This is a genomic window from Phytobacter sp. SCO41 (assembly GCF_003073275.1).
Classification (GTDB): domain Bacteria; phylum Pseudomonadota; class Gammaproteobacteria; order Enterobacterales; family Enterobacteriaceae; genus Phytobacter; species Phytobacter diazotrophicus.
The window spans coordinates 2,126,851-2,184,521 of record NZ_CP027225.1 but is presented as its reverse complement, the minus strand read 5'-3'; the positions used below and the strand labels follow the sequence as shown (position 1 = coordinate 2,184,521).

53 protein-coding genes and 1 pseudogene (1 of these 54 running past the window's edge) are annotated in these 57,671 nt (G+C 53.6%); 21 read left to right on the top strand and 33 right to left on the bottom strand.

The features are described from left to right. The first annotated feature begins 136 nt into the window (after positions 1-136). The 7 genes from C5523_RS10625 to C5523_RS10595 all read left to right on the top strand — a co-directional run bounded on the left by C5523_RS10625 (position 137) and on the right by C5523_RS10595 (position 8,959). Positions 137-2,089, top strand: coding sequence for a methyl-accepting chemotaxis protein (locus tag C5523_RS10625; RefSeq protein WP_079496548.1), 1,953 nt, complete (start codon positions 137-139; stop codon positions 2,087-2,089). Between the two features lie 224 nt (positions 2,090-2,313). Beyond that, positions 2,314-3,420, top strand: a complete 1,107-nt coding sequence (gene mnmA, locus C5523_RS10620; RefSeq protein WP_041851689.1) for a tRNA 2-thiouridine(34) synthase MnmA — start codon at positions 2,314-2,316, stop codon at positions 3,418-3,420. A gap of 35 nt (positions 3,421-3,455) precedes the next feature. Next, positions 3,456-4,085, top strand: coding sequence for a high frequency lysogenization protein HflD (gene hflD, locus C5523_RS10615; protein WP_041851690.1), 630 nt, complete (start codon positions 3,456-3,458; stop codon positions 4,083-4,085). Positions 4,086-4,104: 19 nt separating this feature from the next. After that, complete coding sequence (purB, locus tag C5523_RS10610; protein WP_041851691.1) at positions 4,105-5,475, top strand: adenylosuccinate lyase; 1,371 nt, start codon at positions 4,105-4,107, stop codon at positions 5,473-5,475. 137 nt (positions 5,476-5,612) lie between these two features. Continuing rightward, positions 5,613-6,287, top strand: coding sequence for a two-component system response regulator PhoP (phoP, locus tag C5523_RS10605; RefSeq protein WP_071195424.1), 675 nt, complete (start codon positions 5,613-5,615; stop codon positions 6,285-6,287). Further along, on the top strand, positions 6,284-7,747 hold the full coding sequence (gene phoQ, locus C5523_RS10600; RefSeq protein WP_041851693.1) for a two-component system sensor histidine kinase PhoQ: 1,464 nt from the start codon (positions 6,284-6,286) through the stop codon (positions 7,745-7,747). The genes phoP and phoQ overlap by 4 nt, the downstream gene beginning before the upstream one ends. 90 nt (positions 7,748-7,837) lie before the next feature. Then, positions 7,838-8,959 carry a cupin domain-containing protein gene (locus tag C5523_RS10595; protein ID WP_041851694.1) on the top strand — a complete coding sequence of 374 codons (1,122 nt, stop codon included), beginning with the start codon at positions 7,838-7,840 and terminating at the stop codon, positions 8,957-8,959. Positions 8,960-9,026: 67 nt separating this feature from the next. Here C5523_RS10595 and pepT read toward each other — a convergent pair whose 3' ends face one another. Then, the gene (pepT, locus tag C5523_RS10590; protein ID WP_108701085.1) at positions 9,027-10,253 is read right to left on the bottom strand and encodes a peptidase T; all 1,227 of its coding nucleotides are present in this window, start codon (positions 10,251-10,253) and stop codon (positions 9,027-9,029) included. Positions 10,254-10,575: 322 nt separating this feature from the next. Here pepT and potA point away from each other — a divergent pair. The 6 genes and pseudogenes from potA to C5523_RS10560 form a co-directional block, all read left to right on the top strand. Further along, positions 10,576-10,770: pseudogene (gene potA, locus C5523_RS10585) on the top strand (putrescine/spermidine ABC transporter ATP-binding protein); the annotation flags it as partial. Then, positions 10,754-11,611 (top strand): spermidine/putrescine ABC transporter permease PotB, encoded by an 858-nt coding sequence (potB, locus tag C5523_RS10580; protein ID WP_108701084.1) that lies wholly within the window; start codon positions 10,754-10,756, stop codon positions 11,609-11,611. The pseudogene potA and the gene potB, both read left to right, overlap by 17 nt. Further along, positions 11,608-12,399: a spermidine/putrescine ABC transporter permease PotC gene (gene potC / locus C5523_RS10575; RefSeq protein WP_071195427.1), complete on the top strand. Its 792-nt coding sequence runs from the start codon at positions 11,608-11,610 to the stop codon at positions 12,397-12,399. The genes potB and potC overlap by 4 nt, the downstream gene beginning before the upstream one ends. Before the next feature lie 16 nt (positions 12,400-12,415). Next, on the top strand, positions 12,416-13,462 hold the full coding sequence (gene potD / locus C5523_RS10570) for a spermidine/putrescine ABC transporter substrate-binding protein PotD (protein WP_108701083.1): 1,047 nt from the start codon (positions 12,416-12,418) through the stop codon (positions 13,460-13,462). 63 nt (positions 13,463-13,525) lie between these two features. After that, entirely contained in the window at positions 13,526-13,987 is a 462-nt protein-coding gene (locus C5523_RS10565) for a DUF3592 domain-containing protein (protein WP_108701082.1), read from the top strand. After that, positions 13,984-14,778: a YgcG family protein gene (locus tag C5523_RS10560; protein WP_108701081.1), complete on the top strand. Its 795-nt coding sequence runs from the start codon at positions 13,984-13,986 to the stop codon at positions 14,776-14,778. The genes C5523_RS10565 and C5523_RS10560 overlap by 4 nt, the downstream gene beginning before the upstream one ends. 109 nt (positions 14,779-14,887) lie before the next feature. Here C5523_RS10560 and cobB read toward each other — a convergent pair whose 3' ends face one another. From cobB to lolC, 5 genes are read right to left on the bottom strand one after another with little or no spacing between them, the layout of a single operon-like run. Then, the gene (gene cobB, locus C5523_RS10555) at positions 14,888-15,709 is read right to left on the bottom strand and encodes a Sir2 family NAD+-dependent deacetylase (RefSeq protein ID WP_041851702.1); all 822 of its coding nucleotides are present in this window, start codon (positions 15,707-15,709) and stop codon (positions 14,888-14,890) included. A 15-nt stretch (positions 15,710-15,724) separates the two neighbouring features. Further along, positions 15,725-16,636 carry an N-acetylglucosamine kinase gene (gene nagK, locus C5523_RS10550; protein ID WP_108701080.1) on the bottom strand — a complete coding sequence of 304 codons (912 nt, stop codon included), beginning with the start codon at positions 16,634-16,636 and terminating at the stop codon, positions 15,725-15,727. A gap of 22 nt (positions 16,637-16,658) precedes the next feature. Then, positions 16,659-17,903 (bottom strand): lipoprotein-releasing ABC transporter permease subunit LolE, encoded by a 1,245-nt coding sequence (gene lolE / locus C5523_RS10545; protein WP_108701079.1) that lies wholly within the window; start codon positions 17,901-17,903, stop codon positions 16,659-16,661. Further along, positions 17,903-18,604, bottom strand: a complete 702-nt coding sequence (gene lolD, locus C5523_RS10540; RefSeq protein WP_041851705.1) for a lipoprotein-releasing ABC transporter ATP-binding protein LolD — start codon at positions 18,602-18,604, stop codon at positions 17,903-17,905. The genes lolE and lolD overlap by 1 nt, the downstream gene beginning before the upstream one ends. After that, positions 18,597-19,796, bottom strand: a complete 1,200-nt coding sequence (lolC, locus tag C5523_RS10535; RefSeq protein ID WP_169039184.1) for a lipoprotein-releasing ABC transporter permease subunit LolC — start codon at positions 19,794-19,796, stop codon at positions 18,597-18,599. Before lolC ends, lolD begins: the two co-directional genes overlap by 8 nt. A 289-nt stretch (positions 19,797-20,085) precedes the next feature. On the opposite strand from lolC, the gene C5523_RS10530 reads away from it, so the two are divergent. The 3 genes from C5523_RS10530 to C5523_RS10520 all read left to right on the top strand — a co-directional run bounded on the left by C5523_RS10530 (position 20,086) and on the right by C5523_RS10520 (position 25,824). Continuing rightward, positions 20,086-21,159: an acyltransferase family protein gene (locus C5523_RS10530; protein ID WP_108701078.1), complete on the top strand. Its 1,074-nt coding sequence runs from the start codon at positions 20,086-20,088 to the stop codon at positions 21,157-21,159. Between the two features lie 114 nt (positions 21,160-21,273). Further along, positions 21,274-24,720, top strand: a complete 3,447-nt coding sequence (gene mfd, locus C5523_RS10525; protein ID WP_079496447.1) for a transcription-repair coupling factor — start codon at positions 21,274-21,276, stop codon at positions 24,718-24,720. A gap of 150 nt (positions 24,721-24,870) precedes the next feature. Continuing rightward, complete coding sequence (locus C5523_RS10520; RefSeq protein ID WP_108701077.1) at positions 24,871-25,824, top strand: L,D-transpeptidase family protein; 954 nt, start codon at positions 24,871-24,873, stop codon at positions 25,822-25,824. A 70-nt stretch (positions 25,825-25,894) separates the two neighbouring features. On the opposite strand, the gene bhsA is transcribed toward C5523_RS10520, so the two are convergent. After that, positions 25,895-26,152 (bottom strand): multiple stress resistance protein BhsA, encoded by a 258-nt coding sequence (bhsA, locus tag C5523_RS10515; RefSeq protein WP_041851709.1) that lies wholly within the window; start codon positions 26,150-26,152, stop codon positions 25,895-25,897. Positions 26,153-26,396: 244 nt separating this feature from the next. On the opposite strand from bhsA, the gene C5523_RS10510 reads away from it, so the two are divergent. Then, positions 26,397-27,029 (top strand): TetR/AcrR family transcriptional regulator, encoded by a 633-nt coding sequence (locus C5523_RS10510; protein WP_041851710.1) that lies wholly within the window; start codon positions 26,397-26,399, stop codon positions 27,027-27,029. 466 nt (positions 27,030-27,495) lie between these two features. Here C5523_RS10510 and C5523_RS10505 read toward each other — a convergent pair whose 3' ends face one another. From C5523_RS10505 to hinT, 8 genes are all read right to left on the bottom strand, one after another. Beyond that, positions 27,496-28,035 (bottom strand): glycine zipper 2TM domain-containing protein, encoded by a 540-nt coding sequence (locus C5523_RS10505; protein ID WP_108701076.1) that lies wholly within the window; start codon positions 28,033-28,035, stop codon positions 27,496-27,498. A gap of 195 nt (positions 28,036-28,230) precedes the next feature. Continuing rightward, positions 28,231-29,535, bottom strand: coding sequence for an NAD(P)/FAD-dependent oxidoreductase (locus tag C5523_RS10500; protein ID WP_041851712.1), 1,305 nt, complete (start codon positions 29,533-29,535; stop codon positions 28,231-28,233). Positions 29,536-29,806: 271 nt separating this feature from the next. Next, the gene (gene ycfP, locus C5523_RS10495; protein WP_041851713.1) at positions 29,807-30,349 is read right to left on the bottom strand and encodes an alpha/beta hydrolase YcfP; all 543 of its coding nucleotides are present in this window, start codon (positions 30,347-30,349) and stop codon (positions 29,807-29,809) included. Between the two features lie 39 nt (positions 30,350-30,388). After that, complete coding sequence (nagZ, locus tag C5523_RS10490; protein ID WP_071195478.1) at positions 30,389-31,414, bottom strand: beta-N-acetylhexosaminidase; 1,026 nt, start codon at positions 31,412-31,414, stop codon at positions 30,389-30,391. 2 nt (positions 31,415-31,416) lie between these two features. After that, positions 31,417-32,241: a thiamine kinase gene (thiK, locus tag C5523_RS10485; RefSeq protein WP_108701075.1), complete on the bottom strand. Its 825-nt coding sequence runs from the start codon at positions 32,239-32,241 to the stop codon at positions 31,417-31,419. Next, positions 32,222-32,884, bottom strand: a complete 663-nt coding sequence (gene lpoB, locus C5523_RS10480; protein ID WP_041851715.1) for a penicillin-binding protein activator LpoB — start codon at positions 32,882-32,884, stop codon at positions 32,222-32,224. The genes thiK and lpoB overlap by 20 nt, the downstream gene beginning before the upstream one ends. A 10-nt stretch (positions 32,885-32,894) precedes the next feature. Continuing rightward, entirely contained in the window at positions 32,895-33,269 is a 375-nt protein-coding gene (locus C5523_RS10475; RefSeq protein ID WP_041851716.1) for a YcfL family protein, read from the bottom strand. A gap of 1 nt (position 33,270) precedes the next feature. Continuing rightward, complete coding sequence (gene hinT, locus C5523_RS10470; RefSeq protein ID WP_090087896.1) at positions 33,271-33,630, bottom strand: purine nucleoside phosphoramidase; 360 nt, start codon at positions 33,628-33,630, stop codon at positions 33,271-33,273. Between the two features lie 335 nt (positions 33,631-33,965). Between hinT and fhuE the strand changes: the two genes are divergently transcribed. Further along, positions 33,966-36,146, top strand: a complete 2,181-nt coding sequence (fhuE, locus tag C5523_RS10465; protein WP_079496443.1) for a ferric-rhodotorulic acid/ferric-coprogen receptor FhuE — start codon at positions 33,966-33,968, stop codon at positions 36,144-36,146. Positions 36,147-36,328: 182 nt separating this feature from the next. Here fhuE and ptsG read toward each other — a convergent pair whose 3' ends face one another. The 14 genes from ptsG to yceD all read right to left on the bottom strand — a co-directional run bounded on the left by ptsG (position 36,329) and on the right by yceD (position 48,680). Beyond that, entirely contained in the window at positions 36,329-37,762 is a 1,434-nt protein-coding gene (ptsG, locus tag C5523_RS10460; RefSeq protein WP_041851719.1) for a PTS glucose transporter subunit IIBC, read from the bottom strand. 298 nt (positions 37,763-38,060) lie between these two features. Beyond that, a complete protein-coding gene (locus tag C5523_RS10455; protein WP_108701074.1) occupies positions 38,061-38,855 on the bottom strand; it encodes a metal-dependent hydrolase in 795 nt (264 codons plus the stop codon). 10 nt (positions 38,856-38,865) lie between these two features. After that, on the bottom strand, positions 38,866-39,870 hold the full coding sequence (gene holB, locus C5523_RS10450) for a DNA polymerase III subunit delta' (protein WP_108701073.1): 1,005 nt from the start codon (positions 39,868-39,870) through the stop codon (positions 38,866-38,868). Continuing rightward, positions 39,867-40,508, bottom strand: coding sequence for a dTMP kinase (gene tmk / locus C5523_RS10445; RefSeq protein ID WP_108701072.1), 642 nt, complete (start codon positions 40,506-40,508; stop codon positions 39,867-39,869). The genes holB and tmk overlap by 4 nt, the downstream gene beginning before the upstream one ends. Next, positions 40,498-41,520 (bottom strand): cell division protein YceG, encoded by a 1,023-nt coding sequence (gene yceG, locus C5523_RS10440; RefSeq protein ID WP_108701071.1) that lies wholly within the window; start codon positions 41,518-41,520, stop codon positions 40,498-40,500. The genes tmk and yceG overlap by 11 nt, the downstream gene beginning before the upstream one ends. Then, positions 41,517-42,332: an aminodeoxychorismate lyase gene (pabC, locus tag C5523_RS10435; protein WP_071195442.1), complete on the bottom strand. Its 816-nt coding sequence runs from the start codon at positions 42,330-42,332 to the stop codon at positions 41,517-41,519. Before pabC ends, yceG begins: the two co-directional genes overlap by 4 nt. A gap of 127 nt (positions 42,333-42,459) precedes the next feature. Then, on the bottom strand, positions 42,460-43,701 hold the full coding sequence (fabF, locus tag C5523_RS10430) for a beta-ketoacyl-ACP synthase II (protein ID WP_108701070.1): 1,242 nt from the start codon (positions 43,699-43,701) through the stop codon (positions 42,460-42,462). Positions 43,702-43,790: 89 nt separating this feature from the next. Then, the gene (gene acpP / locus C5523_RS10425; protein WP_000103754.1) at positions 43,791-44,027 is read right to left on the bottom strand and encodes an acyl carrier protein; all 237 of its coding nucleotides are present in this window, start codon (positions 44,025-44,027) and stop codon (positions 43,791-43,793) included. A 154-nt stretch (positions 44,028-44,181) separates the two neighbouring features. Then, the gene (gene fabG / locus C5523_RS10420) at positions 44,182-44,916 is read right to left on the bottom strand and encodes a 3-oxoacyl-ACP reductase FabG (RefSeq protein ID WP_041851726.1); all 735 of its coding nucleotides are present in this window, start codon (positions 44,914-44,916) and stop codon (positions 44,182-44,184) included. A 12-nt stretch (positions 44,917-44,928) separates the two neighbouring features. Further along, positions 44,929-45,858, bottom strand: coding sequence for an ACP S-malonyltransferase (gene fabD, locus C5523_RS10415; protein ID WP_108701069.1), 930 nt, complete (start codon positions 45,856-45,858; stop codon positions 44,929-44,931). Between the two features lie 16 nt (positions 45,859-45,874). Continuing rightward, complete coding sequence (locus C5523_RS10410; RefSeq protein ID WP_041851728.1) at positions 45,875-46,828, bottom strand: beta-ketoacyl-ACP synthase III; 954 nt, start codon at positions 46,826-46,828, stop codon at positions 45,875-45,877. Positions 46,829-46,834: 6 nt separating this feature from the next. Then, positions 46,835-47,869: a phosphate acyltransferase PlsX gene (plsX, locus tag C5523_RS10405; protein WP_072039780.1), complete on the bottom strand. Its 1,035-nt coding sequence runs from the start codon at positions 47,867-47,869 to the stop codon at positions 46,835-46,837. 64 nt (positions 47,870-47,933) lie between these two features. Next, entirely contained in the window at positions 47,934-48,107 is a 174-nt protein-coding gene (gene rpmF, locus C5523_RS10400; RefSeq protein ID WP_020457446.1) for a 50S ribosomal protein L32, read from the bottom strand. Positions 48,108-48,158: 51 nt separating this feature from the next. Next, on the bottom strand, positions 48,159-48,680 hold the full coding sequence (gene yceD / locus C5523_RS10395; protein ID WP_041851730.1) for a 23S rRNA accumulation protein YceD: 522 nt from the start codon (positions 48,678-48,680) through the stop codon (positions 48,159-48,161). 141 nt (positions 48,681-48,821) lie between these two features. Between yceD and C5523_RS10390 the strand changes: the two genes are divergently transcribed. Then, the gene (locus tag C5523_RS10390) at positions 48,822-49,406 is read left to right on the top strand and encodes a nucleoside triphosphate pyrophosphatase (RefSeq protein ID WP_041851731.1); all 585 of its coding nucleotides are present in this window, start codon (positions 48,822-48,824) and stop codon (positions 49,404-49,406) included. A gap of 90 nt (positions 49,407-49,496) precedes the next feature. Here C5523_RS10390 and rluC read toward each other — a convergent pair whose 3' ends face one another. Further along, entirely contained in the window at positions 49,497-50,453 is a 957-nt protein-coding gene (rluC, locus tag C5523_RS10385) for a 23S rRNA pseudouridine(955/2504/2580) synthase RluC (RefSeq protein ID WP_172960886.1), read from the bottom strand. Between the two features lie 572 nt (positions 50,454-51,025). On the opposite strand from rluC, the gene rne reads away from it, so the two are divergent. Further along, positions 51,026-54,256, top strand: coding sequence for a ribonuclease E (gene rne, locus C5523_RS10375; RefSeq protein ID WP_108701067.1), 3,231 nt, complete (start codon positions 51,026-51,028; stop codon positions 54,254-54,256). 41 nt (positions 54,257-54,297) lie between these two features. On the opposite strand, the gene C5523_RS10370 is transcribed toward rne, so the two are convergent. Beyond that, positions 54,298-55,236: a LysR family transcriptional regulator gene (locus C5523_RS10370; protein WP_071195446.1), complete on the bottom strand. Its 939-nt coding sequence runs from the start codon at positions 55,234-55,236 to the stop codon at positions 54,298-54,300. Between the two features lie 118 nt (positions 55,237-55,354). On the opposite strand from C5523_RS10370, the gene C5523_RS10365 reads away from it, so the two are divergent. Further along, the gene (locus C5523_RS10365; RefSeq protein WP_108701066.1) at positions 55,355-56,569 is read left to right on the top strand and encodes an MFS transporter; all 1,215 of its coding nucleotides are present in this window, start codon (positions 55,355-55,357) and stop codon (positions 56,567-56,569) included. Between the two features lie 75 nt (positions 56,570-56,644). Here C5523_RS10365 and flgL read toward each other — a convergent pair whose 3' ends face one another. Both flgL and flgK read right to left on the bottom strand, forming a co-directional pair. Next, complete coding sequence (gene flgL, locus C5523_RS10360; protein WP_108701065.1) at positions 56,645-57,595, bottom strand: flagellar hook-associated protein FlgL; 951 nt, start codon at positions 57,593-57,595, stop codon at positions 56,645-56,647. 14 nt (positions 57,596-57,609) lie between these two features. Further along, positions 57,610-57,671, bottom strand: partial view of a flagellar hook-associated protein FlgK gene (gene flgK, locus C5523_RS10355; RefSeq protein WP_108701064.1) — the 3' end only. It continues 1,579 nt past the right edge of the window; 62 of the gene's 1,641 nt are visible here — the last part of the coding sequence; its start codon lies beyond the right edge, outside the window — the gene reads right to left on this strand; it ends in the stop codon at positions 57,610-57,612.

Below are 57,671 nucleotides of genomic sequence, written 5' to 3'. Positions count from 1 at the left end.
TTGTGCATTTTTACGCCAAAGCGGCTGCATTTGTAACAATTAAAGATCAAAAAACATACGCCGATAGATTTCAAGGAAGGCAGCCCCGATTTGCGGGATGGTAATGGCGCTACACGTTGAGATCAGAGGTACGGTGATGGCAAGACAATATGTTCAAAAAAAGATGAGTACCCGCGCGCAAATGTTGCTCACAGGTGCGTTAACCATCACTCTCGGCTTTGTTGCAACCATTGGCGTGCTGAGCTGGCAGTCCAGCAACGAGCAAAAATCATTAGCAGAAAAATACTTACATCAGATTGCGCAGAGTGAGGCCCTGAAAATTCAGCAAGACCTTAACTATGCGCGCGATGTTGCGCATAACCTCGGTCACAGTCTGATTGCCTTACCGGCAGCCGGGATAACGGATCGTCAAGTCGCCGATAAAATGATGGAATCCGCTCTGCGTGATAATCCTGATTACCTTTCCATCTCGGTGATTTTTGAAGAAAACGCCTTTGACGGAAAAGATGCGGATTTTGCAGATAAGCCCGATCAGGCGCCGAAGGGGCGTTATGCCTTCTTCGTTGATCGCGACCAGTCTGGCAATTTCAAGATGCACCCTCTGCTCTCTTACCTGACGCCAGGCCAGGGCGATTATTACCTGGTGCCGCAAAAATCTCAGAAAGACACGCTGATTGAACCCTATAGCTACGCTTACAACGGCGTACCGACGCTGTTGACATCCGTCGCCGCCCCGGTGGTCAGTCAGGGCAAACTGCATGCTGTGATCACTTCGGATATCTCACTTGCCTCATTGCAGGAAAAAGTAAATCAAATTAAACCCTGGGAAGGTGGCGGCTACGCCGTGCTGTTGTCTACCGCAGGCAAAGTTATCTCTTATCCTGATAAGAAAATGACCAGTAAACCCTTTCCGGGCAACACCAATAACTTCTCTTCACAGGTTGTGGAACAGCCTGATGCTATCCTCGGTGAGGATGCTTTAGTGACCTGGCAGCCGGTGTCTATCGGCAACAGTACCGACAAATGGTATCTGGGTGTCGTCGCACCGGTCAGCCAGGTGATGGCAGCGGCCAACCGTCAGTTGATGAACGCTATCATTCTGATGGTACTTAGCATTCTGCTGGTTAGCGCCTTACTGGGTATCGTCTTTAGCCGCAAAGTATTGAAACCGATTGGCGGCGAACCGCTGGAAGCGGCAACCATCGCGCTGGCCGTCGCAGATGGCAAACTGGATAACGAGATTAACGTCAAATCTGGCGATCGCCATAGCCTGTTCTTCGCGCTGCAGACCATGCAGGCACAACTGCGTCAAATCGTCGGGCAGATCAAAGATGCCAGTGATTCTGTACGTCAGGGTGCGGGGGAGATTGTCAGCGGCAACATTAACCTCTCTTCGCGTACAGAGCAGCAAGCCGCAGCGCTGGAGCAAACTGCCGCCAGCATGGAGCAGTTCAGCGCAACGGTGAAACATAACGCCACCAACGCACATCAGGCCACGGCACTGACAGCAAATGCAACGCAGATTGCCAGCCGGGGTGAAGCACTGGTCGGCCAGGTGGTTAAAACCATGTCGCAGATTGATGACAGCTCGAAAAAAATCAGCGACATCACCACCATGATCAACAGTATCGCCTTCCAGACCAATATTCTGGCGCTTAACGCCGCCGTCGAAGCGGCGCGCGCTGGTGAACAGGGGCGCGGTTTTGCCGTGGTGGCTTCCGAAGTGCGTAATCTTGCGCAGCGCAGCGCCAACGCGGTGAAAGAGATTGCCGCATTGATTGAAGAGTCGAGTCAGCGCGTTGAGAACGGCGTTCAACTGGTTAATGATGCCGGGAAGACAATGCAGGAAATGACCCAGGCGGTGAATTCAGTCCAAACCATCATTAATGAAATTGTTGTCGCCTCTGATGAGCAGGCCAAAGGCATTAGCCAGGTGACGATTGCGGTTAATGAGATGGATGGCGTCACCCAGCAGAACGCCTCACTGGTGCAAGAGATGGCGGCGGCGGCAAGCTCCCTCGAAGAACAGGCACAGCAGCTTGCCCAGAGTGTCGAGCAGTTCAGCATCGACGATCAGCGAGCCGCCTGATACAACGCGTCAAAACGCATGAGTTAACATAAACCCCGGCCTCGCTGGGGTTTATCGTTCTGTGCCCCGTTCCAGACGAACAATCACGCCATAAGCGCTCACGGCAGGCCAGGTTAGCGGTAATTTCCGCCCGACTTGTTGCGGATTGGTAATATGCAGGGGTGCCTGCGCGGCGAGTGCGTGATAGAATACGCCGCCTTGAAGTTCAATGTCGTGAGTATTCTATGTCTGATAGCCCAAAAAAAGTGATCGTCGGCATGTCCGGCGGTGTCGATTCTTCCGTATCTGCCTGGCTGTTACTGCAACAGGGTTATAAGGTGGAAGGCCTGTTCATGAAGAACTGGGAAGAGGACGACGGCGAGGAATACTGTACCGCGGCGGCCGATCTGGCCGATGCGCAGGCCGTATGCGACAAACTCGGTATTGAACTCCACACCGTAAACTTTGCCGCAGAATACTGGGACAACGTGTTTGAACACTTCCTGGCGGAATATAAAGCCGGGCGCACGCCTAACCCGGATATTCTGTGCAACAAAGAGATCAAATTTAAAGCCTTCCTCGAATTTGCCGCCGAAGATCTGGGCGCCGATTATATCGCGACCGGTCACTATGTCCGCCGGGCTGATGTCGACGGTAAAAGCCGTTTGCTTCGCGGTCTGGATGGCAACAAAGATCAGAGCTATTTCCTCTATACGCTTGGCCATGAGCAGATTGCGCAAAGCCTGTTCCCGGTCGGTGAACTGGAAAAACCCGAAGTGCGCAAAATCGCCGAAGAGTTGGGGCTGGTCACCGCGAAGAAAAAAGACTCTACCGGTATCTGCTTTATCGGCGAGCGCAAATTCCGCGAATTTTTAGGCCGCTACCTGCCTGCCCAGCCGGGCAAAATCCTCACCGTTGACGGTGAAGAGATTGGCGAGCATCAGGGGCTGATGTACCACACGTTGGGCCAACGCAAAGGGTTGGGGATTGGCGGAACCAAAGAAGGTACCGAAGATCCGTGGTACGTGGTCGATAAAGATGTGGAAAACAATATCCTGGTGGTCGCGCAGGGGCACGATCACCCACGTCTGATGTCCGTTGGGCTGATTGCCCAGCAATTGCACTGGGTTAATCGCGAACCGCTGGTCGGTACGCTGCGCTGCACCGTGAAAACCCGTTACCGCCAGACCGATATTCCGTGCACCATTACTGCCCTGGATGATGACCGCATTGAGGTTCGTTTTGACGAGCCGGTTGCTGCGGTAACGCCAGGCCAGTCTGCCGTTTTCTATAGCGGCGAAGTGTGCCTTGGCGGCGGTATTATCGAACAGCGTATCGCGCTGCCGATTTAATCGACGAGACTGAGATAGCGAATCAAGGAGCGAGTGTGGCTAAGAATTACTACGACATCACCCTGGCGCTGGCGGGCATTTGCCAGTCCGCCCGTCTGGTGCAGCAACTGGCGCATCAGGGACATTGCGACGCCGACGCGCTCCATGTCTCTCTCAATAGCGTCATCGATCTTAACCCGGACTCAACCCTGAGCGTTTTTGGTGGCAGCGAAGCAAACCTGCGCACCGGTCTGGAAACGCTACTCGGCGTACTTAATGCCAGCAGCCGTCAGGGGCTGAATGCCGAATTGACCCGCTATACTCTTAGCCTGATGGTGCTGGAGCGCAAGCTGGCGGGCCACAAAGATGCCATGAATACGCTCGGTGACCGTATCGCTGGTTTGCAGCGCCAGCTTGAGCATTTTGATCTCCAGTCGGAGACGCTGCTTAGCGCCATGGCTGGTATTTATGTGGATGTGATTAGCCCGCTCGGGCCGCGCATTCAGGTGACCGGTTCGCCTGCGGTGCTGCAAAGCCCGCAGGTCCAGGCGAAAGTTCGCGCCACGCTGCTTGCAGGTATTCGTGCTGCGGTGCTGTGGCATCAGGTTGGCGGTGGCCGCCTGCAATTAATGTTTTCCCGTAATCGCCTGACCACTCAGGCCAAACAAATTCTCGCTCATTGTTAACCTCCCGGAGTTCTGAACTATGGAATTATCCTCACTGACCGCCGTTTCCCCTGTCGATGGACGCTACGGCGATAAAGTCAGCGCGCTGCGCGGGATTTTCAGCGAATTCGGTTTGCTGAAATTTCGTGTACAAGTCGAAGTACGCTGGTTACAAAAGCTGGCGTCACATGCAGCGATCAAGGAAGTTCCTGCTTTTGCTGACGACGCAAACGGTTTCCTCGATAAAATCGTCGCCGACTTCAATGAAGAAGACGCGGCGCGTATCAAAACTATCGAGCGCACCACTAACCATGACGTGAAAGCGGTCGAATATTTTCTGAAAGAAAAAGTGGCGGATATCGCGCAATTACACGCGGTCTCTGAATTTATCCACTTCGCCTGCACCTCAGAAGATATCAATAACCTCTCCCACGCCTTGATGCTGAAAACCGCGCGTGATGAGGTCATCCTGCCTTACTGGCGTCAGGTGATTGATGCAGTGAAAGACCTCGCCGTGCAGTATCGCGATATTCCTCTGCTTTCCCGTACTCACGGACAGCCGGCCACGCCGTCTACCATGGGGAAAGAGATGGCTAACGTGGCATACCGTATGGAACGCCAGTATCGCCAGCTAAATCAGGTGGAAATCCTCGGCAAAATCAACGGTGCGGTGGGGAACTACAACGCCCACATCGCCGCTTATCCGGAAGTGGACTGGCACCAGTTCAGCGAAGAGTTTGTGACCTCTCTGGGTATCCAGTGGAACCCGTACACCACGCAGATCGAGCCGCATGACTACATTGCGGAGCTGTTTGACTGCATGGCGCGCTTTAACACCATCCTGATCGACTTCGATCGCGATGTGTGGGGTTATATCGCCCTGAACCACTTCAAACAGAAAACCATCGCCGGCGAAATTGGTTCTTCCACCATGCCGCACAAGGTGAACCCGATTGACTTCGAAAACTCCGAAGGCAACCTCGGCCTGTCGAATGCGGTGTTGCAGCACCTGGCCAGCAAACTGCCGGTATCCCGCTGGCAGCGCGACCTGACCGACTCCACCGTACTGCGTAACCTGGGCGTTGGCGTGGGCTATGCGCTGATTGCCTATCAGGCAACCCTGAAAGGCGTGAGCAAATTGGAAGTGAACCGCGACCGTCTGCTGGACGAGCTGGATCATAACTGGGAAGTACTGGCAGAGCCGATTCAGACCGTTATGCGCCGCTACGGTATCGAAAAACCGTATGAGAAGCTCAAAGAGCTGACCCGTGGTAAACGTGTGGATGCCGAAGGCATGAAACAGTTTATCGATAGCCTTGCGCTGCCGGAAGACGAGAAAGTTCGCCTGAAAGCGATGACCCCGGCAAATTACATTGGCCGAGCCATCACCATGGTCGATGAACTGAAATAACCCCTTCCTGCTGCCTTTCGCCCTCTTTTCATCAGGAAAGAGGGCTTCCTTCCTCTCGGTTTAACAAATGTTTATCCCTGCCGCCCGAGAATCAGCGTTAAACTATTCGTATTGAAAATATAAGGAGAGTTAAGACGATGCGCGTACTCGTTGTGGAGGACAATGCCCTGTTGCGTCACCACTTAAAAGTTCAGCTTCAGGAACTGGGACATCAGGTCGATGCCGCGGAAGATGCAAAGGAAGCGGACTATTTTCTTAATGAACACGTGCCTGATATCGCCATTGTCGATCTCGGCCTGCCCGATGAAGACGGCTTATCGCTGATTCGCCGCTGGCGCAGCCATGAGGTCTCTCTACCTGTTTTGGTCCTGACCGCGCGTGAAGGCTGGCAGGATAAAGTCGAAGTACTGAGCGCAGGTGCCGATGATTACGTCACCAAACCTTTCCATATAGAAGAAGTTGTGGCGCGCATTCAGGCCCTGATGCGCCGTAACAGCGGTCTGGCCTCACAGGTTATCTCTATGCCGCCGTTTCAGGTGGACCTCTCGCGCCGCGAAATGTCGATCAACGGTGAAGTGGTTAAACTGACCGCGTTTGAATACACCATTATGGAAACCCTGATTCGCAACAGCGGCAAAGTGGTCAGCAAAGATTCGCTGATGCTCCAGCTCTATCCCGATGCCGAACTGCGCGAAAGCCACACCATTGATGTCCTTATGGGACGCTTGCGTAAGAAAATCCAGGCACTCTATCCCGCAGAGGTGATCACCACGGTACGTGGCCAGGGTTATCTCTTCGAACTGCCCAAATGAGACGTTTAATGCGGCATTTTCTGCCGCTCTCGCTACGGGTTCGTTTCCTTCTGGCGACCGCCGCCGTCGTGCTGGTGCTTTCTCTCGCCTATGGCATGGTTGCCCTGATAGGCTATAGCGTCAGTTTCGATAAGACCACGTTTCGCCTGCTGCGCGGTGAAAGTAACCTGTTCTATACCCTTGCCCGCTGGGAAAACAACACCCTGACTGTCGACCTGCCCAACAGCCTCAATTTACAAAGCCCGACTATCACGCTGATTTATGACAAAGACGGCAAACTTATCTGGGCGCAACGTGATATCCCGTGGCTGGCAAAACGTGTTGACCCCGCCTGGCTCCAGGCCGATGGATTCCATGAAATCGAAGCGGATGTGGACGACTCCAGCACACTGGTCGATAACGATGAGTCGGTGGTGGAGCAGTTCAACGCGATTCGGGAAGATGACAACACCTCGGAGATGACCCACTCGGTGGCGGTCAATCTCTATCCTGCCACGGCGCGGATGCCGCAGCTCACCATTGTCGTTATCGATACCGTGCCTATCGAACTCAAACGCTCCTGGATGGTATGGAGTTGGTTCATCTATGTCCTGGCGGCAAACCTGTTGCTGGTGATCCCACTGCTATGGATGGCAGCCTGGTGGAGCTTGCGCCCCATCGAAGAACTGGCGAAAGAGGTGCGCGAACTGGAAGAGCATCACCGCGAGAATCTGAACCCGGCCACCACTCGCGAGCTTACAAGCCTGGTGCGTAACCTCAACCGCCTGCTCAAAAGCGAGCGCGAGCGCTACGACAAATACCGGACCACCCTCACCGACCTGACACACAGCCTGAAAACCCCGCTGGCAGTGCTGCAAAGTACGCTGCGTTCGTTACGCAGTGAAAAGCTGAGCGTCAGCGACGCCGAACCGGTAATGCTGGAACAGATAAGCCGCATTTCTCAGCAGATTGGTTACTATCTGCATCGCGCCAGCATGCGTGGTGGCAGCGGGCTGCTCAGCCGTGAACTTCACCCGGTCGCCCCGCTTCTTGATAGCCTGACCTCGGCGCTAAACAAAGTGTATCAACGAAAAGGGGTGAATATCAGCCTCGATATCTCCCCGGAGATAAGCTTTGTCGGTGAGAAAAACGACTTTATGGAAGTGATTGGCAACCTCCTGGACAACGCCTGCAAATATTGCCTCGAATTTGTCGAAGTATCCGCAAGGCAGACCGACGAGAGCGTGCACATCATTATCGAAGATGATGGTCCTGGGATCCCGTTATCCAAACGTGAGGTGGTCTTTGATCGTGGTCAGCGCGCCGATACGCTACGTCCGGGCCAGGGGGTGGGGTTATCCGTCGCACGCGAAATCGTAGAACAATACGACGGGCAAATCCTGACCAGCGAAAGTTTACTCGGCGGGGCCAAAATGGAGGCCATCTTTGGCCGCCAGCAGCCGATAAGCGGCGATAATTAACGCATTCAGTCAAAATAACACGGCCTGTCCCACGCAGGCCGTCCACCATCCGTTATACTCCGACTCAAACTAACGTTTGGGGAAACAAACATGGACTATAACATCAACCTTAACTGGCCGGATTTTATCGAGCGCTACTGGCAAAAACGCCCGGTGGTACTGAAACGCGGCTTTGCACAATTTATCGATCCCATTTCCCCTGACGAACTGGCCGGTCTGGCCATGGAAGATGAAGTCGACAGCCGCCTGGTAAGCCATCTTGATGGCAAATGGCAGGTCAGCCACGGGCCTTTCGAAAGTTATGACCATCTGGGTGAAAGCAACTGGTCGCTGCTGGTGCAGGCGGTGAACAACTGGCATGAACCGACCGCGGCGCTGATGCGTCCTTTCCGCGCCCTGCCCGACTGGCGCACCGACGATGTGATGATTTCGTTTTCCGTGCCCGGCGGTGGCGTTGGCCCGCATCTCGATCAGTATGATGTCTTTATCATTCAGGGTACCGGCCGCCGCCGCTGGCGTGTTGGTGAAAAGACGCCAATGAAGCAGCACTGCCCGCACCCGGACCTGTTACAGGTAGATCCCTTCGAAGCCATTATTGATGAAGAGATGGAGCCGGGCGATATTCTCTATATTCCGCCAGGATTCCCGCACGAAGGCTATTCGCTGGAAAACTCGATGAACTACTCCGTTGGCTACCGAGCCCCCAGCGGACGAGAATTAATCAGCGGTTTTGCCGATTATGTGTTGCAGCGCGAACTGGGCAGCCAGCGTTATACCGACCCGGATGTGCCGTCACGTGAACACCCGGCGGATGTGCTACCGCAAGAGCTGGACGGCCTGCGCCAGATGATGCTCGATCTGATCAATCAGCCAGAGCATTTCAATGAGTGGATCGGTGAGTTTATTACCCAGTCGCGTCATGAACTGGATGTCACGCCACCGGAGCCGCCCTACCAGCCTGATGAGATTTACGATGCCCTGAAACAGGGGGACAAGCTGGTGCGTTTAGGTGGTCTGCGTGTATTGCGTATCGCGGGCGAAGTGTTCGTTAACGGCGAGCGGATTAACTCCCCGCACCGCCCGGCACTCGACGCCCTGGCAAATCACATTGTTCTGAATGATAGCGCCTTTGGCGATGCGCTCGAAGACCCGTCCTTCCTCGCGATGCTTGCCGCGCTGGTCAACAGCGGATACTGGTTCTTTGAAGACTAAGCCATAAAAAAGCCGGGCAACATCACGTTTGCCCGGCCTGTCTGTCTCGTTCTTTAGAGAATTGCTTTTATTCCTGTTTCGCTGTCAGCTCGGCGATACGCACGATTACCTGTACCGCTTTTTCCATCCCTTCAAGCGTCACGAACTCATGTTTGCCGTGGTAGTTATAACCGCCGGTGAACAGGTTAGGACAGGGCAGCCCCATAAATGATAGCTGCGCGCCATCGGTACCGCCGCGAATCGCTTTCATCTGCGGTTCGATATCACAATCGCGCATGGCCTGACAGGCAATATCGATAATATGCGGATGATCGACTATCTTCTCGCGCATATTGTAATAACTGTCTTCAATCACCAGCTCGATGTAGCAGTCCGGATGCAGACCTTTCCCGACTTTTTTGGCGATTTCCATTATTTTGCGCTTACGCGCTTCAAATGCTTTGCGGTCAAAATCGCGAACGATGTAATGCATCTCCGCACGTTCAACGGTGCCTTTGATGCTGGTAAGATGGTAAAAACCTTCATAACCTTCGGTATTTTCCGGGCTCTCGTCGGCTGGCACCAGCGCATGAATGCGACTTGCCAGTGACAGCGCGTTCACCATCACCCCTTTCGCGGTTCCCGGATGGACGTTATTCCCTACGATTTTGATGGTGACCGAGGCGGCATTGAAGTTTTCGAACTCCAGTTCCCCCACCCCGCCACCGTCGACGGTGTATGCCCATTTCGCGCCAAACGCCTCGACGTCAAAATGTTTCGCCCCTTTACCAACCTCTTCGTCCGGGGTGAAAGCCACATGAATATCACCATGCGGGATTTTTTTCTGTTTCAGCGCCGCCATCGCAGTCATGATTTCCGCCACGCCGGCTTTGTCATCGGCACCCAGCAGGGTTTTACCGTCAGTGGTGATGAGCGTCTGCCCCAACAACTGGTGCAACACCGGGAACATAACGGGTGAGAGGATTTCATCACCGATACCCAGCGCGATATCACCGCCACGGTAGTTTTCGAGGATTTGCGGATTCACATTTTTACCGCTGCAATCCGGGGAAGTATCAACATGCGAGATAAAACCGATAGCAGGTACCGGCTTGTCAACAGTAGAGGGCAGCGTAGCCATCACTGTACCTTTCTCGCTCAGTGTGACGTTTTCCAGCCCCATCTCTTCAAGCTGCTGCTGGAGTAAGCGCAAGAGCTTCCATTGCCCGTCGGTACTCGGTACCTGACGGACACCCGGCTTCGACTGAGTATCCAGCGCAACATACTGCAAAAAACGCTCTAATAATTTATCCATACAGCCACCCTCGCTAAACGTGACAACATTATCAATAAGCCGGAAAAGACAAATATTGCGTCAGGTCACTTTTATCCCGCAAACGAGAATATTTTCATTTTTGTTTTGTTCACTTAAACGTAGCTGACAAAATTCACTTTTGGCCGCGTAAATGGATCAATGATTGGCGATTTCAGTGCTTTGCCGTAGAATGCCAGCCCTTCATCAATGTGTCAGACCCTAAGGTGGTTAATCACAAACCCCGCATCCGGAGCGTTATCCGATGCGTTGACAAGGGACAGAGTAAAAAATTGAATACACAACCGCGTTCGCCCACTCCGCTGGTGCAGTGCGTGAGCGTAATTATAAAGGGATGACGCTGGAGTCAGTAGTCGAACTGGAGAACGGCAAAATGGTGCTGGTCAGCGAGTTCTTCAACGAAGACGACCCCGATTTTGACCACTCTTTGAACCAAAAAATGGCGATAAATTGGGTGGAAAGCTGGGAGGTCGTACTGGCTGATGAAGAGCACAAGTAAATTCCAGAATGGGGTGATTGCCACTGTCGTCGGTTGGCTTGTGCTGTTTGTCTTTCTCCCCAACCTGATGATTATTGCGACCAGCTTTTTGACCCGTGACGATGCCCACTTCGTGGCGATGGCCTTCTCGCTGGATAGCTATGCCCGTCTGCTGGATCCGCTCTATTTTGACGTGCTGCTGCACTCGCTGAATATGGCGGTAATCGCCACACTTGCCTGCCTGATGCTGGGGTATCCCTTCGCCTGGTTCCTGGCAAAGCTACCCACAAAAGTGCGTCCGCTATTGCTGTTTTTGCTGATTGTTCCGTTCTGGACCAATTCGCTGATTCGCATCTATGGCCTGAAAATATTCCTCAGCACCAAAGGGTATCTGAATACATTTTTACTCTGGCTGGGGGTCATTGATGAACCGATCCGCGTGATGTTCACCCCGGCGGCGGTCATTATCGGGCTGGTCTATATCCTGCTGCCATTTATGGTCATGCCGCTTTACTCCAGTATCGAAAAACTCGATAAACCTTTGCTGGAAGCGGCGAGAGATTTGGGCGCCAGTAAATTACAGACGTTTTTGCGCATTATTATCCCGCTGACCATGCCGGGCATTATCGCGGGCTGCCTGCTGGTATTGCTGCCCGCGATGGGATTGTTTTACGTCTCAGATCTGATGGGGGGCGCAAAAAACCTGCTGATTGGCAACGTGATTAAAAGTCAGTTCCTCAACATTCGCGACTGGCCTTTTGGCGCGGCCACCAGCATCACGCTCACTATCGTGATGGGTCTACTTTTACTGGTTTACTGGCGCGCCTCGCGTCTGCTGGACAAGAAGGTGGAACTGCAATGATCGGTCGACTGCTGCGCGGCGGTTTTATGACCGCCATTTACGCCTACCTCTATATTCCCATTATCATTCTGATTGTGAACTCGTTTAACAGCTCACGGTTTGGGATTAACTGGCAAGGTTTTACCACCGACTGGTACAGTCTGCTGCTGAACAACGACAGTCTGTTGCAGGCAGCACAGCACTCGCTCACGATGGCGGTCTTCTCCGCCACGTTCGCCACGCTTATCGGTTCGCTGACCGCGGTGGCGCTGTACCGCTATCGCTTTCGCGGCAAACCCTTTGTCAGCGGCATGCTGTTCGTCGTGATGATGTCGCCGGATATCGTCATGGCTATCTCATTGCTGGTGCTGTTTATGCTGCTGGGCGTTCAGCTTGGATTCTGGTCGCTGCTGTTCTCGCATATTACGTTCTGCCTGCCCTTCGTAGTTGTGACGGTTTATTCGCGCCTGAAGGGTTTTGATGTGCGGATGCTGGAAGCGGCAAAAGATCTGGGTGCCAGCGAGCTCGTGATCCTGCGCAAAATTATCCTGCCGCTGGCGATGCCTGCCGTGGCGGCCGGATGGCTGCTGAGCTTTACCCTGTCGATGGATGATGTGGTGGTCTCGTCCTTCGTTACCGGACCGGGCTATGAAATTCTGCCGTTGAAAATCTATTCCATGGTGAAAGTCGGCGTCTCACCCGAGGTGAACGCGCTGGCAACCATCCTGCTCGTTCTGTCGCTGGTGATGGTGTTCGCAAGCCAGTTTGTTGCACGTGATAAAACCAAAAGCCTGGCGCGCCAGGCATAACCTCAGGGGACGTTAAATGAAAAAATGGTCACGCCACCTGCTTGCTGCGGGTGCTCTGGCACTGGGCATAAACGCCGCTCATGCGGATGACAGCAAGACGCTCTATTTCTACAACTGGACAGAATATGTGCCGCCAGGCCTGCTGGAACAGTTCACCAAAGAGACGGGCATTAAGGTTATCTATTCGACATATGAATCGAATGAAACCATGTATGCCAAGCTCAAAACCTATAAAGATGGTGCATACGACCTGGTGGTGCCCTCCACTTATTTTGTCGACAAAATGCGTAAAGAGGGCATGATCCAAAAGATCGATAAAACGCAGCTAACCAACTTCCATAACCTCGATCCGGAGATGCTGAACAAGCCGTTTGACCCGAATAACGACTACTCCATTCCGTATATCTGGGGTGCGACAGCCATAGGTATCAACAGCGAAGCGATTGACCCTAAGACCGTGACCCGTTGGGCAGACTTATGGAAGCCTGAGTATAAAGGCAGCCTGCTGCTAACGGATGATGCGCGCGAAGTCTTCCAGGTAGCGCTGCGTAAACTGGGGCTTTCCGGTAATACCACAGATCCGAAAGAGATTGAAGCGGCCTACAAAGAGCTGCAAAAATTGATGCCTAACGTGGCGGCGTTCAACTCCGATAACCCGGCGAACCCGTATATGGAAGGAGAAGTGAATCTCGGGATGGTGTGGAACGGTTCCGCGTATGTCGCCCGTCAGGCGGGCACGCCGTTGCAGGTAATTTGGCCGAAGGAAGGCGGTATCTTCTGGATGGACAGCCTTGCTATCCCTGCCAATGCCAAAAACAAAGCGGGCGCGCTTAAGCTTATCAACTTCCTGCTACGCCCGGAAATTGCAAAGCAGGTGGCGGAAACCATTGGCTATCCGACACCAAACCTCGCGGCCCGTAAACTGCTGAGCCCGAAAGTGGCAAATGATAAATCACTCTATCCGGATGCAGAGACCATCAACAAAGGCGAGTGGCAAAACGATGTCGGCAGCGCCAGCGCTATTTACGAAGAGTATTATCAGAAGCTGAAAGCAGGACGTTAAGTTTTGCATCCGGGCCGGGCGCGGATGCCCGGCCTCTTTTGCGCAGACAAAGGAAGGGTACGCATGCAGCAGGACGCGAAGGTTTTTCGCCGCATTTTTACCGCGCTGGGCGCCATACTGCTGCTCATCGCCGCAGCTATTGTTTACTCACAGTTTCGTGACGCCCGCGACGCCGTACATACTGATGGCCTGATCGTCGATACTGTCTGGCGCAACAACCACCCGCGTAGCGTCGGCAACAGCGGCGCCTGGTTCCCGGTGGTGGCTTTTCGCCCTACCCCGCAATATACCCTGGTTTTTGAATCCTCCATTGGCAGCGTTTTTTATGAACATAGCGAAGGCGATGCGGTTGGGGTGGCCTTCCCGCCGGGTCAGCCACATAAGGCGGAGATTAACAGCCTGTGGGTTAACGCCTTTGCCTGGGGGCTGTTTGCCATCGGCGGGGTTGTTTTCATCGCCGTCGCGCTGTTCTTAAGTGATTCCCCGCGCAAAGAGCGTCGGGCGAAACGGAGGGGGCGCAAATGAAAAGGCTTTTAATTCTGCTCACGCTGCTCCTGCCGCTGGCGGCGCTCAGCGCCGCGCCGGTGCCAATAATGCGAACCCTTTTTACCGATGTCACCGGTACGGTGCCCGGCGCGGAGATGCTTACCCACAAAGCAGAACTGTTCCGCCAGCGCACCGGGATAGCACTCTATATTCTGGTGGTTCCCGCTATGAATGAGGCAAGCCTGCTGCGTGACGGCAAAAGAATGCTGGCGCGGGCAACGGCAAACCAGCCCGAGATGACGGGGAGCGTAATGATTGTGATTACCACCCAAAAGCCGCAGGTGCTGCTGGTCGGCAGCTATCAGACGGCGCAGCAACTGCCGGACCATATATTACGCTTGATGGTCGAGAACCAGACGCTGGCGTACTTTCATCGCGGCCTGATGTTCCAGGGGGTCAACACCGCGCTGGATGTGCTGGAAGCGGCGCTGACAAACCAGCCGACGCCGCCGCTGAGATGGTATCCGCCGCCGGAACAGAACGGGCCGGACAGCGTTGCCGGCAACAGCTTTGGTTTTATGGCCTGGGCCTGCGCCTGGATAGCCTTTATGATGCTTTTTAACTACACCAGCCGTTTTCGCTACGCGATGAAGTTCACCCTGGCAATGACCATCGGCAATATCGGCTGGCAGGCGTTTTGCCTGTGGTTGGCTAACCGGGCACTGTCGGTTGCGAATATCTCCCTGGGGTGGGCGCTGATGATAGGCGTGGCAACGTTTTTCGCGGTATGGCTATGGACAAGGAAACGGCATAGCGCAGATAACCCCTAGCGCTCCCGGCCTCCGGGTGCGGCGCTGTCTTATCCGTGGGCTACGAAACGGCCCGGGCAAGCGTGAGCGCACCCGGGAAAACGCCCTCATTTTTTGAGAGAGTCAGGCCTTACAGCCCTTTCAGCAGCTTCTCAACATATTCCGGCACCACTTCGCTGGCGAGGCCATAATGCTTCTCTTCAAACTCGCTGCCCACCTGGCTTGGTTCAAGATTTAACTCAACGGTATGCGCGCCGTGCAGTTTGGCCTCATGGACAAAACCAGCCGCTGGATAGACATGGCCGGAGGTACCAATAGCGATAAACACATCGGCCATTGCGAGCGCATGATAAATCTCATCCATCCCCAGCGGCATCTCACCAAACCAGACCACATGGGGGCGTAGCGGCGCGGGAAACTGGCAGCAATGGCATTTGTCTTCCGGGGTCACGTCCTGCGTCCACGTCAGCACCTGCCCGCTCTGCGAACAGCGCACTTTCAGCAATTCACCGTGCATATGGATGATATGGTGGTTTCCGGCGCGTTCGTGCAGGTTGTCTATATTCTGCGTCACCAGTAAAAAGCGATCGCCGAGGATATCTTCCAGCTTCGCCAGCGCCAGATGTGCCGGGTTGGGCGCAATCTCCGGTAACTGGAGCTGCTGGCGACGCGCATTATAGAAAGACTGCACCAGTTGTGGGTTGCGGGCAAAACCTTCTGGCGTCGCCACATCTTCCACATGGTGTTCTTCCCACAAACCGTCCGCGGCGCGGAAGGTGCGAATGCCTGATTCTGCGGAGATACCCGCCCCCGTTAGTACCACTACTCTCGGTTTTTCCATCACTTCCGGCACCACCTGGTCTCTGAAAAAGATCCGCTGGCGTAAACGCTCACGCAAACGGCGTTTGTTACGGCGAAAACAGCTGAGACGATGTGACCGACGAGACTGCATATCATCCTCTCAGGATTAATCAGTAAGATGAAGGAAAGCGGCGCCACGCATGCCGCCTGCATCGCCGTGGCGAGCACGTTCAATGCGGGGTATCCGGGCTACCGGTAACAAGTGTGGCGGTAAACGCGCCGCCAGTAAGGACGTCAGGGCAGAGAAATTCGATAAGCCGCCACCGATAACCAGTAAATCAGGATCCACTATCGTCAGGATATTCCCAAGACACACCGCCAGCAAATCAGCATAGCGTCCAACATGGGCTTTCGCCTGCGCGTCGCCCTGCTCCCAACGCGCGATGATTTCCGGGGAGGACAATGATTGATGGTAGTAATGTTGGTACAGCCAGGCAAAGCCGCGCCCGGACAGATAATTTTCGATACAGCCCAGTTTGCCACAGCCACAGCGCGTCAGCGGAAAATCAAAGCCCATTAGCGCCATCGCATCAACTGGCAGGCGAATATGACCAAACTCACCGGTAATATAGCTGCGGCCCTTAAGCGTCTGGCCGTTGGCGACAATGCCACCGCCAACGCCAGTGCCCAGGATAAGGCCCATTACAATCGGGTATTGGCGAAATTCATCATCCCAGGCTTCGGAAAGGGCAAAACAGTTGGCGTCATTATCAAGGCGGACATCACGCGCGAGCCTTACGCTCAAATCTTTGCGCAGCGGTCGACCGCTGGCGGCTGGCACATTGGCGGCATAGAGGGTGCCATCGGCGGTTTCCGGCATACCCGGAATACCAATGCCGACACTGCCCTGGCCACCGAAGCGCGCATCGGCTTCGGCTACCAGTTGAGCAATTGTCGTTAAAAAAGTCTCGTAACTGTCTTTCGGTGTGGCGACGCGCTTTTCCCATTGCAAACGTCGGGTATCATCGAATACCCCCAGCGCTATCTTGCTTCCGCCGATATCAAATCCGTAATACATCGCCTCTCCTTTGTGCTTCTTATTATTGTCCGCTCAATACCCTCGCCGGATCGATATTGCTTGCCCGGCGCGCCGGATACCAGCTTGCCAACAGACTCAGCACCAGAGCGGTGACCAGCACATACACCACATCCAGTGCGTGCAGCTCCGACGGTAGAAAATCAATAAAGTAGATATCGCCGGATAAAAATTGGTGACCAAACATCTTCTCAATCACGCGGATGATCGCGGTCAGTTGCAGTGATGCTACCACGCCGATCACCGCACCGATCACACTGCCCAGCAGGCCTGCCAGCAGTCCGTACCAGACGAAGATAGCCCTGATCAGGCCATCTTTTGCCCCTAATGTACGTAGCACGGCGATATCACTGCTCTTATCTTTTACCGCCATCACCAGCGTGGAGACAATATTAAAACAGGCGACACCGATCACCAGCACCATCGCCAGATACATAATGGCGCGGATCATCTGAATATCGCGATACATATAACCGTATTTACCGATCCAGCTTTTAATATAGACATAGCTGTTGGTGACTTCACCGGCGTTACGCACCAGCGTGTTCGCGTTAAAGACGTCCTTCACCTTGATAGCAATGCCCGTAACGCTGCTGCCCATATCCAGATACTGCTGCGCGTCTTCCATGGGGATCATCGCAAACGCATGGTCGAGTTGCCCGCTCAATTGCAATACACCAGTGACATGCAGTCTGACGCGTTTTGGCTGTAGCAGTTTGTGGTCGGTGTCGGAATTAGGGATCATTATCGATACCCAATCGCCCTGTTTCACGTTCAGCGCATCGGCGACACCCTTACCAAGGATAATCTGCTGCTCACCGGGTTTAAAATTGCGCCAGGCATCGGCCTGCACAAAATTCGGTAATGCGCTCAGACGGGACTCCTGCTCAGGGTTTACCCCTTTCACCTGAATCGCTCGCAAATTGGTGCCGCTCTCCACAAGCCCGGTGAAATTAATATAAGGTGCCGCGGCGACAATGCCCGGCACTTTTTCCACTTTTGCCAGCGCGTCGTTCCAGTTATTCCACGGCTGATTCACCGGCTCGATTTCGCCATGGGGCACCACCGCCAGAATACGATTATTGAGCTCGCGTTCGAAGCCGTTCATTGCGCTGAGCCCGACGATCAACACCGCAACGCCAAGCGAAATCCCCACGGTGGAGATGACGGAAATCAGCGATACCATGCCGCTGCGGCGGCGACCACGGCTAAAACGCAGGCCAATCAGTAATGACAGGGGAGACGCCATCACTCAGCCCCCATCAGGGTCATTTCAGTGCTCAGGCGGCCATCGCGCATCTCCAACTGGCGGCTCATTCGTTTCGCCAGTTGCAGATCATGTGTGACCACCAGGAACGCGGTGCCCTGCGACGCATTCAGTTCCCCCAACAACTGGAAGATACTGTCCGCATTACGAGCATCCAGGTTGCCGGTCGGTTCGTCCGCCAGCACCAGACGTGGGTTATTGACCAGCGCACGAGCAATCGCCACGCGCTGACGCTCACCGCCAGACAGCTCTGAGGGGCGATGGCTGGCGCGATGCTCAAGCCCAACCGCTCGCAGCATTTCCCGCGCCCGGACATCAATTTCTGCCGCTTTATGCTTACCAATCAGCAGCGGCATCGCGACGTTTTCCAGCGCGGTAAAATCGGGCAGCAGGTGGTGAAACTGATAGATAAAGCCCAGTTCGCGGTTGCGTAGCTCCGCTTTCGCCGCAGAGGAGAGTTTGCTCAGTTGTTGGTTATCGAAGGTCACTTCGCCGGAGGTGGGCGTGTCCAGCCCGCCTAACAGATGCAGGAGCGTACTTTTTCCGGAACCGGAGCTGCCGACAATCGCCATCAGCTCACCTTCACCCACGCTAAAGCTTACATCGTGCAACACATCGGTTTGCACTTTCCCTTCCTGATAGCGTTTGCACAGGTGGTCGCATTGCAACAGGATCTTATTCATAACGTAAAGCCTCAGCGGGTTGGGTGGCGGCAGCGCGCCAGGAAGGATAAAGCGTAGACAGCAACGCGATGGCCATGGCCACCAGCGCAATAACAACTACCTGTAACGGTTCGATGGCTACCGGCAGCGCAGCGCCATCAAGAAACGCACCGATGACCGGCATCAGATTATTCAACTGGCTGGCCAGCAGTGCGCCAAGCCCGGCCCCCAGCAGCGCACCAATGATGCCCGCGCTGGCGCCCTGCACCATAAAGACCGCCATGATCTGGCGCGGGGTCAGCCCCTGAGTTTGCAGGATCGCCACCTCGCCCTGTTTTTCCATCACCATCAGGCCAAGGGAGGTAATGATATTAAAGGCCGCCACCGCAATAATCAGGCTTAACAGCAGCCCCATCATGTTTTTCTCCATACGTACGGCCTGGAATAACTCGCCTTTCCGCTCGCGCCAGTCTTGCCATTTGGTTCCTTGCGGCAGCGTTTGCTGGCTCAGAACATCAACCTGCAACGGTGCATCCAGCCATAAACGCCAGCCGGTAATATTGCCTGCGGGGTAACGCATCAGACGGGACGCATCCTGAATATTGACCAGCATCTGATAGTCATCGACTTCACTGCTTGCGGCAAAGGTCCCGACAACGGTAAACAGACGCTGGCTGGGTAAACGCCCCATCGGGGTGAACTGGCTGGCGGACGGCACCATGACGCGAATCTGATCACCACGATTGACGCCTAATTGCCCGGCCAGCCCTTCACCGAGGATCACGTTGTACTGCCCGGCTTCCAGCGAAGATTGCTGCACGTTGACCAGGTACGGAGTCAGCGGATCTTTTTGCGACGGATCGATACCCAACATGACACCCACGGCCACGCTGCGCGCACTTTGCAGAACAACATCACCGGTACTCAGCGGCGCAATGCGATTGACACCCTGCAATTTGAGCCCATTGGCCGGCAATTGTTCAGGATTGATAGAGCCGTTTTGCGCGGTGATGACGGCCTGCGGCATCAGCCCCAGGATGTTGTTTTGCAGTTCGCGCTCAAAGCCATTCATGACCGACAGCACGGTCACCAGCGCCATTACGCCAAGCGTAATGCCAATGGTCGACAGCCAGGAAACGAAACGACCGAAGCGGTCGGCTGCGCGCCCACGCATATAGCGCAGGCCGATAAAGAGAGTGACAGGCTGGTACATGAAATCCGTCTGGTTGCTGTTAGCAGACTCCGAAGTATATAAGCGAAAGCGTAGAGCGTAAATGAGTGAAACGGTAAGCGGACATCTCAGAGGGCAGGAAAAAATCCGATAAATCAAATTGCTAGTTGCGCGACTTTTACGCATTTCGCCTCCCGTAGAGAGATCCTTTTTCCACGCGCCCTCTGATATTTATCCGAAAAAGGAGGAAATACAGACTGTTTACCGTTACACCCCACGGCGACGCCATCAGGATAAACGCCGAATTTTGTAATAGAAACGGCGAAAGACGATGAAAAAAAAGACTCTATGGATTAATCAAATCAAGGGATTATGTATCTGCCTGGTGGTCATCTATCACTCAGTCATTACGTTTTACCCGCACCTCACCACATTTGGTCACGCGTGGTCGGAAACGCTCGCAAAATGCTGGATCTACTTTAATCTTTACCTTGCCCCCTTCCGCATGCCCGTGTTCTTTTTTCTCTCTGGCTACCTGATTCGACGCTACATTGATGAGGTGCCATGGAAGGAGGCGATCGACAAGCGTATCTGGAGTATCTTTTATGTGCTTGTCATCTGGGGTGTGCTGCAGTGGCTGGCGCTCAGCCATATTAATGACTGGCTGGCACCCACGCGCGATTTAAGCAATGCGTCCAACGCTGCCTATGCGGATACACCCTCAGACTTTATCCAGGGAATGCTCACCGCCAGTACCAGCCTGTGGTATCTCTACGCGCTGGTTGTCTATTTTATTCTGTGTAAATTGTTGAGCCGCTGGTCGCTTGCAGCACTGGTCGCCATGACACTGCTGAGCGTGGCGATTAACTTTTTGCCCTCGCCCTGGTGGGGTATGAATAGCGTAATGCGCAACATGATCTACTACAGCCTGGGGGCATGGTTTGGCGGCGCTATTATGGATGCGATTAAACGCCTCTCTTTTCGCCGCTACGCCATCATGCTGGCGGTGACGTTACTTGCTGCGGTGGCGCTATGGTTTTTAAATGTGCCCTTACCCTTGAGCTTGCTGTCGATCGTGCTGATTTTGCGGTTGTTCCGCGCGCTGGAAGAGCGCGTTGGCTCACGCGAAAACGCACTGCTGAATATCGTGGGCAGCAATACGCTTGCCATCTACACCACGCATCGCATTCTGATTGAAGCGCTCAGCCTTGCGTTGTTGGCCCCGATGAATGCCGGGCGCTGGTCGCCTGCTTTCGAGCTCACCATCGTCTTGCTCTATCCGTTCTGTAGCCTCGCTATCTGTACGCTGGTTGGCTTGTGTATACGGAAAATCTCTTCGGCAATCTTTGCCGATCTGCTTTTCACCCCGCCAGCCAGGCTGGCCTCACCTCTGCAGGCACGATAAGCGCATGTGTTGAGGTTGGCGAATAGTGCACAATCGCGGATAATAAAGGGATTGCGTATCAGTGATATGCCCCCATAACAAGGGGCATATCCATAAGAGACCCAGACCCTATCTATGCCTGAACAATACCGTTATTCTCTGCCCGCCAAAGCTGGCGAGCAGCGCCAGCTTGGCGAACTGACTGGCGCAGCCTGCGCCACCGAAGTCGCGGAAATCATTGAGCGCCATAAAGGTCCGGTGGTATTGATTGCGCCGGATATGCAAAATGCCCTGCGTCTGCATGACGAAATTACCCAGTTTACCGACAACCTGGTGATGAATCTTGCTGACTGGGAGACACTGCCGTATGACAGTTTCTCGCCGCATCAGGAAATTATCTCCTCCCGTCTCTCCACGCTCTACCAGTTGCCCTCTATGCAGCGTGGTGTGCTGATTGTAGCGGTGAATACCTTGATGCAGCGCGTCTGCCCGCATAGCTATTTGCACGGCCACGCGTTGGTCATGAAAAAAGGTCAGCGTCTGTCCCGTGACGCGCTGCGCGCGCAACTGGACAGCGCTGGGTATCGCCACGTCGATCAGGTTATGGAACACGGCGAGTACGCGACTCGCGGGGCGCTACTGGATCTCTTCCCGATGGGCAGCGCACAGCCTTATCGCCTTGATTTCTTTGATGATGAAATTGACAGTCTTCGCCTGTTCGATGCGGACAGCCAGCGTACGCTGGAAGAGGTCGAAGCCATCAATTTACTGCCTGCTCACGAATTCCCGACGGATAAGACCGCCATCGAACTGTTTCGCAGCCAGTGGCGAGATAAGTTCGACGTCAAGCGCGATGCCGAACATATCTACCAACAGGTGAGCAAAGGCACTTTGCCAACCGGCATTGAATACTGGCAGCCACTGTTTTTCAGTGAGCCTTTGCCGTCGTTGTTTAGCTATTTGCCGGACAATACGCTACTGGTAAACACGGGGGATCTTGAAAACAGCGCTGAGCGCTTTAGCCAGGAGACCCAGGCGCGCTTCGAAAACCGCGGCGTGGACCCCATGCGCCCTTTGCTGGCGCCGGAATTACTGTGGCTGCGGGTTGATGAACTGTTCAGCGAACTCAAGCGCTGGCCGCGCGTGCAGCTCAAAACCGAAAGCCTGGCAGACAAAACCGCCAATGTGAACCTCGGTTACCGGACGTTGCCGGATCTGGCCGTTCAGGCACAGCAAAAGTCGCCGCTGGATAATTTACGCAAATTCCTCGAATCCTTTACCGGTCCGGTCGTCTTTTCGGTTGAGAGCGAGGGGCGTCGCGAAGCGCTGGGAGAACTCCTCTCACGCATCAAAGTGGCGCCGAAGCGCATTACCCGGCTGGATGACGCGCAAGATACAGGGCGCTATCTGATCATTGGCTCCGCAGAACATGGCTTTATCGACACGCTACGTAACCGGGCGCTGATTTGCGAAAGCGATCTGCTGGGCGAGCGCGTTGCCCGCCGTCGCCAGGATACACGCCGCACGATTAACCCCGATACGCTGATCCGCAACCTCGCTGAACTGCACCCTGGCCAGCCGGTGGTGCATCTGGAACATGGGGTTGGACGCTATGCGGGAATGACCACGCTTGAAGCGGGCGGCATAAAAGGCGAATACCTGATGCTGACCTATGCCGGGGATGCCAAACTGTACGTGCCGGTCTCGTCGTTGCATCTGATTAGCCGCTATGCCGGGGGTGCCGAGGAGAACGCGCCGCTGCATAAACTGGGCGGCGATGCATGGGCCCGCGCGCGGCAGAAAGCGGCAGAAAAAGTCCGGGATGTGGCGGCGGAATTGCTGGATATCTATGCCCAACGCGCCGCGAAGTCCGGCTTTGCATTTAAACACGATCGCGAACAATATCAGCTTTTCTGCGACAGCTTCCCGTTTGAAACCACGCCAGACCAGGCGCAAGCCATTAACGCGGTGTTAAGTGACATGTGCCAGCCACTGGCCATGGACCGCCTGGTGTGTGGCGATGTCGGCTTCGGTAAAACCGAAGTGGCAATGCGTGCCGCCTTCCTCGCCGTCGAAAACAACAAGCAGGTGGCGGTGTTGGTGCCAACCACCCTGCTCGCCCAGCAGCATTTCGACAACTTCCGCGATCGCTTCGCCAACTGGCCGGTGCGGGTGGAGATGCTCTCACGTTTTCGTAGCGCGAAAGAACAGACACAAGTGCTGGAGCAGGCGGCTGAGGGCAAGATTGATATTCTTATCGGCACCCATAAGCTGCTGCAAAACGATGTGAAGTGGAAAGATCTGGGACTGCTGATCGTCGATGAAGAACACCGCTTCGGCGTGCGTCATAAAGAGCGGATTAAAGCGATGCGGGCTGACGTAGATATCCTCACGCTAACCGCAACACCCATTCCGCGTACACTCAATATGGCCATGAGCGGTATGCGCGATCTGTCGATCATCGCCACCCCGCCTGCGCGCCGCCTGGCAGTGAAAACCTTCGTTCGCGAATACGACAGTCTGGTAGTGCGCGAGGCAATACTGCGTGAAGTCCTGCGTGGTGGGCAGGTCTACTACCTTTATAACGATGTCGAAAATATTCAGAAAGCCGCCGACAGACTGGCGGAACTGGTTCCGGAAGCGCGCATCGCCATCGGACACGGGCAGATGCGTGAGCGCGAACTGGAACGGGTAATGAATGATTTCCACCACCAGCGTTTTAATGTGCTGGTGTGTACCACGATAATCGAGACCGGGATCGACATTCCTACCGCGAATACAATCATTATTGAACGTGCCGATCACTTTGGCCTGGCGCAGCTCCACCAGTTACGTGGCCGCGTGGGACGTTCGCACCATCAGGCCTATGCCTGGCTGCTGACGCCGCATCCGAAAGCGATGACCACCGATGCGCAAAAGCGTCTCGAAGCGATTGCCTCGCTGGAAGATTTAGGGGCGGGTTTCGCGCTGGCGACCCACGATCTGGAAATCCGTGGGGCTGGCGAACTGCTGGGCGAAGATCAGAGCGGTTCAATGGAGACCATCGGCTTTTCACTGTACATGGAGCTGCTGGAAAATGCGGTCGATGCGCTCAAAGCCGGGCGAGAGCCATCGCTCGAAGATCTCACCAGCCAGCAAACAGAAGTCGAACTGCGCATGCCTTCCCTGCTGCCGGATGATTTTATTCCCGACGTTAATACTCGTCTCTCTTTCTACAAGCGCATTGCCAGTGCGAAGAGTGAAAATGAGCTCGATGAGATTAAAGTGGAACTGATCGACCGTTTTGGTCTGCTGCCTGACGCCGCGCGAAACCTGCTTGATATTGCGCGGCTGCGTCAACAGGCCCAGAAATTGGGGATTCGTAAGCTCGAAGGGAATGAAAAAGGCGGCACGATTGAGTTCAATGAAAAAAACCATGTCAATCCCGCATGGCTTATCGGCCTGCTGCAAAAGCAGCCTAAACATTTCCGCCTCGATGGCCCGACACGCCTGAAGTTCTTCCAGGAGCTGACGGAACGCAAAACCCGCATGGAGTGGGTACGCAACTTCATGCAGCAGCTTGAAGAAAACGCGATGGCATAGTGTTCCGCGGGCCAGTTATCACCACTGGCCCGTTTTTTTGAAATATTTACAAACATTTTGCACTCTTCCAGGACTTCCCGACATTCCTTCCCACCATAATTTCATTACCTGTGTCTGCAAATAACCTTATCAATTACATGGATTATGGTAATGATTAATAATTCCCGTTTTGTCCTCTGGGCGGTTTTTCTCGCCGCCACGCTCGTTTTACCCGCGAAGGCGAATACCTGGCCTTTACCCCCCACCGGTAGCCGGGTGGTCGGGGAAAACCGGTATCACGTGGTAGAAAATGATGGCGGTTCGCTGGAGGCGATTGCCAAAAAGTACAATGTCGGTTTCCTGGCCCTGTTGCAGGCGAACCCCGGCGTCGATCCGTATGTTCCTCGCGCAGGTAATGTACTGACTATCCCGTTACAAACACTGTTACCCGACGTGCCGCGAGAAGGTATCGTCATCAATCTGGCCGAGCTACGTCTCTATTATTATCCGCCGGGTAAAAACGAAGTGATCGTCTACCCTATCGGAATAGGGCAACTGGGTGGAGATACCTTAACGCCTACCATGGTGACAACCGTTTCTGATAAACGGGCTAATCCTACCTGGACACCAACGGCCAACATTCGCGCACGTTATAAAGCCCAGGGAATAGATTTACCGGCAGTCGTTCCGGCCGGGCCGGAAAACCCGATGGGCCACCATGCCATTCGCCTTGCTGCGTACGGTGGTGTCTACCTCATTCATGGGACCAACGCTGATTTTGGCATTGGCATGCGCGTCAGCTCCGGATGTATTCGTCTGCGCGATAACGACATCGCCACATTGTTTAGCGTTATCAAACCCGGTACGCGCGTGAATATTATCAACACGCCGATAAAAGCCTCGGTTGAACCTGACGGCACACGCCTGGTGGAAGTGCATCAACCGCTGTCAAAATCCATCGACGACGACCCGAAGACATTGCCGATTGTGCTTAATGCCACTATGCAGACTTTCAAAGATTCGCCACAAAGCGCAAGCGATGTGTTTGAACGCGCAATGGAAGTGCGCTCTGGCATGCCGGTGGATGTCACTCTCCATGACAGCGTGCTACAACAATCCCTTTAATTTCCGTAGAGCAAAAAAAAGCCTCGCAATTACGAGGCCTTTTTTATGAGGGTTAATTCAGTGGCTTAACTTATTTGTACAGTACTGCGGTGCCGTGCAGAGTATCGGAACCGGTCACAGAGGTGATACGGAAAGATTTTGCACCCATCTCATCGGCTTTTTGTGCCAGTTGATCTTCAACAGAAGAGAGGTTAGCACCCGCAGAAGCACCAATAACAGCGACTTCCTGTTGGCCTGCCGGTGCGTTTTGAACTTCAACGGCAGCGAAGCTTGCAAAAGAGAGTGAGCTCAGTACGGCAGCGGCGATCAGAGTTTTAACGTTTTTCATGATTTTGTTCCTGTAGCAGATGAAAGTAGCGTCGCAAGCATTTACTTAACGATCGATAGACAAATCATAATTGTGATCTACATCACTCGTCAATGCATTTTAATAACGAACGTTAATTAAATCAACAAATCCATATTTATCATATAGATAGAATTTATTAATTTGTGCTATTTTGCCTCTGGTGTCTGACAGCATTTATTTTTATAATGATTGTTCAACAAACCAACAAAGGTTGAACGGCACTATGACCAGTGAAGTCACTTGTATGAAAAAAAGCCGTGGCCGACCGAAAGTGTTCGACAGGGAAGTGGCGCTTGATAAGGCCATGGCATTATTCTGGCAGCATGGCTACGAAGCCACGTCATTATCAGATCTCGTAGAGGCAACGGGCGCGAAAGCACCGACGCTGTATGCGGAATTTACGAATAAAGAAGGCCTGTTCCGCGCAGTGCTGGATCGCTACATCTCGCTTTTTGCAGCAAAACATGAAGCCCAGTTGTTATGCGACGATAAACCGCTGGGGCAGGCGTTAAAAGATTACTTCACGGCGGTGGCACACTGCTTTACCAGCACTGAAACCCCGGCGGGCTGTTTTCTGATCAACACCTCCGCGACGCTGGCCGCCTCTTCGCAGGCAATTGCGCAGACCATTAAGTCACGCCATGCGCAGCAAGAACAACTGTTGCTCAAGTTTTTGCTACAACGTCAGCAACGGGGGGAAATCCCCGCTCACGCAGACGTTCAGGAACTGGCGCAGTTTTTAAGCTGTGTGCTGCAGGGCATGTCTATCAGCGCCCGTGAAGGAGCAAGTTGTGAGAAATTGCTGCAAATTTCCGCGACGACTCTGCGTTTATGGCCCCAGTTGACCACATCCTGATTTGTCCTCCTTAGCAATAATTATCGTTTTCACCTATTATATTAATAGGTGAAAACAGCATGTCGTTTTTGCCGCTTTGCTAATATTAAACAGGAATTATTTCGCTGCTAACCATTAGTCGTAAAAGAACCATAAACGTCAGGATGACGACATAAGCGAATTTATTGTTCTAACCCTACGCTATCTTATTGTATATACGGAATTTATGTACTTTGGCTGACTATTCACATTCAGAAGGAAAATGGAAATGATTTTGCTATTACCATTACTTAAAGTGCTAATAGTAATAACATTGTTATTCGGGCTCTGGGTTGTATGTGGTGGTTCGGTTTTATTCGCGTTCATCTCTGTGGTCATTACCGGCTTTCTGCTCTATCGCCAGCACGACCTTATCTGAATCTTCGGCCTGTAAAAAAGGCTCCTCAGCCTGAGCAATTGAGGAGCCAATGGGTACAGTACTGCTATTTTAGGCTTTGTTATTCAAAATAAGCTGACCGTTGTCATCCAGTGGGATCTGGGTTCCAGGGTCTTTATCCATGCGGATCTTCCCTTGCTGGTCGCCAATTTTGTAAGTGACGTCATACCCCAGCATTTTTTCCGATTTGTCATACACCGTTTTACAACGTTGCTCAGTGGTGGTGTATGTATCTCTTGCCTGCATTTCGCCCTGGACCTGGTTCCCGGCGTAGCCACCGCCCAGCGCGCCGACGACCGTGGCGACATCGCGACCACGACCCCCGCCGAACTGATGACCGATAACCCCACCGGCAACAGCACCCAGTACAGAACCGGTCAGACGATTTTCATCCTGCACCGGACGACGATGCGTCATCGTGACATTACGACACTCCTGACGCGGTGTTTTGATGGATTCTTTGATTGGCGTGGCGGAAACCACCTGCGCATACTGCGGCCCGCGATTGAAGACATTCATACTTGCAACCGCTGCGACACCCAGAGCAGCGGCCACGCCAATACCGATACCCGATAACATTGATTTATTCACAGGATTTCCTCCCTGGTTTGCTATTCGTAACAATTTTGCAACTTGGGAGTGTACGAAGCCAATCGGAATGAGAGGAAAAAAGGAGAGATTAGGGAGAATCCAGCATGATTCGGAGTTATCCGAGCATATACTGACTGTATGACAGAAGGATGTACTGCTCCCCTGCAACGCTATGCAGGAGAGCAGTCAGGCAAATTAATGCAATTTCAGGCGGGGACGGATCACACGGTTAATGCTGCCGACCAGCATCATTAACCCCGTCTTGAAGTAACCATGCAGCGCAATCTGATGCATGCGGTACAGTGAGATATAAACAAAGCGTGCAATACGCCCTTCAATCATCATGGACCCACGCATCAGGTTACCCATCAGGCTCCCCACGGTAGAGAAGTTGGAAAGTGAAACCAACGATCCGTGATCTTTATAGACATAGGACTTCGTCGGTTTACCTTTCATTTGCGCCAGGATGTTGTGCAGCGCGAGGCTGGCCATCTGGTGTGCAGCCTGAGCGCGCGGTGGCACAAAGCCCCCTTCCGGACGCGCGCATGAAGCACAGTCGCCAATGGCATAAATGTCCGCATCACGGGTAGTTTGCAGTGTCGGCTCAACGACTAACTGGTTAATACGGTTCGTTTCCAGGCCGCCTATCTCTTTCATAAAGTCCGGCGCTTTGATACCCGCCGCCCAAACCATCAGGTCGGCTTTGATGTATTCACCGTCTTTAGTATGAAGACCGCCTTCATCGGCGCTGGTAACCATAGTTTTAGTCAGAACACGCACGCCCATTTTGGTCAGCTCATTGTGCGCAGCTCCGGAAATACGCGGCGGCAACGCAGGCAAAATACGCTCACCCGCTTCCACCAGCGTCACGTTCAGCGCTTCATTGGTCAGACCTTTATAGCCATAGCTATGTAACTGTTTTACCGCGTTATGTAATTCGGCAGAGAGCTCTACTCCCGTTGCACCACCACCGACGATAGCGATGTTCACTTTGCCGTTTGCCCCGAGGCTGGCAGAGTATTTCAGGAACAGGTTCAGCATCTCCTGGTGGAAACGGCGCGCCTGATGCGGGTTATCGAGGAAAATGCAGTGCTCTTTCACGCCAGGGGTGTTGAAGTCATTCGAAGTGCTGCCTAACGCCATTACCAGCGTGTCGTACGCCAGCTTACGTTCAGGCACCAGCAGTTCGCCTTTCTCGTCACGCAACTCTGCCAGAGTGATGGTCTTCGCTTCGCGATTGATATCAACCACCGAGCCCAACTGGAACTGGAAATGGTGATTACGCGCATGCGCCAGGTAGCTCAGCGCATCAACGCCTTCATCCAGCGACCCTGTTGCCACTTCGTGCAACAGCGGTTTCCACAGGTGGCTGTGGTTGCGATCCACCAGCGTAACCTTCGCTTTTTTACCGCGGCCCAATTTTTTACCCAACTGTGTCGCCAGTTCAAGCCCGCCAGCACCACCGCCAACAATCACAATTTTCTTCAATGGTGTAGTCAACGTGACCCCCTCAAAATTATTAACCAATTGTTAATTAAAGGTTATAAATATAACTCTTAATTAACAACAAGTTACATCATGAAAACCAAATGATGTCAGTGAGAATAGCATGAACGGTGCATTGGTCATACCAAAATTGATATGCATCAAGTTTTGATGCCTAAAAGATGAACAAGTGTAGTTGCTATGAAACAAACTGGGCGAAAACGTGCGCTAAAACATGGGGGCAAAGACAGCAAAACAAAGCCCGACGAGTGTCGGGCTGAGGGGATTAACCGAGTGTTTTAAAAGCTTTAATTCGCTGCAGGTGCGGCGAGATATTTTTAAACTTGTGCGTCTGTTCTTCGTCCCAGACAATTTCATAGTAATGGTGCAGAACGTCCGATGAACGCTGGCTGTCCAGCGCTTCATCACGGCGAGAAAGGATAGCCAGACAGCGATCGCGATTTTTCTCGCGAAAGTTCGACACACACTTGGTGGCAATGTCGAGGTACTCTTCCGGCCGGTCGATCTTGCCTTCCATGTTCTCAAACGGGAACAAATTAGGGTTGAACATAACCTGCCGAATGTCGCACAGGAAACCAATGCGCTCCGCCCAGTATCCTCCCAGCCCCACGCCGCAAATGAGCGGCCGTTCATCCACGTTTAGCTGCAGCATTTTGTCCACCTCTTTTAACAAATGCTGCATATCATGCTTCGGATGACGCGTGCTGTAACTGATCAACCTGACGTCCGGATCGATAAATTGCAGCTGCAACACCTTCTCATGATTTCCAGGACTGTTTGAGTCAAAACCGTGCAAATAGATGATCATTGTATCCTCACCCTACTCCAGTACCCCGCCTACAAAGGTTCACTGAGCCGACTTGTATTCCTGCCAACGCGCATGGAGTTGCTCCAGTTCACGGTTGGCAGCCTTCCAGCGTTCAGAACTCAGCAATTCCTGACGGGAAAATGAACCTTTATGATACAATTTCGTAACACGCTCTGCTTTGATCGGCGACAGGTTATCCAACACACTCACTGCGCCCTTACGATTATTACAGACCAGGATCATATCGCAACCTGCATCCAGCGATGCCTGTCCACGCTCAGCATAGCTGCCCATGATCGCCGCGCCTTCCATCGATAAATCGTCTGAAAAAATCACGCCATCAAAATTGAGTTCACCACGCAGCACCGTTTTCAGCCAGTAGGGAGAACCGCTGGCCGGGCGCGAATCCGCATCCGTATAAATAACGTGCGCAGGCATAATCGCATCCAGCTTGCCCTGTTCAATCAACGTGCGGAATACCGCCATATCTTTGCTGCGGATCTCCGCCTGAGCACGCGGATCGCGCGGCGTCTCTTTATGTGAATCGGCCGTCACAGCACCATGTCCCGGAAAATGCTTACCGGTGGTTTTCATGCCCGCGCTGTGCATACCATCAATGAAACGTCCTGCGATAGAGAGCGCTTTTGCCGGATCTTCATGGTAAGAGCGTTCGCCAATCGCCGCGCTGATATGGCCCACATCAAGCACGGGCGCGAAACTAATGTCGATATCCATCGCAATCATCTCGCTTGCCATCAGCCAGCCCGCCTCTTCTGCCACTCTGCCGCCCTCTTCCATTCCCAGCAGTGCTGCAAAAGATTGTGCTGCCGGCAGTTGGGTAAATCCTTCACGAAAACGCTGGACCCGCCCCCCTTCCTGATCGACCGCGACCACCAGGCGATGATGCGACGCGGCGCGGATCTGGCGGACCAGTTCGCGCAACTGCGCCGGATCGTGATAATTGCGGGTAAACAGAATCAGGCCACCCACCAGCGGATGCGCCAGAATTTCGCGCTCTTCCGCATCCAGTTCGTAGCCTTGCACATCTAACATGACCGGACCCACACTCACCTCTCTTTTCCTTTCATCTTTAACTGGCGCCATGCATCATCGGCCAGCGTTATAAATTGTTGATCGCCCGTCTGCTGCAAGCGGCATTCAAACCAGCCCGCCATCAACATTGCTATCCACGGACGCCAGCGAACGACCTGGCGCCATAATTGCGTTTCATCGAGCATGGCACAGCGTGCGTATTCAGCCACCAGTTCACGGCGCTGATGCTCACTCCCGGTCCAGACAGCTGCCAGCTCCATCGCGATATCACCGTCACCGGCATACTCCCAGTCGATCAACCGCAACCCGTCCTGGCTGTGCACCAGGTTACCCGCATGGACATCCATATGTAATGGAGCCAGTCGCAAGGGTAGCGGCTCGCCCTGGCACCTGCGTGCTTTTAATTGCTGCAGCCAGAACAGCGTACGGCGCGACGGCAAACATTGCTGCCAGTACGTTTCCAGTAAAGGCAACAGGTTAAGACGCCAGCCAAAGGGAGGACAGCGATGCAGATCATACAGTAAGGCCGCCAGGTTATGGCTATCCGGCAAACTGCTTTGTACATCGCCTGGAATATAATCTATCGCCATCCAGTCTTTAGCGAAGAAGTGCGGTTGCGGTGCGATGTGACGCGGTAATCGTTTAAGCGCGCGATACTGGCGCAGAAAGGGTGACGATGTCGCCTGATGCTGTTGACGTAAAACCAGACGATGATGACCGCTGCTGATAAGACAGCTCCCGCCACTCAGGCCAGTATCCTGGCCTTCGACGGGAGCATAATGCGGGAAATAGCGTGACAACAGCGCGTCACGCGTAAGATTATTGTTGCTGAACCGCACCTTTACCTGACCAGACAATTTCGCCAGTCTGCACCAGCATCAGTTGCATTTGCAGCGTCGGCGCATTGGCATTACCTGTCGCACTGGAATACAGCACGTACTGGGCCCCTACATTGCGGGCAATACCAATAGCTTTACTGCGTGTACCGAGACTATCCTGCGGTGACAGGCCCAGTTGCTGCTTGGCAATTGACAGTTGCTGCGCCGAAACCAGCGTAAACTTGCCATTGTTGGTCAGCGCGCTGCGCAGGGTTTCAGTTGCTTCGCTGGTGTTCACCGAACCGTTTGTCCGGTTATTCACACTGTCAACGAGCAGTACGTTACCCGCCGAGGCTCCGCTCGCTTGCAACATTTTACCCATCATCGGCTGTACGGCGCTGTTCCAGTCATAGTGACGTTCACGCGGCGTCGGCTGAGTCGTTTGATCAGGGTGTTCGATTGGCCCAGGTTGCTCCGGGATCGACGGAACAGACGGCACCGTCGGTACAGGTTGCGACGGCTGCGGTTGTTGCGGAACAGGCTGTTGCGGCGTTGGGTTCGCTTGTTCAACTGGCGCGGGTTCTTGCTCGCCGCGCGTAATACACCCGGAAAGGATAACGGCCACTGTGGCCAGCAGCGCGAAACGTCCTAATGTTTTAATCAATTTTCACCCCTTATAGATAGAGATAAAGTCTGACCTTGTGCGCACCCAGGAAATTTGCATTTCCATAAAGTGTGACAGCGGAGTGCGCCGGGATCGTGATCCTACGCGGTTCTTCGAGCGGGTGCATTTCCAGGCCTCTGGCGTCGTACCAGTAAAAACGGTAATTGATGGTTACCGGCTGCGCGCGTTCATTGAACAGGCGAGACGAGGCAGAGGGCTGGATTTCCTGCGTGCTCAGCGTGGGGGAGTCAGCGGTGATACCTGCGGCCAGAACATTGGCTTCCATCACCAGCGTTTGATCATTGGCCACCGGGATCGCAGGACGCGAGCCACAGCCGACTAACGCCAGGGCCGTCACCAGAAGTGCAACGCGTCCGTTGATCATATCACTCGCCTTTATGTGCCAGCATCGGGCCTAAGGGGCGACCACCCAACAAATGCATATGGATATGCCAGACTTCCTGTCCGCCGTGGCGGTTACAGTTCATGATGAGGCGATACCCATCTTCCGCAATACCCTCAGCACGGGCAATTTTTGCCGCTACGGTCATCATCCGTCCCATCGCCTGTTCATGCGCTTCGGTAATGTCATTAGCGGTAGGAATGAGGATATTCGGCACAATCAGAACATGCGTCGGAGCCTGGGGAGAGATATCACGGAAAGCGGTAACTAATTCATCCTGATAGACGATGTCCGACGGAATTTCCCGACGGATAATCTTACTAAAAATGGTTTCTTCGGCCATGACGTTTTCCTTTTTATACGCGCGGGCGAAACCGCCCCATCACGAGATACAGTGTAGAGTATGAGCGAGATTCTCCGGCTGTTTCAACTATAACGCTCTTTTTCTTCAAGATTTCGCCACCGGCTGGTGGTGTTATAACCAACCCTTACCCATAACCGCGTTAAATCAACCACTCAGCCACGGATATTACATCTGTTTACATCTCAAGTATGAATGCGTATATTTCGCATTTGCATTTTCATGCGCGTTTATTAACTGAAAAATAAAAACAGACCGGACGCCGACAATGCATCGCGATCCGGACAATCCCGTTCACATACCATTAAGGGTTAATAATGTCTTTCACCATTAACGCCAGGAATGAGCAGCGTCCGTTTAACAGCGCGCCATCATTGCTGGCCGTTTGTATTGGGCTCGCGTTGACACCAGCCGCAGGTTTTGCAGCATCCACATCCGGCACTGATGAGACCGTTATTGTTGAAGGCGCATCCGGCGACCAAAGCGATACCCACCAGGACCAGGATTATAGCGTTCAGACCACCACCACCGGCACTAAACTGCTGCTCGTGCCGCGCGATATCCCGCAGTCGGTAAGCGTTATTAGTCAGCAGCGTATGCAGGATCAGAACCTGAACTCAATCGGGCAAGTATTGACCAATACCACCGGCGTCACCGCGCAGGTACAGGACAGCGATCGCACCGTGTTTTATTCACGTGGCTTCTTTGTCAGCAACTACGCCTACGACGATCTTCCAACCTCCATTAGTGAAGTCTGGAACTTTGGCGACACCGCCGCCGATACCGCCATCTATGACCGTATTGAAGTGGTACGCGGCGCGACGGGTTTGATGTCCGGTACTGGTAACCCGGCGGCCTATGTCAACATGGTGCGTAAGCATGCGGATAGTACTGAATTCAAAGGTAACGTGTCCGCCACTTACGGTAGCTGGGATAAACAACGTTATATCCTTGATCTGCAGGCTCCGCTGACCGAATCGGGCAAAGTACGTGGCCGCGTCATTACCGGTTACCAGGATAATGACAGTTGGGTGGACACATACCACTACCGTAAGAAATTCATCTACGGTGTTGTTGATGCTGACGTAACCGACAGCACCACCTTATCGCTGGGATATGAATATCAGGAAAGTCAGACTGACAGCCCCACCTGGGGCGGTCTGCCGACCTGGTACGCCGATGGCAGCAAAGCGAAATATGACCGCAGCACAACCGTTGCGCCAAACTGGGCCTATTCCGATAAAGACAACACCAAAATCTTCGCCAACCTGACGCAGCGTTTTGGCAATGGCTGGGAAGCGCATGTTAACGGTATGCATGCGGAAACCAATTTCGATACCAAAACGATGTATATGTACGGTTATCCGGATGAAGCCACAGGCCTGGGAATGGTCGGTTACGGCGGCTGGAACCGGGGTGAGCGTAAACAGGATGCCATTGATGCCTTCATGCGTGGCGGTTTTGACCTGTTTGGCCGCCAGCATGAGTTGATGTTCGGCGCAAGCTACAGCCGCCAGCGTAACCATTATGACAATTCCCTGCCGGACACACCTGGGACGATTGTCGATGTGGGCTCATTCAACAGCGGCTGGAGTGGTAATATTGCCGACCCGGCATGGACACCATGGGCGCTGTATAGCAAGGACGATATTCGTCAGTCTTCTGCCTACACCTCTGCGCGTGTCTCGCTGGCCGATCCACTGCACCTGATCGTGGGCGCACGTTATACCGAATACAATATTCGCTACAACCCGTCAGGTTCACCTTCTACCCGGCTTGAAAGCACCAAAGACGATGTCACACCGTATGCAGGCCTGGTCTATGACATCAACGAAGACTGGTCCGCATACGCCAGCTATACCGAGATCTTCCAGCCGCAGGACAAACGTGACGCATCCGGGCGCTATCTCGATCCAACCACCGGTAAGAGCTATGAAGCGGGTGTGAAAGCAGACTGGTTTAGCACCCGCCTGACAACGTCCCTTGCCGTGTTCCGTATCGAGCAAGACGGTGTCGCCAGTAATACGTACACTTACATGCCAGGCGGGGAGTCCATCTATGAATCCCTGGATGGCATCGTCAGTAAAGGTATCGAATTTGAGCTGAACGGTGCGCTGACCGATAACTGGCAGTTAACCTTCGGTGCGACTCGCTTTATTGCCGAAGACAAGCAGGGCAAGGCAGTCAGTTCCGATCAACCGCGAACCACCATGAAGTTGTTTACCCGCTATCAGTTGCCGGCACTGCCTGAGTTAACAATCGGCGGAGGGGTAAACTGGCAGAACAAAGTCTGGACCGACGTGTCAGATACCCAGCGCGCAGAACAAGGCAGCTATGCACTGGTGAATCTGTTCGGGCGCTATCAGGTCACTAAAGATTTCGCCGTCCAGGCAAACCTGAACAATGTGTTTGACCGTGAGTACTACGATTATGTAGGCAGCTATACCGTCTACGGCGCACCGCGTAATTTTTCCCTCAGCGCCAGCTATAGCTTTTGATGACGGCGTTCAGATGCTAACCCCTGCCCGTTAGTTCGCTGACGGGCTTTTTTATATCTCATTGCCCTTCACCTTTCTGACGTGACAGATGACCTTCTTGTCTCATTTGCCTTAAATGTAAAAACCCTTGAATGTAAAAAAGGCAGCCTTTCGGCTGCCTCAGTCTCCCCAGACTTTACGGCTTAGTTGCTACGGATGTACTCATCCATTTCGGTTTTCAGGTTATCGGATTTAGTACCGAAAATTGCCTGTACACCAGAACCAGCAACCACCACACCTGCCGCGCCCAGTTTTTTCAGACCAGGCTGGTCAACTTTTGCCACATCGGCAACGCTAACGCGCAGACGAGTGATGCAAGCATCCAGGTTAGTGATGTTTTCTTTACCGCCGAACGCAGCGACCAGTGCCGGAGCCATTTCGCTGGTTGCGCCAGCTTTAGACTCTTCGGACGCATCTTCACGACCCGGGGTTTTCAGATCCAGCGCTTTAATCAGTACGCGGAACACGGTGTAGTAAATCGCTGCATAGCACAGACCTACAACCGGGAACAACCACAGTTTGCTGCCGTTACCGGACAGGACGATGAAGTCGATCAGGCCGTGAGAGAAGGACGTACCGTCACGCATACCCAGCAGGATACAGATCGGGAATGCCAGACCAGCCAGAATCGCATGGATTGCGTACAGGATCGGCGCAACGAACATGAAGGAGAACTCGATCGGCTCGGTGATACCGGTCAGGAACGAGGTCAACGCTGCGGAGATCATGATACCGCCCACTTTCGCGCGGTTCTCTGGTTTAGCAGAGTGCCAAATCGCGATAGCAGCAGCCGGCAGGCCATACATTTTGAACAGGAAGCCGCCAGACAGTTTGCCCGCAGTCGGGTCGCCTGCCATGTAACGCGGGATATCGCCGTGGAATACCTGGCCTGCTGCGTTGGTGAATTCGCCGATCTGCATCTGGAAAGGAACGTTCCAGATATGGTGCAGACCAAACGGTACCAGGCAGCGCTCGATGAAGCCGTAGATACCGAACGCAACAACCGGGTTCTGGTAGGCAGCCCATTGAGAGAATTCCTGAATAGCAGTACCAATCGGTGGCCAGATGAAGGACAGCACAACACCGAAGATAATAGCGGCCAGACCGGAGATAATCGGAACAAAACGCTTACCGGCGAAGAAGCCCAGATACTCAGGCAGCTTGATACGGTAGAAACGGTTAAACATATACGCAGCGATGGCACCGGCGATGATACCACCGAGGACACCGGTATCTGCCAGGTGTTTAGCCGCGATTTCTTCTGCAGGTAAATGCAGTACCAGAGGCGCAACCACGGACATGGTTTTCACCATGATGCCGTAGGCCACCACAGCAGCAAGACCGGATACGCCATCGTTATTGGTGAAGCCAAGAGCAACACCGATAGCGAAGATCAGCGGCATGTTAGCAAAAACAGAACCGCCTGCTTCGGCCATTACGTGAGAAACCACTTCTGGCAGCCAGCTGAAGTTAGCAGACCCGACGCCCAGCAGGATACCTGCGATAGGCAGTACGGATACCGGCAGCATCAGCGATTTACCGACCTTCTGCAGGTTAGCAAATGCATTCTTAAACATAATTGAGAGTGCTCCTGAGTATTTGTGCTTTTTTTACGCTTTTGCGCATTGGCACGGGGGGAGAACCGTGCTGTGAACAGGACATCTAAGTGCCCTTTATTTATTACACAGAGTAAAATAAATCCGCATAAGTTTGTTTGACGGCTATCACGTTTCAGTTAGCGCCAGAGGCAAAACTTTCATAGATTTACAAAACCCATTACCGAATGTGTCAAAAAAAGCGTTCACCGCCTCTTTTGTGGCGGTGAACTTTACTCTCATTACCTATTAATTACGAGCACTAAAATAAGCTGAAAATTCAGAGGGATTGCAGGCGGGCCGGATCGAAATGGAACAGTCTGGCGAAGTTTTCTGTGGTTTGTTGCGCCAGTTCATCGACCGAAACGCCCTTCAAAACTGCCATGTATTCAGCAACATCCCGGACATACGCCGGTTGGTTTTCTTTACCGCGATGAGGAACCGGTGCCAGATAAGGTGAATCTGTCTCCACCAGCAAACGATCGAGCGGAACGTAACGCGCCGCATCACGCAGTTGCTCCGCGTTACGGAAGGTGACGATCCCGGAAAACGAGATATAGAAGCCCAGATCTAATAACTGACCTGCCGTTTCCCTGTCTTCCGTAAAACAGTGTAGTACGCCTCCGCAATCCGTCACCTTTTCTTCGCGAAGGATAGCCAGCGTATCTGCCCGCGCATCACGGGTGTGAACAATTACCGGCTTATTCAGCTCACGACCAATACGGATATGATCACGAAACGACGCCTGCTGGCGGGCTTTGGTTTCCGGCGTGTAATAATAGTCCAGACCCGTTTCACCCATTGCCACAACGCCTTCTTCTGCGGCCATGCGGCGTAAATCTTCCACCGCATAGTCTTCATCCTGATTGAGCGGATGTACGCCGCAGGAAAAAGCCACATCGCTACGCTCTCCCACCAGGTCACGCATACTGCGGTAACCCGGCAGTGTCGTCGCCACGGCGAGGAAGAATTTCACGTCGCGGGCCGCGGCTTTTTCTAGCGCGTCATTAACATCCGTATGTAACGACTGATAATCCAGGCCATCAAGATGGCAATGGGAGTCGACTAAAAACATAATCTCTCTCTTAGAAATGCTGTCCGGGCAACGTAGCGCCGGGTTGCAGGTAACGCTCAATGCGTAATAAAAGGTCGGTCAATAACAATTCACGGTTGACGCCCACTACGGTCATCAACTGTTCGCGGCATTCAACCGCCGCGTGAAGGCAGGCTTGCAGGCGTTCGCCATTAAACTGGCTGGCAAGCTGGCGCACCAGCATTATCGCATCCATATTCGTCAGCAATGTTGCGCCTTGCTGAACCTTGAGGGCATCGAGCAGCAGTGTCGCCAGCCAGTGCAGGCGTTCGGCCACCTGTTCGTGGTTCAATATCGCCAGTAGCGAAAGCCAGTCGCCATTATTGAGTATCTGCCCAAGGGACTGACACAGCGCCTGACGCGGTGCGAGGTTGTCCGCCTGCAGCAGTTGCTCTGCCGCACCGGGTGCGCCGCCACACAGGCGTAATGCGCTGACAATAGTCTCTTGTGACGCGCTGTGCTCGCGAGCAAGCCAGGCGCAGGCATAGTTCTCGGCAGGCGGCGCGAGGTGATGCATCCGACAGCGGCTACGCAAAGTTGCCAGTAAGCGCGCCGGTTCGCGACAGCTCATAAAGAACCAGGTCTCTTTCGGCGGCTCTTCCAGCGTTTTAAGCAGGGCATTTGCCGCGGCGTCTGTTAAAAGCGCGGCGTCCTGAATCCAGACCACTTTAGCGCCACCAAGACGGGCGTGTTCATACAGTTTTTCGCTGACCTCGCGCACCGCGTCGATCCCGAGCGTGGTCTTGCTCTTTTCTGGTGCTAACGGGTAATAATCCGGATGCGTCCCCGCCTGCATTAACTGGCAGCCCCGGCAATGGCCGCAGCTTTTGGCATTTTCCGGATGCTGGCAAAGCAGATAACGGCTCAGCGCATAGATCAGCGCATCGTCACCCATTCCCGGTAGCGCGTGGACCAGCAAGGCATGATGTCCGCGACCGGCATGATAACTGGCGACCAGTTGCTCATAATCCGCTCGCAGCCACGGGTACCATCTCATGCGCCCTGCTCCTGCACCCAGGCGGTGACAGTCTGGCGGATATCCGCCACCACGTCTTCGAGCAATTGCGTGGCATCGATGGTTCGAATGCTGTCATCTGCCGCCGCCAGTTCAAGATAACGGGCACGTGTGCGGTTGAAGAAATCCAGAGATTCCTGTTCAATGCGGTCCAGCTCACCGCGAGCACGGGCGCGCTTGAGTCCGACTTCGGGCGTCACGTCCAGGTAAAGCGTCAGGTCCGGGCGGAAATCACCCAACACCGCGTCGCGCAATGTTGCCAGCATGGTCTGGTCAACGCCACGTCCACCGCCCTGATAGGCTTGTGTAGAGAGGTCGTGACGATCGCCAATCACCCAACTTCCGTTGGCCAGTGCCGGTTTAATCACCGTCTCCACCAATTGAACGCGGGCAGCATAAAACATTAATACTTCGGCCTTAACCGTAATCGTCTCATCGCCAACAGAACGAATGTCCAGTACCAGGCTGCGCAGTTTTTCTGCCAGTTGCGTACCGCCCGGCTCGCGGGTGAAAACCATCTCCTCTACGCCCAGTTGACGTAGCGTGTCGACCACGACATCACGCGCGGTGGTTTTTCCTGCCCCTTCGAGCCCTTCAATGACGATGTATTTACTGCCCATTTTTTTCCTTAAGTACTTTTAAATAGTCCTGCACTGACCGATTGTGGCTCGCGAGATTAGTGTTAAATGTGTGACCACCCTTGCCATCAGCGACAAAATAGAGATACGGCGTTTTTGCCGGGTGCGCCGCGGCTTTCAATGAGGCTTCGCCAGGCGTGGCAATCGGGCCCGGCGGCAGGCCGCTGATGATATAGGTATTGTACGGCGTTGGCGTTTCCAGATCGGCACGTGACAACTTACCATTATACCGCTCCCCCATCCCGTAAATCACGGTGGGATCCGTTTGTAGTCGCATCCCAATTCGCAAACGGTTAATAAAGACCGATGCGACTTTATCGCGCTCGCTGGCCACCGCCGTCTCTTTCTCGATGATAGACGCCATCGTCACCATCTGGTTTTTATCCTGGTAGGGTAACCCCTCCGTACGCCCTTCCCACGCCTGATCAATCGCCCGCACCATTTTTTGGTGCGCACGCTTGAGCAGTGCAATATCCGTGGTATTTGCGGTATACATCCAGGTGTCCGGCCAGAACCACCCTTCTACCCAGTCCGCATGCTCGAAATCCAGCGCCTTCGCAACCGTCGCGTATTCATCATCTTTCAGGGTGTGCTTGATATAGGGTGCGTCACGCAGTTGCTGCAGATAATCACTTAGCCGCATCCCCTCAACCAGACGGAGTGGGAACTGCGCCTCTTTGCCGCTTTCCAGCAACTGGAGCATGTCACGCACCGTCATAGTAGGGGTAAACCGATAGGTACCGGCTTTAAAGTGCGAAAGATCAGGCTCCACGCGCAGCAACCACTGGAACACGCGTGGGCGGTTAATCACCTTCTCGTTATAAAGCTGTTCACCCAACGCAACGCGCCCGGTTCCTGCTTCCAGTGTAAAAATAGTCTCCTCTTTAATGAGGAGCTTAGTGTCGGCCAACTGGCGAACTTTCCATATACCCGCGCCTGCCGCAATCACCAGGACCAGCAGAAGAAGAAGTACAACGCGCAACATTTTTTTCATGACGATATCGGATGCTCACAAAGAGGGGCTAAAAATTGGTACAACTCCCGGGAAGTCCAGCTTATGCCCTCCCACGCGCGCACGGGGATCACGGGCATTAATGCATTACAGATGATGACTTCATCAGCAGTGTTAAGTGCATCTGGCGACGCATTGATTTCGACAACGCGATAGTCGGAAGATGCCAGTTGGCGCAGACAAAATTGCCGCATGATGCCATCAACGCCAGCCTGACTCAGGTTTGGGGTAAAGACATCGCGGCCTTTGCGCCAGAAAATATTCGCGGCACAGCATTCCGTAACCCACCCTTCACTGTCAAGAACCAGCGCCTCGTCACCGTGAGATTGCTCAAGATAACGGCGGATCAGAACCTGCTCCAGCCGATTGAGATGTTTGATGCCAGCAAGATGCGGGTTGCGCCCCAGACGTACCGGGCTGAGTGACAGCGTAACCCCCTCTTCTCGCCAGCGAGTGTAATGCGTCGGATACGCAGAAACGCTGAGAATACGTGTCGGACTCTGGCACCCGGCTCCGCTATAACCACGTCCACCACCGCCCCGGCTGATAATTGCTTTCAGAACCCCACTCGTCCTTCCCGCGGCGAGACGACGCATTTCGTCTTCCAGCGTTTTCCACTGGTTAAAAGGGATAAAGAGCCTGTCACAGGCGAGTTTCAGACGATGCAGATGTTCAGCCAATAGACTGATAGTGCCGTTGTCGATACGCGCCGTCGTGAAACAGCCGTCGCCAAACTGAGTCGCTCTGTCATTTGCGGCAAGAAATGTCTGCTCGCAACCATTAATCAACAACATAGAGGCTCCTTATGCGTGGCTGATTAGTGTGGCAGGACACTCTGCGCAGGACAAGCGGAGAAAACTGAATAAAAAAGGCCCGCAGTGCGGACCTTTTTACAGGCTGGGGTAATAGACAGCGCTACGCTCAGACCTTTTTGAAGATCAGGGAGCCGTTAGTACCACCAAAGCCGAAGGAGTTACACAGCGTGTACTCCAGACCATTTACCTGACGGGCTTCGTGCGGAACGAAATCCAGATCGCAACCCTCAGACGGGTTATCCAGGTTGATGGTCGGCGGAACAGCCTGGTCGCGCAGTGCAAGGATAGAGAAGATAGACTCTACCGCGCCCGCAGCACCCAGCAGGTGGCCCGTCATAGATTTGGTAGAGCTAACCATAATGCGGCTTGCTGCATCACCAAACACGGATTTAACCGCCTGCGCTTCAGCTTTGTCACCCGCCGGGGTCGATGTCCCATGGGCGTTTACATAACCGATTTGGCCAGGTGCAAGGCCCGCATCACGAATGGCGTTGACCATCGCATCAGCAGCACCCGCACCGTTTTCCGGCGGAGAGGTCATGTGGTAAGCATCGCTACTCATGCCGAAACCAACGATTTCCGCATAAATTTTCGCACCGCGTTTTTTCGCGTGCTCATACTCTTCAAGCATGATAATGCCTGCGCCATCGCCAAGAACAAAACCATCACGGTCCTGATCCCACGGACGGCTCGCAGCCTGAGGATTATCGTTGCGTGTAGAAAGCGCACGTGCCGCACCAAAGCCACCCACGCCCAGCGGGGTACTCGCTTTTTCTGCGCCACCGGCAAGCATCGCATCCGCATCGCCATAGGCGATCATACGTGCAGCATGGCCGATATTATGCACACCAGAGGTACAGGCTGTGGCAATCGAAATACTTGGGCCGCGGAGGCCAAACATGATGGTCAGGTGACCGGCCACCATATTAACAATCGTCGACGGGACGAAGAACGGGCTGATTTTACGCGGGCCACCATTCACTAAAGAACTGTGGTTTTCCTCAATCAGGCCGAGACCACCAATACCGGAACCAATAGCGGCACCGATGCGGGTTGCGTTCTCTTCCGTCACTTCAAGGCCAGAATCCTGCATGGCCTGAACGCCAGCGACAATTCCATATTGAATAAAGTCATCCATCTTGCGCTGTTCTTTACGCGAGATGATGTCTTCACAGTTAAAGTCCTTTACTAAGCCAGCAAATTTCGTTGCGTAGGCGCTAGTATCGAAATGGTCGATCAGGCTGATGCCACTCTGACCGGCAAGGAGAGCTTTCCAGGTAGACTCTACGGTATTGCCGACAGGAGACAACATGCCCAGTCCGGTCACAACTACACGACGCTTAGACACGGTTGTCCTCCAGGGAGGGAAAAAAGATTAAGATTAGGGGGATAAAAGATAAAACTCAGGCGGTCGAATGACCGCCTGGAGATGTTCACTTACGCCTGGTGACCGTTGATGTAATCAATGGCAGCCTGAACGGTGGTGATTTTCTCAGCTTCTTCGTCCGGAATCTCAGTATCAAACTCTTCTTCCAGAGCCATTACCAGCTCAACGGTGTCAAGAGAATCAGCGCCCAGGTCTTCAACGAAGGAAGCATTGTTGGTAACTTCTTCCTGCTTAACGCCCAGTTGCTCGCCGATAATTTTCTTAACGCGTTCTTCGATAGTGCTCATACTCTTAAATTTCCTATCAAAACTCGCTTTCGCGATGGTTTTCGTAGTGTATAAAATGTTGAAAAATTTGCAACTAAATCCCGGCAGTTCGTACCACGATTTTACGCTATTTTGAGGCCTTTCGCCCTAATAACGCAAATAATTTTAATCGTGGTTAAACCATATACATTCCGCCGTTGACGTGCAGGGTCTCACCAGTGATGTAACCTGCTTCGTCAGAGGCTAAAAATGCAACCGCGCTGGCGATTTCCTGAGCACCGCCAAGGCGACCCGCTGGAACTTGCGCCAGAATACCCGCACGCTGATCTTCGGTCAGCGCACGCGTCATGTCCGTTTCAATAAAGCCCGGAGCAACAACGTTCACAGTAATCCCGCGTGATGCGACTTCTCGCGCCAGCGATTTACTGAAACCAATCAGACCCGCCTTCGCCGCAGCGTAGTTTGCCTGACCAGCATTTCCCATGGTACCAACCACAGAACCGATAGTGATGATACGACCATGACGCTTTTTCATCATAGCGCGCATCACCGCTTTTGACAGACGGAAAACCGATGACAGGTTAGTTTCGATAATATCGTTCCACTCGTCATCCTTCATGCGCATTAACAGGTTGTCGCGAGTGATACCGGCATTATTGACCAGGATATCAACTTCGCCAAACCCGGCACGAATGTTTTCCAGCACAGATTCAATAGATGCAGGATCGGTCACATTCAACATCAGACCTTTACCGTTGGCACCTAAATAATCACTAATAGCCTGAGCGCCATTTTCGCTGGTTGCAGTACCGATAACCTTCGCGCCACGAGCAACAAGGGCTTCCGCGATTGCGCGGCCAATGCCACGGCTCGCGCCGGTAACCAGCGCGACTTTTCCTTCAAAACTCATGGTTTTCCTCTTTTATTGCGCAAGTGCCTCTGACAGCGCGGCTGGCTCATTAAGCGCAGACGCTGTCAGGGTATCAACAATACGTTTTGTCAGACCGGTAAGCACTTTACCTGGGCCAACTTCATACAGGTGCTCAACGCCCTGTGATGCCATAAATTCAACGCTTTTGGTCCATTGCACCGGGCTGTAAAGCTGACGCACCAGCGCGTGACGAATTGCTTCCGGCGACGTTTCGCATTTCACATCAACGTTGTTTACAACCGGAACCTGCGGAGCGCTGAACGTGATTTTTTCTAATTCCGCCGCCAGTTTCTCTGCAGCAGGTTTCATCAGCGCACAGTGGGATGGCACGCTGACCGGCAGCGGCAGCGCGCGCTTCGCGCCAGCAGCTTTACAGGCAGCACCCGCACGATCAACCGCATCTTTGTGACCTGCGATAACAACCTGGCCCGGAGAATTATAGTTTACCGGAGAAACAACCTGCCCTTGCGCGGACTCTTCACATGCTTTGGCGATGGACGCATCATCCAGACCGATAATTGCCGCCATAGCACCAGTACCTTCCGGCACGGCTTCCTGCATGAATTTACCGCGCAGTTCAACCAGACGCACCGCGTCTGCAAACGGGATAACACCTGCACAGACCAGTGCAGAGTACTCGCCCAGGCTGTGGCCGGCCATCAACACAGGGGTTTTACCGCCCTGTTGCTGCCACACACGCCATAAGGCAACGGAAGCCGTCAACAATGCAGGCTGCGTCTGCCAGGTTTTATTCAACTCTTCCGCCGGCCCTTGTTGAACAAGTGCCCACAGATCGTAGCCAAGTGCCGCAGAGGCTTCACGGAATGTCTCTTCAACAACCGGGTGAGTTGCTGCCATGTCAGCTAACATACCCACGGTTTGAGAGCCCTGTCCCGGGAACACAAATGCAAATTGCGTCATGTTTTTATCCTTAGTACTAGAAACGAACCAGCGCAGAGCCCCAGGTGAAACCACCGCCAAAGGCTTCCAGCAGAATCAATTGGCCGCGCTGAATGCGCCCGTCGCGAACCGCTTCATCCAGCGCACAAGGGACAGACGCCGCAGAAGTATTACCGTGACGATCGAGTGTCACCACCACGTTATCGAGCGACATGCCCAGTTTTTTGGCTGTCGCGCTGATAATGCGCAGATTTGCCTGATGCGGCACCAGCCAGTTCAGCTCGCTGCGCTGCAAATTATTCGCTTCGAGGGTTTCGTCGACGATGCGAGAAAGCTCAGTCACCGCCACTTTAAAGACTTCGTTTCCTGCCATTGTCAGGAAAATAGGACTCTCTGGATGCACACGATCGGCATTCGGCAGCGTTAACAGTTCGCCGTAGCTACCGTCAGCATGCAGATGCGTAGAGATGATACCCGGCTCTTCGGATGCGCCGAGCACAACTGCGCCCGCGCCATCGCCAAAAATAATAATGGTGCCACGATCTTCAGGGTCGCAGGTACGCGCCAAAACGTCAGAACCGATCACCAGCGCATTTTTCACCGCGCCCGATTTTACATATTGATCGGCGATGCTAAGCGCATAGGTGAAACCCGCGCAGGCAGCAGCAACATCAAATGCCGGGCAGCCTTTCACGCCTAACATGTTCTGCACCTGACATGCGGCGCTAGGGAATGCATGCGTTGCGGAGGTGGTAGCGACAATAATCAGACCAATCTCATCCGCACTGATATCTGCCATCTCCAGAGCGCGCTTTGCAGCTTCAAACCCCATGGTGGAGACGGTTTCATCTGGCGCAGCAATACGGCGTTCACGAATACCTGTGCGGGTGACAATCCACTCGTCAGACGTATCCACCATTTTTTCCAGGTCGGCGTTAGTTCGCACTTGTTCAGGCAGATAGCTGCCGGTACCAATAATCTTCGTATACATGTACGCTCAGTCTTTTTCCGGTAACACAGATTCCAGGCGAGCGGCAATTCGCCGGGGAACTTGCCGCTGCACCGCCTGCACTGCCTGTTCAATCGCGACGGTAAATGCTCGCTGATTGGCAGCACCATGACTCTTAATCACCGTGCCGCGCAATCCTAACAGACAGGCGCCATTATACTGGTCGGGGTTGAGGTGACTGAATCGCCTGCTCAGGCTTTTTTGTAACCAACGCTTTAATAAAATCAGCCACCACGACCGTTTTTTCCCTTCACCCTGAGATTTCAGCAGCGAAAGAAACACTCTGACAACACCTTCCATCGTTTTTAATGTGACGTTTCCCGTAAAACCGTCACAAACCAGTACATCCGTTTTACCGGTGAGTAATTCGTTCGCTTCCAGATAACCAATATAGTTAATCGTCGGAACCGCTTTTAAAATCGCTGCAGCATCGCGAATGTTGTCATGGCCTTTGGTCTCTTCTTCACCAATGTTCAGAAGCGCCACGCGGGGGTTAGCGATCTCCAAAACTTCTTCTGCCATCACCGCACCCATTACTGCAAACTGCGCCAGCATCTTGCCATCGCAGTCGACGTTGGCGCCTAAATCGAGCACCACCGTTTTCCCTTTCTGCTGGTGCGGTAAAACAGTCACCAGCGCGGGACGCTCAATGCCCTCAATGGGTTTGAGCAACATTTTAGCCAGCCCCATCAGCGCGCCGGTATTACCAGCACTGACGCAGGCCTCGGCACGACCTTCTTTTACAAGCTCCAGCGCCATACGCATTGAACTGCCGCGACTGTTGCGGACAGCTTGCGAGGGGCGCGCATCGCTGGCAATAACTGACTGTGCGGGAATAACAAGCAAGCGCGAGCGTTGCTCGAAATCAGCTTTGGCGAGCAATGGTGTGATAGCGTCGGGATCGCCGACTAAAAGAAGATTAAGATGCGAATTAGAGTTCAGTGCCTGCAAAGCTGCAGGCACTGTCACGGAAGGGCCAAAATCGCCCCCCATGACATCTAACGCCAGGGTTAGACGAGTCAAGGTATCGGTAAATCCCCGTTTTCACGGGGAAATCCTCACTAAGTTTGATCACGCTTGCGCGTGATTACTTAGTGATTACCTTGCGACCGCGGTAGAAACCGTCGGCGGTAACGTGGTGACGCAGGTGGGTTTCACCAGAGGTTTTGTCTACAGACAGGCTGGTGACTGCGGTCAGCGCGTCATGAGAACGACGCATGCCACGTTTGGAACGGGTTGGTTTATTCTGTTGTACGGCCATGGACCTTACTCCTTAATTACGATTTACCCCCGTTTGAGCGGGGAAAACCTATTACTTACGCTTTAAGCTGGCTAATACGGCAAATGGGTTTGGCTTTTGCGCTTCATCAGGCAATTCACCAAAGACCATGTCCGCCTCGGACACTTCACAGTGTTCAGAATCATGCACCGGAACTACGGGCAAGGAGAGGATGATTTCATCTTCAACCATCGCCAGCAGATCGATTTCACCGAAGTCGTTAACCTCAATCGGTTCATACGCTTCCGGCAGTGCTTCAGCCTGTTCGTCGGAACGGACAGGACTAAAACAATATGTTGTGTGAACCTGATGGGTAAACGGCTTGCCGCAACGCTGGCATTCGAGGGACACCGTCACTTTCGCATCACCGGTTATAACCGCGAGGCGTTGGTTGTCGATGGCGAACGAAATGGAGCATTCCACATCACTGTCCACACTGACTACAGATTCGGCGACACGCTCAACCTGATTGGGCAGATAGATGCCCTCATAATCAAGGCGTTTCTGAGCCGTGCGAACCGGATCGAGAGTCAGGGGTAATTTTACCTTTTGCATAGGGCGCGCATATTAACTTTGTAACGTCATAGAGTCAAAGAAAAAGGCAGCCTGAGGTTGCCTTTTGCCAATAATTCGCACACATTGCGGCCTACAGTTTAAAATGCCTGTCATGGTTAAGCCATATTTGGTGAAAAAAATATGTCAGATATTGTTCTTGCATCGACATCGCCCTGGCGTCGTGCGTTATTAGAGAAGCTCGGGCTGGCGTTTGAATGTGCCGCGCCACTGACCGACGAAACCCCACAACCCGGCGAGTCCCCCCGCCACCTCGTGCTGCGACTGGCGCAAGAGAAAGCGCAATCGCTGGCCCAACGCTTTCCCCACCATTTGATTATCGGATCTGATCAAGTGTGCATGCTGGAAGGTGAAATTACCGGCAAGCCGCTGACCGAAGAAAATGCACGTCAGCAATTAACCCGGGCCAGCGGAAATATTGTGACATTTTATACCGGGCTGGCGCTGTTTAATTCCGCAACGGGTCATTTACAAACCGAGTGCGAACCTTTCGATGTGCATTTTCGCCACCTGAGTGCCCAGGAAATAGAAGACTACGTGCGTAAAGAAAACCCTCTGCACTGTGCGGGAAGCTTTAAGAGTGAAGGTCTTGGGATTGCGCTTTTTGACCGCCTGGAAGGTCGCGATCCGAATACGCTGGTTGGCCTGCCGCTGATTGCACTGTGCCAGATGCTGCGCCGGGAAGGCTGTAACCCGCTATCGCGCTAACCAATCTGCTCATGGCTGAGGTTATGTAAGGAAAGTCGGATGGTAACAACCATCAGATAGAATAAAGGCGGTCACCATGACCGCCCTTACTTATGCTTTCTTGTTGCGTAGCACTTGCAGACAGCGCTTGAGTTGATCGTCCAGCGGCGCTTCTATACGAATAGTTTCGCCGGTATTGGGGTGGGTAAACTTCAACGCCGCGGCATGCAGAAACAGCCGTGTTAACCCGGTGCCTGCCAGTTGTTTATCAAACTCACGATCACCATATCGATCGTCAAAGGCAATCGGATGACCCGCATATTGGGTATGGACGCGAATTTGATGCGTACGACCCGTTACCGGGCTACACCGCACTAGTGTCGCGGCCTCATAACGTTCTTCGACTTTAAAGCGGGTTTCTGACGGCTTTCCTTCCTGGTTCACGCGCACAATACGCTCACCGCTTTGGAGAATATTTTTCAACAGCGGCGCCTGCACCACTTTGACGTGGGACTGCCACTGCCCGCGCACCAGCGCCAGATAATCTTTCTGCATGCCTTTATCACGCAACTGCTCATGCAGGGAACGCAGCGCGGAACGTTTTTTGGCGACCAGCAGCACACCGGAGGTGTCACGATCCAGACGGTGCACCAGTTCCAGAAAAGGCGCTTGCGGACGTAATGCACGCAGGCCTTCAATGACGCCAAAACTTAACCCGCTACCGCCGTGTACCGCAGTGCCAGAGGGTTTATTCAGCACCAGGATATGTTCATCTTCATAAAGAATGACGTCGCTCAGCGCGGCAACTTTTTGCAGGTGCGGCGAAACCGCTTCCTCTTCCCGTTCCGCAACGCGGACAGGTGGAATACGCACTTCATCGCCCGCTTCCAGCTTATATTCCGGCTTCACGCGTTTTTTATTCACGCGGACTTCGCCTTTACGCAAGATGCGGTAAATCATACTTTTTGGCACACCTTTCAGTTGGGTGCGTAAAAAGTTATCGATGCGTTGCCCCGCTTCGTCATCGGCGATAGCAACAATTTTTACGGAAGGAGTCTCAGTTTTCATGGGAGGCGATTCTAAATAGCGTCGATGAATAGCGCCACTCATTTTTATATGCTTATATTTACTTTTGATCCTGGCCTGCTTCGTTCGACACAGACGTTTTGGCGGTTATTAAACCAATCACCAGGCAAAAGTGAAAAAACTGTGAGTAACCGGGTGATAAAAGGTAAAAGTCAGCTTGCTATAACAGGGTTCGCAAGGAATAATGTTGCAGTTTTCCGCGTTGGATCTTGTTATAACAAGCAATTGTGCGGAATGACCAGTTTTGCCTGTCCGACCATACACGCAGCAATGGCGTAAGACGTATTGGACTTTCAGGCAGTTAGCGGGCTGCGGGTTGCAGTCCTTACCGGTAGATGGAATCTTCTCTGGAGAGTTTTTCCCAGGCTGTTCCCCTGATAATTGCGCTGTGTTTTCCACAGGAAATACAGGCAACCGACACACTGCGCCTCTTAAGCGAACGACAACCGTGAGGTTGGCGACGTGAACAGACACGAGGCCATCGGTTCTCCCCCGGAAAGGCGTCATCATGCCCGCAGCTTAGTCGTCAATGTAAGAATAATGAGTAAGTTACGATGAAAAGAATGTTAATCAACGCAACTCAGCAAGAAGAGTTGCGTGTCGCCCTTGTTGATGGGCAGCGTCTGTACGATCTGGATATTGAAAGTCCTGGACACGAGCAGAAAAAAGCGAACATCTACAAAGGTAAAATCACCCGAATTGAACCGAGCCTGGAAGCTGCCTTTGTTGATTACGGCGCTGAGCGTCACGGTTTCCTTCCCCTCAAAGAAATTGCCCGCGAATATTTCCCTGCCAATTACAACTCTCATGGCCGTCCGAACATCAAAGATGTGTTGCGCGAAGGTCAGGAAGTTATCGTCCAGATTGATAAAGAAGAACGCGGCAACAAAGGCGCTGCGCTGACTACCTTTATTAGCCTGGCAGGCAGCTATCTGGTACTGATGCCAAACAACCCGCGCGCGGGTGGCATTTCTCGTCGTATTGAAGGCGATGACCGTACCGAACTGAAAGAAGCGCTGGCCAGCCTCGAATTGCCCGATGGCATGGGTCTGATCGTCCGCACCGCCGGTGTGGGTAAATCTGCTGATGCTCTGCAGTGGGATCTGAGCTTCCGTCTGAAACACTGGGAAGCTATTCAGAAGGCCGCTGAAAACCGCCCTGCTCCGTTCCTGATTCACCAGGAAAGTAACGTTATCGTTCGTGCTTTCCGTGATTATCTGCGTCAGGACATCGGCGAAATCCTTATCGATAACCCGAAAGTGCTTGAGCTGGCTCGCCAGCATATCTCCGCGCTGGGCCGTCCGGATTTCAGCAGCAAAATTAAGCTCTACACCGGTGAAATCCCGCTGTTTAGCCACTACCAAATCGAATCGCAGATTGAATCCGCCTTCCAGCGTGAAGTACGTCTGCCGTCCGGCGGCTCTATCGTTATCGATAGCACCGAAGCGTTGACCGCCATCGATATCAACTCCGCGCGTGCGACCCGTGGCGGTGATATCGAAGAGACCGCCTTTAACACTAACCTGGAAGCGGCAGACGAAATTGCACGTCAGTTGCGTCTGCGTGACCTCGGCGGTCTGATCGTTATCGACTTTATCGATATGACGCCGGTGCGCCATCAGCGCGCGGTAGAAAACCGCCTGCGCGAAGCCGTTCGTCAGGACCGTGCGCGTATTCAAATCAGCCATATTTCTCGCTTCGGCCTGCTGGAGATGTCCCGTCAGCGCCTGAGCCCGTCACTCGGCGAGTCCAGCCACCATGTGTGCCCGCGTTGTAGCGGAACCGGGACTATCCGTGACAACGAATCCCTGTCACTTTCTATTCTGCGCCTCATCGAAGAAGAAGCGCTGAAAGAAAATACCCAGGAAGTGCATGCCATCGTTCCGGTGCCGATCGCCTCCTATCTGTTGAACGAAAAACGCGCCGCAGTCAGCGCTATTGAAACCCGTCAGGGTGGCGTGCGTTGCGTAATCGTACCGAACGATCAGATGGAAACGCCGCACTATTCCGTACTGCGCGTGCGTAAAGGCGAAGAGACAACCACCCTCAGCTACATGCTGCCGAAGCTGCATGAAGAAGAGATGGCTATGCCGTCAGACGAGGAATCTGCCGAGCGTAAACGTCCTGAGCAGCCTGCGCTGGCTGCCTTCGTCATGCCGGAAGTTCCGCCTGCGCCAACGGCACCTGAAGCCCCTGTAGCGAAGGCGCAACCGGCTGTCAGCAGCGAGCCTTCAGTAGCCGCACCTGCTGCTCCGGGTCTTCTTAGCCGTCTTGTCTCCGCCCTGAAAAACCTGTTTGCCGGGAGTGAAACTGCCGCACCAGCCGAAGTTCAGGAAGAGAAGAAAGAAGAGAAGCAGGAGCGCCAGCAAGATCGCCGCAAATCGCGCCAGGGTAACCGTCGTGACCGCAATGAACGTCGTGAGCCGCGTGCAGATGGTAATGAAGGGCGTGAGAACCGCGATGACAATCGCCGTAATCGCCGTGAGAAACCACAGCAGAATGCCGAAGCGCGTGAAGCCCGCCAGCCAGTACCCGTAGCTGCGGAAGAGACGGAAAAAACGAAACAGCGTGATGAGCAGCAGCCTTCCCGCCGCGAGCGCAATCGTCGTCGTAATAACGACGAAAAACGCCAGGCGCAGCAGGATGTGAAAGCACTGAACCGTGAAGAACAACCTGAGCAGGAAGCCGAACAGGAAGAGCGCGTTCAGGTGATGCCGCGCCGTAAACAGCGTCAGTTGAACCAGAAAGTCCGTTTCGGTGATGCTCCGGCAAGCACAAGTGAAGAGGCTGTTGCCGTAGAGCCGGGTGCCACAGAAGCCCCTGTACAACGTACAGAGCTGGCGAAAGTGGATCTGCCGGCCGTTGTTGAGAACGTTGCTGAGCAAGAAGAAACTGCAGAAAACCGTGATACCGCAGGTATGCCGCGTCGTTCTCGCCGTTCGCCGCGTCATCTGCGCGTCAGTGGTCAGCGTCGCCGTCGCTACCGTGATGAGCGTTACCCGGCACAGTCCGCAATGCCGCTGGAGATTGCCTGTGCTTCTCCGGAAATGGCGTCCGGTAAAGTGTGGGTTCGCTATCCGGTTACGCGTCCTCAGGACGAGGTGCAAGAAGCACCGGTTGTTGAGCAGCAAAACAGTGTCACCGCTACCGATGTCGCACCTGCCATTGCCGAAGTCGAACAAGTTGTGGCCACCGCTCAGCAAGAGCAGCAGTCCGTCGTAGCTGATGTACAGGCACCGGCTGAGGAAGTGGTTGAAGTCGCACCGCAGGCACCGGTTATCGAGCCAGAGCCTGTTGTGGTCGAAACCACTCATCCGGAAGTGATCGAAGCCCCGGTTGAAGCACAGCCGGAACTGATCGCAGAGGAAGACCGTCCGGTCGCGGAAGAGGTGGCGAAAACCGCTGAACCTGCGGTTGTTACACCGGTTGTTGAAGAAACAGCACCGGTTGTTGAAGAAACAGCACCTGTTGTTGCAGAGCAACCGCAAGCGCCTGTTGCTGTCGAGGAAAAACAGCCAGAAGCTACTCCGGTAGCCCCGGTTGTTGAACCTGTAGCACCGGTTGCTGCAGCGATTGAGCGCGTAGCTCCTGTGGCAGCCAGCGAGGTCCATCATGCCACTGCGCCGATGACCAAAGCGCCTGCACCTGCCTATGTGCCGGAAGCGCCACGTCACAGTGACTGGGTCCGTCCACAGTTCAACTTTGACGGCAAAGGTTCTGCAGGCGGTCACAGCGCCACGCATACCGCAACGGCGCCAGCTACACGACCGAACGCAGCGGAATAAGCACTCTGCTGATAAAAAGCCGACCTCCGGGTCGGCTTTTTTTATGCTTTCAGCGCAGGCTGTCGCATTCCACTCAGGCCCGGCATGACCTCGCGCATCAACTGGAGAAACATCCGCAAACGTGCCGGATAATAACGCGCCCAGGGGTACACCAGATGCACAGGCAACGGTGGGATCTGCCACTCAGGCAGCAAAGCCACCAGTCTGCCGTTGCCGATATCCTCTTCCACCGTCCAGCTTGAGACAACGGCCACACCCAGCCCTGACAGCGCGGTATTGCGTGCCACATACAAACTGTCGGTATAGAGCCTGGGTGCAATAGTTATTTGCTCTGTTACCCCGCTAAGCACGTTGGTGACGGCAACGTTATGCTGATAAAAGGTGCTTAACGCAATCCACGGCAGCGCCGCCAGATCCTGAGGCGTGCGAATTTCCGCAAAACGGGCCAGCAGCGTCGGCGATGCGACAATGGAACGAGGAACTTCGGCAAGCAGGACGGAAACCGTCGCCGGGTCCACTTCGGCCCCAACCCGAATCGCACAATCAAGATTCTCGCTGAGAAAATTGACTGTTTTATCGTTAAGCATCCATTGCACCGAAAGCTGCGGGTAGCGTTCCAGAAAACGCGTCAGCGGGGCCAGGAGCTGTTCCTGACCAAAAGCATGAGGCGCTCGCACACGAAGCATCCCGACGGGCTCATCTTCTGTCTGGCTCAGTTCATCTTCAAGCGCAAGCCAGGTATCAATGACACGTCTCGCATGTTGATAGCAGCGCTCGCCATCGTCGGTGAGCTTCATCGCATGGGTGGTACGAAGAACCAGTTTGACTCCGAGCATGGTTTCCAGCGACTGCAGACGACGACTCACCGTGGCCTGCGTCGTATTGAGCTGGCGCGCTGCGGCCGATAGCGACCCCGCCTCTACAATGCGCACCAGCGTGCGCATCAGATCAACGCGGTCTATACGTTCTGCACGCTGCATTCAAATTTCCTCTATACGTTTCACGTATAACCGTTTTACCACTCTGCTGGCTACCGCGTCACGTTGTAATCGACAAAAATACATTCACACCAACTATGAATATGTTTGAGGAAAAGTTATGAACCGTCGTTCTCAATCGTTAAATCCGGCGCAGTGGACTATCTTTGCGCTGGCGCTGGGGGCGGGTTTTAGCGTCGCCGCGATTTATTATGCACAACCCTTATTACCGCTGATGGGCAGCGATCTGCATTTGACCGTTAACGGAATGGGTCTGGTTCCGACGCTGACGCAGGCAGGCTACGCACTGGGCATCCTCTTTTTATTGCCGCTGGGCGACCGCTACGATCGTCGTCATCTTATTCTTGCGAAAAGCGTGGCACTGGCTTTACTGCTGCTGGCCTGTAGCCTGATGGCACATTTACCGGGGTTATTACTTATCAGTCTGTTGATCGGGATGGCGGCCACCATGGCGCAGGATATTGTTCCCGCCGCCGCCATTCTTGCACCCGAAGGTAAGCAAGGAAAAACCGTCGGTACAGTGATGACGGGGTTACTGTTGGGTATTTTACTTTCTCGTACCGTGAGCGGCGTTGTCGGCGCAGCGTTTGGCTGGCGCATTATGTTCCAGCTTGCTGCTGCCAGCATTGCATTTATCGCCGTTCTGATGTGGTTTGTGTTGCCGCGATTCGCCGCGCATTCAACGCTCGGTTATCCCGCGCTGATGAAAACGATGGCGCATCTTTGGCAGCGTTACCCTGCCCTACGCCGTGCTGCGTTTGCGCAGGGCTTTTTATCCATCGCGTTTAGCGCTTTCTGGTCAACCCTTGCAGTAATGTTGCTGGATAACTATCAGCTCGGAAGCGCCGTCGCAGGTATGTTTGGTATTGCAGGCGCAGCAGGCGCACTGGCGGCCCCCTTAGCCGGGGGGCTGGCAGATAAAGTCGGTGCTGAAAAAGTGACTCAACTGGGTGCCGGGCTGGTCACAATATCCTTTGCGCTGATGTTCGCACTGCCGGCATTGCCACCGCATGGACAACTGGCACTGATAGCCCTGTCGGCTGTTGGTTTTGATCTTGGCTTACAGTCCAGTCTCGTGGCGCACCAGAATCTGGTGTATGGCCTGGAGCCAAAGGCGCGTGGCCGTCTGAACGCCCTTCTCTTTACTGTCGTATTCATTGGGATGGCGCTGGGTTCAGCGCTCGGTAGTAAGGTCTACACTATCGCCGCATGGCCTGGCGTGGTGGCGCTGGCAACGTTGACTGGCGCAGTCGCCCTGGTGATCCGTTTAGTGGATAACCGTCGTGTTACTGCACAATCGCGCAAGATCGGCTAAAAAAAGGCCCGCACCGGATACCGGTGCAGGCACACAGAACATGTTCCAGTTTCCAGACATGTTCTAAAGCGAAGATTACTTATTGAGCTGGAACAGCGACATGCCTTGCATGTCGCTAAATGTTTTATAGGATGCCTGCAATGCCGTCTGCTGCATGGTGTAAGACGAGATGACCGAGTTCCAGTCTACATCAACGAGATCGCTCATTTGTGTTTTCAGTGAAAGCGAACGGTCATCACCCAACTCATCGAGATTGGTCAGCTCTTGTAACTGCGTACCCAACTGTGCACGAACGGTCGATACGTTATTCAGCGAGTTGGTCAGGCCACGGTTGGCTTTATCCAGGGCTGCCTGAGAAACAGCCTGAGCTGCCTCGTTACCTGAAACCGGGACTTTCAGCGCCGCAATCGCGTCATCTAACATACTGAACACGTTGGTTTGCGAAGTACCACCACCAGGTTCCGGGATCGCATTGCTGGTAATGCTATTGAAGACCTGGTTACCCGTATGGGCAATTACCATGCTACGGGACGCATCCACCTGCTGACTGATCGCAACATTGCCGCCGTTGTAAGCGCCTGCGGCATTAAACGGTGGAGTGTCGGTTTTATAGCCACCAAAAATATAGCGACCATTACCATCAGTGCTGTTTGCCAGGTTAAGCAATTGATCGCGAACACCTTGTAGCTCTGTCGCCATAGACGCACGGTCATCGTCACTCAGTGTACCGTTCGCAGCCGCAACCAGTGAGGTATGTGCCGCAGTTACAGCAGTGGTCACCTGTGACAGCACGCTTTCTTCCAGCGATACTTTCTGAGTAGCGAAAGTACGCGCGGTTTTATACTGTTCGTTCTGCTGCTGCGCCTGAGAAACCACTACAGCCTGGGAGGCGGCAATCGGATCGTCAGAAGGTTTGTTCACTCGCTGGCCTGTCGACATTTGCAAGCCATAATCCATCCACTTAGTCTGTGAATTGGTAATGCCACGCATGTTTTGGTCATACATCATCTGAGTACTAATACGCATCTCTTACCCCTTACTTAGCGTACGTTCAGTATCGCATCGAACAGCGTGTTTGCCGTCTGCAACACCTGCGCGTTTG

Coding starts and splice junctions, on each gene's coding strand:
- C5523_RS10625 (WP_079496548.1), top strand. CDS start 137: ATGGCAAGACAATATGTTCAAAAAAAGATGAGTACCCGCGCGCAAATG.
- mnmA (WP_041851689.1), top strand. CDS start 2,314: ATGTCTGATAGCCCAAAAAAAGTGATCGTCGGCATGTCCGGCGGTGTC.
- purB (WP_041851691.1), top strand. CDS start 4,105: ATGGAATTATCCTCACTGACCGCCGTTTCCCCTGTCGATGGACGCTAC.
- phoP (WP_071195424.1), top strand. CDS start 5,613: ATGCGCGTACTCGTTGTGGAGGACAATGCCCTGTTGCGTCACCACTTA.
- phoQ (WP_041851693.1), top strand. CDS start 6,284: ATGAGACGTTTAATGCGGCATTTTCTGCCGCTCTCGCTACGGGTTCGT.
- C5523_RS10595 (WP_041851694.1), top strand. CDS start 7,838: ATGGACTATAACATCAACCTTAACTGGCCGGATTTTATCGAGCGCTAC.
- pepT (WP_108701085.1), bottom strand. CDS start 10,253: ATGGATAAATTATTAGAGCGTTTTTTGCAGTATGTTGCGCTGGATACT.
- potB (WP_108701084.1), top strand. CDS start 10,754: ATGAAGAGCACAAGTAAATTCCAGAATGGGGTGATTGCCACTGTCGTC.
- potC (WP_071195427.1), top strand. CDS start 11,608: ATGATCGGTCGACTGCTGCGCGGCGGTTTTATGACCGCCATTTACGCC.
- potD (WP_108701083.1), top strand. CDS start 12,416: ATGAAAAAATGGTCACGCCACCTGCTTGCTGCGGGTGCTCTGGCACTG.
- C5523_RS10565 (WP_108701082.1), top strand. CDS start 13,526: ATGCAGCAGGACGCGAAGGTTTTTCGCCGCATTTTTACCGCGCTGGGC.
- C5523_RS10560 (WP_108701081.1), top strand. CDS start 13,984: ATGAAAAGGCTTTTAATTCTGCTCACGCTGCTCCTGCCGCTGGCGGCG.
- cobB (WP_041851702.1), bottom strand. CDS start 15,709: ATGCAGTCTCGTCGGTCACATCGTCTCAGCTGTTTTCGCCGTAACAAA.
- nagK (WP_108701080.1), bottom strand. CDS start 16,636: ATGTATTACGGATTTGATATCGGCGGAAGCAAGATAGCGCTGGGGGTA.
- lolE (WP_108701079.1), bottom strand. CDS start 17,903: ATGGCGTCTCCCCTGTCATTACTGATTGGCCTGCGTTTTAGCCGTGGT.
- lolD (WP_041851705.1), bottom strand. CDS start 18,604: ATGAATAAGATCCTGTTGCAATGCGACCACCTGTGCAAACGCTATCAG.
- lolC (WP_169039184.1), bottom strand. CDS start 19,796: ATGTACCAGCCTGTCACTCTCTTTATCGGCCTGCGCTATATGCGTGGG.
- C5523_RS10530 (WP_108701078.1), top strand. CDS start 20,086: ATGAAAAAAAAGACTCTATGGATTAATCAAATCAAGGGATTATGTATC.
- mfd (WP_079496447.1), top strand. CDS start 21,274: ATGCCTGAACAATACCGTTATTCTCTGCCCGCCAAAGCTGGCGAGCAG.
- C5523_RS10520 (WP_108701077.1), top strand. CDS start 24,871: ATGATTAATAATTCCCGTTTTGTCCTCTGGGCGGTTTTTCTCGCCGCC.
- bhsA (WP_041851709.1), bottom strand. CDS start 26,152: ATGAAAAACGTTAAAACTCTGATCGCCGCTGCCGTACTGAGCTCACTC.
- C5523_RS10510 (WP_041851710.1), top strand. CDS start 26,397: ATGACCAGTGAAGTCACTTGTATGAAAAAAAGCCGTGGCCGACCGAAA.
- ycfP (WP_041851713.1), bottom strand. CDS start 30,349: ATGATCATCTATTTGCACGGTTTTGACTCAAACAGTCCTGGAAATCAT.
- C5523_RS10475 (WP_041851716.1), bottom strand. CDS start 33,269: ATGATCAACGGACGCGTTGCACTTCTGGTGACGGCCCTGGCGTTAGTC.
- hinT (WP_090087896.1), bottom strand. CDS start 33,630: ATGGCCGAAGAAACCATTTTTAGTAAGATTATCCGTCGGGAAATTCCG.
- fhuE (WP_079496443.1), top strand. CDS start 33,966: ATGTCTTTCACCATTAACGCCAGGAATGAGCAGCGTCCGTTTAACAGC.
- ptsG (WP_041851719.1), bottom strand. CDS start 37,762: ATGTTTAAGAATGCATTTGCTAACCTGCAGAAGGTCGGTAAATCGCTG.
- C5523_RS10455 (WP_108701074.1), bottom strand. CDS start 38,855: ATGTTTTTAGTCGACTCCCATTGCCATCTTGATGGCCTGGATTATCAG.
- holB (WP_108701073.1), bottom strand. CDS start 39,870: ATGAGATGGTACCCGTGGCTGCGAGCGGATTATGAGCAACTGGTCGCC.
- tmk (WP_108701072.1), bottom strand. CDS start 40,508: ATGGGCAGTAAATACATCGTCATTGAAGGGCTCGAAGGGGCAGGAAAA.
- yceG (WP_108701071.1), bottom strand. CDS start 41,520: ATGAAAAAAATGTTGCGCGTTGTACTTCTTCTTCTGCTGGTCCTGGTG.
- pabC (WP_071195442.1), bottom strand. CDS start 42,332: ATGTTGTTGATTAATGGTTGCGAGCAGACATTTCTTGCCGCAAATGAC.
- acpP (WP_000103754.1), bottom strand. CDS start 44,027: ATGAGCACTATCGAAGAACGCGTTAAGAAAATTATCGGCGAGCAACTG.
- fabG (WP_041851726.1), bottom strand. CDS start 44,916: ATGAGTTTTGAAGGAAAAGTCGCGCTGGTTACCGGCGCGAGCCGTGGC.
- fabD (WP_108701069.1), bottom strand. CDS start 45,858: ATGACGCAATTTGCATTTGTGTTCCCGGGACAGGGCTCTCAAACCGTG.
- C5523_RS10410 (WP_041851728.1), bottom strand. CDS start 46,828: ATGTATACGAAGATTATTGGTACCGGCAGCTATCTGCCTGAACAAGTG.
- rpmF (WP_020457446.1), bottom strand. CDS start 48,107: ATGGCCGTACAACAGAATAAACCAACCCGTTCCAAACGTGGCATGCGT.
- yceD (WP_041851730.1), bottom strand. CDS start 48,680: ATGCAAAAGGTAAAATTACCCCTGACTCTCGATCCGGTTCGCACGGCT.
- C5523_RS10390 (WP_041851731.1), top strand. CDS start 48,822: ATGTCAGATATTGTTCTTGCATCGACATCGCCCTGGCGTCGTGCGTTA.
- rluC (WP_172960886.1), bottom strand. CDS start 50,453: ATGAAAACTGAGACTCCTTCCGTAAAAATTGTTGCTATCGCCGATGAC.
- rne (WP_108701067.1), top strand. CDS start 51,026: ATGAAAAGAATGTTAATCAACGCAACTCAGCAAGAAGAGTTGCGTGTC.
- C5523_RS10370 (WP_071195446.1), bottom strand. CDS start 55,236: ATGCAGCGTGCAGAACGTATAGACCGCGTTGATCTGATGCGCACGCTG.
- C5523_RS10365 (WP_108701066.1), top strand. CDS start 55,355: ATGAACCGTCGTTCTCAATCGTTAAATCCGGCGCAGTGGACTATCTTT.
- flgL (WP_108701065.1), bottom strand. CDS start 57,595: ATGCGTATTAGTACTCAGATGATGTATGACCAAAACATGCGTGGCATT.